This is a genomic window from Chryseobacterium ureilyticum (assembly GCF_900156735.1).
Lineage (GTDB): Bacteria > Bacteroidota > Bacteroidia > Flavobacteriales > Weeksellaceae > Chryseobacterium > Chryseobacterium ureilyticum.
The window spans coordinates 57,672-115,342 of the sequence record NZ_FTOL01000003.1; the positions used below are offsets into that span (position 1 = coordinate 57,672).

Annotated in this window: 56 protein-coding genes and 5 tRNA genes (2 of these 61 cut by a window edge); 14 read left to right on the top strand and 47 right to left on the bottom strand. The window is 34.3% G+C overall.

Annotation, left to right across the window (positions count from 1 at the left end):
- Positions 1 to 298 carry the 5' portion of a YbjN domain-containing protein gene (locus tag BW983_RS09935; RefSeq protein WP_076551826.1) on the bottom strand. It extends 98 nt beyond the left edge of the window, so only the first 298 of its 396 coding nucleotides appear in the window; the start codon lies at positions 296 to 298; its stop codon lies off the left edge, out of view.
- A gap of 126 nt (positions 299 to 424) precedes the next feature.
- On the opposite strand from BW983_RS09935, the gene BW983_RS09940 reads away from it, so the two are divergent.
- Positions 425 to 1,039, top strand: a complete 615-nt coding sequence (locus BW983_RS09940; RefSeq protein ID WP_076551827.1) for a helix-turn-helix domain-containing protein — start codon at positions 425 to 427, stop codon at positions 1,037 to 1,039.
- Between the two features lies 1 nt (position 1,040).
- Here BW983_RS09940 and BW983_RS09945 read toward each other — a convergent pair whose 3' ends face one another.
- Positions 1,041 to 2,210, bottom strand: a complete 1,170-nt coding sequence (locus BW983_RS09945; RefSeq protein WP_076551828.1) for a PepSY-associated TM helix domain-containing protein — start codon at positions 2,208 to 2,210, stop codon at positions 1,041 to 1,043.
- Positions 2,211 to 4,595, bottom strand: a complete 2,385-nt coding sequence (locus tag BW983_RS09950; protein ID WP_076551829.1) for a TonB-dependent siderophore receptor — start codon at positions 4,593 to 4,595, stop codon at positions 2,211 to 2,213.
- A gap of 97 nt (positions 4,596 to 4,692) precedes the next feature.
- Here BW983_RS09950 and BW983_RS09955 point away from each other — a divergent pair, with 97 nt between their 5' ends.
- Positions 4,693 to 5,679 carry a helix-turn-helix domain-containing protein gene (locus tag BW983_RS09955; RefSeq protein WP_076551830.1) on the top strand — a complete coding sequence of 329 codons (987 nt, stop codon included), beginning with the start codon at positions 4,693 to 4,695 and terminating at the stop codon, positions 5,677 to 5,679.
- A 95-nt stretch (positions 5,680 to 5,774) separates the two neighbouring features.
- On the opposite strand, the gene BW983_RS09960 is transcribed toward BW983_RS09955, so the two are convergent.
- The 5 genes from BW983_RS09960 to BW983_RS09980 form a co-directional block, all read right to left on the bottom strand.
- A tRNA-Leu gene (locus BW983_RS09960) sits at positions 5,775 to 5,858 on the bottom strand.
- 67 nt (positions 5,859 to 5,925) lie between these two features.
- A tRNA-Leu gene (locus BW983_RS09965) sits at positions 5,926 to 6,007 on the bottom strand.
- 123 nt (positions 6,008 to 6,130) lie between these two features.
- Positions 6,131 to 6,214, bottom strand: a tRNA-Leu gene (locus BW983_RS09970).
- A gap of 6 nt (positions 6,215 to 6,220) precedes the next feature.
- Positions 6,221 to 6,296, bottom strand: a tRNA-Gly gene (locus tag BW983_RS09975).
- Positions 6,297 to 6,300: 4 nt separating this feature from the next.
- Positions 6,301 to 6,382, bottom strand: a tRNA-Leu gene (locus BW983_RS09980).
- A gap of 179 nt (positions 6,383 to 6,561) precedes the next feature.
- On the opposite strand from BW983_RS09980, the gene BW983_RS09985 reads away from it, so the two are divergent.
- The 4 genes from BW983_RS09985 to BW983_RS10000 all read left to right on the top strand — a co-directional run bounded on the left by BW983_RS09985 (position 6,562) and on the right by BW983_RS10000 (position 9,434).
- The gene (locus BW983_RS09985) at positions 6,562 to 6,939 is read left to right on the top strand and encodes a DUF3127 domain-containing protein (protein WP_065395975.1); all 378 of its coding nucleotides are present in this window, start codon (positions 6,562 to 6,564) and stop codon (positions 6,937 to 6,939) included.
- Between the two features lie 62 nt (positions 6,940 to 7,001).
- Complete coding sequence (aat, locus tag BW983_RS09990) at positions 7,002 to 7,655, top strand: leucyl/phenylalanyl-tRNA--protein transferase (RefSeq protein ID WP_076551831.1); 654 nt, start codon at positions 7,002 to 7,004, stop codon at positions 7,653 to 7,655.
- Complete coding sequence (locus BW983_RS09995; protein ID WP_076551832.1) at positions 7,642 to 8,520, top strand: DMT family transporter; 879 nt, start codon at positions 7,642 to 7,644, stop codon at positions 8,518 to 8,520. The genes aat and BW983_RS09995 overlap by 14 nt, the downstream gene beginning before the upstream one ends.
- 47 nt (positions 8,521 to 8,567) lie before the next feature.
- Positions 8,568 to 9,434: a hypothetical protein gene (locus tag BW983_RS10000; protein WP_076551833.1), complete on the top strand. Its 867-nt coding sequence runs from the start codon at positions 8,568 to 8,570 to the stop codon at positions 9,432 to 9,434.
- Positions 9,435 to 9,481: 47 nt separating this feature from the next.
- Here BW983_RS10000 and BW983_RS10005 read toward each other — a convergent pair whose 3' ends face one another.
- The 8 genes from BW983_RS10005 to BW983_RS10040 form a co-directional block, all read right to left on the bottom strand.
- Positions 9,482 to 10,864, bottom strand: a complete 1,383-nt coding sequence (locus BW983_RS10005; protein WP_076552261.1) for a tetratricopeptide repeat protein — start codon at positions 10,862 to 10,864, stop codon at positions 9,482 to 9,484.
- Positions 10,865 to 11,072: 208 nt separating this feature from the next.
- Positions 11,073 to 12,044, bottom strand: a complete 972-nt coding sequence (locus BW983_RS10010; protein WP_076551834.1) for a quinone oxidoreductase family protein — start codon at positions 12,042 to 12,044, stop codon at positions 11,073 to 11,075.
- A 294-nt stretch (positions 12,045 to 12,338) separates the two neighbouring features.
- Positions 12,339 to 12,920 carry a Crp/Fnr family transcriptional regulator gene (locus BW983_RS10015; protein ID WP_076551835.1) on the bottom strand — a complete coding sequence of 194 codons (582 nt, stop codon included), beginning with the start codon at positions 12,918 to 12,920 and terminating at the stop codon, positions 12,339 to 12,341.
- A gap of 46 nt (positions 12,921 to 12,966) precedes the next feature.
- Positions 12,967 to 14,349: a phosphoglucosamine mutase gene (glmM, locus tag BW983_RS10020; protein ID WP_076551836.1), complete on the bottom strand. Its 1,383-nt coding sequence runs from the start codon at positions 14,347 to 14,349 to the stop codon at positions 12,967 to 12,969.
- A gap of 67 nt (positions 14,350 to 14,416) precedes the next feature.
- Positions 14,417 to 15,433 carry a DUF4421 family protein gene (locus tag BW983_RS10025; protein ID WP_076551837.1) on the bottom strand — a complete coding sequence of 339 codons (1,017 nt, stop codon included), beginning with the start codon at positions 15,431 to 15,433 and terminating at the stop codon, positions 14,417 to 14,419.
- A 217-nt stretch (positions 15,434 to 15,650) separates the two neighbouring features.
- Positions 15,651 to 17,684, bottom strand: coding sequence for a ferrous iron transport protein B (gene feoB, locus BW983_RS10030; protein ID WP_076551838.1), 2,034 nt, complete (start codon positions 17,682 to 17,684; stop codon positions 15,651 to 15,653).
- Positions 17,684 to 17,938, bottom strand: coding sequence for a FeoA family protein (locus tag BW983_RS10035; RefSeq protein ID WP_076551839.1), 255 nt, complete (start codon positions 17,936 to 17,938; stop codon positions 17,684 to 17,686). Before BW983_RS10035 ends, feoB begins: the two co-directional genes overlap by 1 nt.
- A gap of 134 nt (positions 17,939 to 18,072) precedes the next feature.
- A complete protein-coding gene (locus tag BW983_RS10040; protein WP_076551840.1) occupies positions 18,073 to 18,972 on the bottom strand; it encodes a GLPGLI family protein in 900 nt (299 codons plus the stop codon).
- Positions 18,973 to 19,197: 225 nt separating this feature from the next.
- Between BW983_RS10040 and BW983_RS10045 the strand changes: the two genes are divergently transcribed.
- Positions 19,198 to 19,695, top strand: coding sequence for a DinB family protein (locus BW983_RS10045; protein ID WP_076551841.1), 498 nt, complete (start codon positions 19,198 to 19,200; stop codon positions 19,693 to 19,695).
- Positions 19,696 to 19,746: 51 nt separating this feature from the next.
- Here the strand turns inward: BW983_RS10045 and BW983_RS10050 are convergent, their stop codons facing one another.
- Positions 19,747 to 22,446 (bottom strand): carboxypeptidase regulatory-like domain-containing protein, encoded by a 2,700-nt coding sequence (locus BW983_RS10050; protein WP_076551842.1) that lies wholly within the window; start codon positions 22,444 to 22,446, stop codon positions 19,747 to 19,749.
- Positions 22,447 to 23,098: 652 nt separating this feature from the next.
- On the opposite strand from BW983_RS10050, the gene BW983_RS10055 reads away from it, so the two are divergent.
- Positions 23,099 to 23,980: a cupin-like domain-containing protein gene (locus tag BW983_RS10055; protein ID WP_076551843.1), complete on the top strand. Its 882-nt coding sequence runs from the start codon at positions 23,099 to 23,101 to the stop codon at positions 23,978 to 23,980.
- Positions 23,981 to 24,040: 60 nt separating this feature from the next.
- Here BW983_RS10055 and BW983_RS10060 read toward each other — a convergent pair whose 3' ends face one another.
- The 16 genes from BW983_RS10060 to BW983_RS10135 form a co-directional block, all read right to left on the bottom strand.
- Complete coding sequence (locus BW983_RS10060) at positions 24,041 to 25,765, bottom strand: M14 family metallopeptidase (RefSeq protein WP_076551844.1); 1,725 nt, start codon at positions 25,763 to 25,765, stop codon at positions 24,041 to 24,043.
- Positions 25,766 to 25,933: 168 nt separating this feature from the next.
- Positions 25,934 to 26,665 carry a metallophosphoesterase gene (locus BW983_RS10065; RefSeq protein WP_076551845.1) on the bottom strand — a complete coding sequence of 244 codons (732 nt, stop codon included), beginning with the start codon at positions 26,663 to 26,665 and terminating at the stop codon, positions 25,934 to 25,936.
- Positions 26,665 to 26,874 carry a hypothetical protein gene (locus BW983_RS10070; RefSeq protein ID WP_076551846.1) on the bottom strand — a complete coding sequence of 70 codons (210 nt, stop codon included), beginning with the start codon at positions 26,872 to 26,874 and terminating at the stop codon, positions 26,665 to 26,667. Before BW983_RS10070 ends, BW983_RS10065 begins: the two co-directional genes overlap by 1 nt.
- Complete coding sequence (locus BW983_RS10075) at positions 26,871 to 27,413, bottom strand: RNA 2'-phosphotransferase (protein ID WP_076551847.1); 543 nt, start codon at positions 27,411 to 27,413, stop codon at positions 26,871 to 26,873. The genes BW983_RS10070 and BW983_RS10075 overlap by 4 nt, the downstream gene beginning before the upstream one ends.
- A gap of 11 nt (positions 27,414 to 27,424) precedes the next feature.
- On the bottom strand, positions 27,425 to 27,907 hold the full coding sequence (locus BW983_RS10080) for an ATP-grasp domain-containing protein (RefSeq protein WP_076551848.1): 483 nt from the start codon (positions 27,905 to 27,907) through the stop codon (positions 27,425 to 27,427).
- A complete protein-coding gene (locus BW983_RS10085) occupies positions 27,891 to 28,850 on the bottom strand; it encodes an ADP-ribosylglycohydrolase family protein (protein ID WP_076551849.1) in 960 nt (319 codons plus the stop codon). The genes BW983_RS10080 and BW983_RS10085 overlap by 17 nt, the downstream gene beginning before the upstream one ends.
- Positions 28,850 to 29,536: an SIR2 family NAD-dependent protein deacylase gene (locus tag BW983_RS10090; protein WP_076551850.1), complete on the bottom strand. Its 687-nt coding sequence runs from the start codon at positions 29,534 to 29,536 to the stop codon at positions 28,850 to 28,852. Before BW983_RS10090 ends, BW983_RS10085 begins: the two co-directional genes overlap by 1 nt.
- On the bottom strand, positions 29,533 to 30,573 hold the full coding sequence (locus BW983_RS10095; protein ID WP_076551851.1) for a DUF2971 domain-containing protein: 1,041 nt from the start codon (positions 30,571 to 30,573) through the stop codon (positions 29,533 to 29,535). The genes BW983_RS10090 and BW983_RS10095 overlap by 4 nt, the downstream gene beginning before the upstream one ends.
- Positions 30,574 to 30,605: 32 nt before the next feature.
- Entirely contained in the window at positions 30,606 to 31,421 is an 816-nt protein-coding gene (locus BW983_RS10100; protein ID WP_076551852.1) for a TIGR02452 family protein, read from the bottom strand.
- Positions 31,422 to 31,466: 45 nt separating this feature from the next.
- Complete coding sequence (locus tag BW983_RS10105) at positions 31,467 to 31,892, bottom strand: ADP-ribosylation/crystallin J1 (protein WP_076551853.1); 426 nt, start codon at positions 31,890 to 31,892, stop codon at positions 31,467 to 31,469.
- Between the two features lie 75 nt (positions 31,893 to 31,967).
- Positions 31,968 to 32,444, bottom strand: coding sequence for a macro domain-containing protein (locus BW983_RS10110; protein WP_076551854.1), 477 nt, complete (start codon positions 32,442 to 32,444; stop codon positions 31,968 to 31,970).
- Positions 32,445 to 32,495: 51 nt separating this feature from the next.
- On the bottom strand, positions 32,496 to 33,566 hold the full coding sequence (locus BW983_RS10115) for an adenylosuccinate synthetase (protein WP_076551855.1): 1,071 nt from the start codon (positions 33,564 to 33,566) through the stop codon (positions 32,496 to 32,498).
- 5 nt (positions 33,567 to 33,571) lie between these two features.
- Positions 33,572 to 34,426: a hypothetical protein gene (locus BW983_RS10120; RefSeq protein WP_076551856.1), complete on the bottom strand. Its 855-nt coding sequence runs from the start codon at positions 34,424 to 34,426 to the stop codon at positions 33,572 to 33,574.
- A 2-nt stretch (positions 34,427 to 34,428) separates the two neighbouring features.
- On the bottom strand, positions 34,429 to 34,764 hold the full coding sequence (locus BW983_RS10125; RefSeq protein ID WP_076551857.1) for a hypothetical protein: 336 nt from the start codon (positions 34,762 to 34,764) through the stop codon (positions 34,429 to 34,431).
- A 234-nt stretch (positions 34,765 to 34,998) separates the two neighbouring features.
- Positions 34,999 to 35,541, bottom strand: coding sequence for an NADAR family protein (locus BW983_RS10130; RefSeq protein WP_076551858.1), 543 nt, complete (start codon positions 35,539 to 35,541; stop codon positions 34,999 to 35,001).
- 330 nt (positions 35,542 to 35,871) lie between these two features.
- Positions 35,872 to 36,567 carry an NUDIX hydrolase gene (locus BW983_RS10135; protein WP_076551859.1) on the bottom strand — a complete coding sequence of 232 codons (696 nt, stop codon included), beginning with the start codon at positions 36,565 to 36,567 and terminating at the stop codon, positions 35,872 to 35,874.
- A 59-nt stretch (positions 36,568 to 36,626) separates the two neighbouring features.
- Here BW983_RS10135 and BW983_RS10140 point away from each other — a divergent pair, with 59 nt between their 5' ends.
- Positions 36,627 to 37,394 carry a hypothetical protein gene (locus BW983_RS10140; protein WP_076551860.1) on the top strand — a complete coding sequence of 256 codons (768 nt, stop codon included), beginning with the start codon at positions 36,627 to 36,629 and terminating at the stop codon, positions 37,392 to 37,394.
- Positions 37,395 to 37,448: 54 nt separating this feature from the next.
- Here BW983_RS10140 and lepA read toward each other — a convergent pair whose 3' ends face one another.
- From lepA to BW983_RS10170, 6 genes are all read right to left on the bottom strand, one after another.
- Positions 37,449 to 39,245: a translation elongation factor 4 gene (lepA, locus tag BW983_RS10145; RefSeq protein WP_076551861.1), complete on the bottom strand. Its 1,797-nt coding sequence runs from the start codon at positions 39,243 to 39,245 to the stop codon at positions 37,449 to 37,451.
- Between the two features lie 128 nt (positions 39,246 to 39,373).
- The gene (locus tag BW983_RS10150; protein ID WP_076551862.1) at positions 39,374 to 40,396 is read right to left on the bottom strand and encodes a glycine zipper 2TM domain-containing protein; all 1,023 of its coding nucleotides are present in this window, start codon (positions 40,394 to 40,396) and stop codon (positions 39,374 to 39,376) included.
- A 127-nt stretch (positions 40,397 to 40,523) separates the two neighbouring features.
- Positions 40,524 to 41,549 (bottom strand): hypothetical protein, encoded by a 1,026-nt coding sequence (locus tag BW983_RS10155; RefSeq protein WP_076551863.1) that lies wholly within the window; start codon positions 41,547 to 41,549, stop codon positions 40,524 to 40,526.
- A 95-nt stretch (positions 41,550 to 41,644) separates the two neighbouring features.
- The gene (locus tag BW983_RS10160; protein WP_076551864.1) at positions 41,645 to 42,154 is read right to left on the bottom strand and encodes a hypothetical protein; all 510 of its coding nucleotides are present in this window, start codon (positions 42,152 to 42,154) and stop codon (positions 41,645 to 41,647) included.
- Positions 42,155 to 42,163: 9 nt separating this feature from the next.
- Positions 42,164 to 42,712, bottom strand: coding sequence for a hypothetical protein (locus tag BW983_RS10165; RefSeq protein WP_076551865.1), 549 nt, complete (start codon positions 42,710 to 42,712; stop codon positions 42,164 to 42,166).
- 16 nt (positions 42,713 to 42,728) lie between these two features.
- Positions 42,729 to 43,280: an RNA polymerase sigma factor gene (locus BW983_RS10170; protein WP_076551866.1), complete on the bottom strand. Its 552-nt coding sequence runs from the start codon at positions 43,278 to 43,280 to the stop codon at positions 42,729 to 42,731.
- Positions 43,281 to 43,462: 182 nt separating this feature from the next.
- Between BW983_RS10170 and BW983_RS10175 the strand changes: the two genes are divergently transcribed.
- From BW983_RS10175 to porW, 4 genes are all read left to right on the top strand, one after another.
- On the top strand, positions 43,463 to 44,215 hold the full coding sequence (locus BW983_RS10175; RefSeq protein WP_076551867.1) for a Rossmann-like and DUF2520 domain-containing protein: 753 nt from the start codon (positions 43,463 to 43,465) through the stop codon (positions 44,213 to 44,215).
- Positions 44,205 to 44,723: a KdsC family phosphatase gene (locus tag BW983_RS10180; RefSeq protein WP_076551868.1), complete on the top strand. Its 519-nt coding sequence runs from the start codon at positions 44,205 to 44,207 to the stop codon at positions 44,721 to 44,723. The genes BW983_RS10175 and BW983_RS10180 overlap by 11 nt, the downstream gene beginning before the upstream one ends.
- A gap of 10 nt (positions 44,724 to 44,733) precedes the next feature.
- A complete protein-coding gene (locus BW983_RS10185; RefSeq protein WP_076551869.1) occupies positions 44,734 to 45,297 on the top strand; it encodes a Maf family protein in 564 nt (187 codons plus the stop codon).
- A 149-nt stretch (positions 45,298 to 45,446) separates the two neighbouring features.
- On the top strand, positions 45,447 to 48,038 hold the full coding sequence (gene porW / locus BW983_RS10190; RefSeq protein WP_139329255.1) for a type IX secretion system periplasmic lipoprotein PorW/SprE: 2,592 nt from the start codon (positions 45,447 to 45,449) through the stop codon (positions 48,036 to 48,038).
- A 62-nt stretch (positions 48,039 to 48,100) separates the two neighbouring features.
- Here porW and tsaB read toward each other — a convergent pair whose 3' ends face one another.
- The 8 genes from tsaB to rpiB form a co-directional block, all read right to left on the bottom strand.
- Positions 48,101 to 48,775 (bottom strand): tRNA (adenosine(37)-N6)-threonylcarbamoyltransferase complex dimerization subunit type 1 TsaB, encoded by a 675-nt coding sequence (gene tsaB, locus BW983_RS10195; RefSeq protein WP_076551870.1) that lies wholly within the window; start codon positions 48,773 to 48,775, stop codon positions 48,101 to 48,103.
- An 83-nt stretch (positions 48,776 to 48,858) separates the two neighbouring features.
- Positions 48,859 to 49,608, bottom strand: a complete 750-nt coding sequence (locus BW983_RS10200; protein WP_076551871.1) for an SDR family NAD(P)-dependent oxidoreductase — start codon at positions 49,606 to 49,608, stop codon at positions 48,859 to 48,861.
- A 120-nt stretch (positions 49,609 to 49,728) separates the two neighbouring features.
- Positions 49,729 to 50,100 carry a YraN family protein gene (locus BW983_RS10205; protein WP_076551872.1) on the bottom strand — a complete coding sequence of 124 codons (372 nt, stop codon included), beginning with the start codon at positions 50,098 to 50,100 and terminating at the stop codon, positions 49,729 to 49,731.
- Between the two features lie 41 nt (positions 50,101 to 50,141).
- Positions 50,142 to 51,071: a S66 peptidase family protein gene (locus BW983_RS10210; RefSeq protein WP_076551873.1), complete on the bottom strand. Its 930-nt coding sequence runs from the start codon at positions 51,069 to 51,071 to the stop codon at positions 50,142 to 50,144.
- Complete coding sequence (locus BW983_RS10215) at positions 51,068 to 51,754, bottom strand: LysE family translocator (protein ID WP_076551874.1); 687 nt, start codon at positions 51,752 to 51,754, stop codon at positions 51,068 to 51,070. The genes BW983_RS10210 and BW983_RS10215 overlap by 4 nt, the downstream gene beginning before the upstream one ends.
- Positions 51,755 to 51,961: 207 nt before the next feature.
- Positions 51,962 to 52,333, bottom strand: a complete 372-nt coding sequence (locus BW983_RS10220) for a hypothetical protein (RefSeq protein WP_076551875.1) — start codon at positions 52,331 to 52,333, stop codon at positions 51,962 to 51,964.
- Between the two features lie 502 nt (positions 52,334 to 52,835).
- On the bottom strand, positions 52,836 to 54,989 hold the full coding sequence (rnr, locus tag BW983_RS10225; protein ID WP_076551876.1) for a ribonuclease R: 2,154 nt from the start codon (positions 54,987 to 54,989) through the stop codon (positions 52,836 to 52,838).
- 655 nt (positions 54,990 to 55,644) lie between these two features.
- Entirely contained in the window at positions 55,645 to 56,079 is a 435-nt protein-coding gene (rpiB, locus tag BW983_RS10230) for a ribose 5-phosphate isomerase B (protein ID WP_065395543.1), read from the bottom strand.
- Between the two features lie 648 nt (positions 56,080 to 56,727).
- On the opposite strand from rpiB, the gene BW983_RS10235 reads away from it, so the two are divergent.
- Positions 56,728 to 57,671, top strand: the 5' portion of a protein-coding gene (locus BW983_RS10235; protein WP_076552262.1) for a phosphoglycerate kinase. It continues 247 nt past the right edge of the window; the window shows 944 of its 1,191 coding nt (coding positions 1-944); the start codon lies at positions 56,728 to 56,730; its stop codon lies beyond the right edge, outside the window.

Sequence of the window (57,671 nt, forward strand, 5' to 3'; positions counted from 1 at the left end):
TAGGAAGGGTATCCCTGAAGATGACACGTTTTCCTGTACTGTCTAAAACAAAAGCTCCATGTACAATATCTCTGTTTTTTTGGAGAAGTTTTCTGAAGATTTGCTCGGAAGGATTTTTGATTTCAAAAAGAAACTGTTCCATGATCAGAATAGAATCTGATATAATAAGGATCATATTTTTTATCCCGTTGGATTCTTTTTCTATGATTAAGATTCTTTGCGCTTCGTCTTCCAGGGTAATATTAAACTCATAATCTAACAACCACTCTTTGACTGTTCTAAATATTTGATTTTTCATGATTCCTGGTTTAGTGTTTTCTATTTCGTTACTACACAAATATAGCATATTTTTTTCAAATTGCAAATATTATTAGCAAATATTTATTTAAGATTCTCTATCTTTGCAAAAAAGATTAGACAAACAATGAGCTTCTTTGGAACTAATATTAAGAAAATAAGACAGGTTAAAGGATTGAGCCAAAAGGCTTTCGCCGATTTATTTGACTTAAACAGAGGAGTGATCAGTTCTTATGAAGAAGGGCGTGCAGAACCAAAAATAGAGACAATATTAAAGGTTGCTAACCATTTTAACCTTAATATTGATAAATTATTAACTGAAACATTGCAGGTAAATCAATTGGTAAGTGTCTCAGATATAGACCAACTGATGCTTTTTCCAGAACTGGCAATCAGTGAAAGGAACGAAAAAGCCGCTTTAAAGGAATCTGATTCTCAAAACAGCTCCATCCTGCAAAAAATATTAGCATCTGTAGATTTAGTCTATGAGTTTACTTCAGAAAAGCCATTGCTTTCTCCTTATCATTATGGTGATATTTTATTCCTGAATAAAGCTGATCTTAAAAAAGATCCTCGTCATCATTTATTAGTGCATACTAACGAAACTTTAAAGTATGCAGCAACTACTGACAACGAGAATATTTATAAAATCGTAGGGAATGTTTCCACATCAGAGAAAAACATTTTTACTGATATTTTTGAAAGGCTGGAAAGATTGGAAAATAAAGCAGAAAACAGGTAATTTATACTCCTTTCTTCTTTTTCTTAAACCACCATACTAGAAAACCAGTGATGGGAAGTGAGCCCCCGATAATTGTAATAAAAAAGTAAAGGATTCTCCCCCAAATTCCTCCCAAAGCGGAACCTACATGAAGATCGTAATTCAACTTTTGAACTTTGGTAGCAAAATCAGCCTGTTCAAATGAATTTGCATGAGCAGAATTTACAGATAACCTCACTCCCGTATTTCGATCATAATTAAATCCCCGCAGATTATAAAACTGCCGATGAGAAGGATATAAAAATAAACCTATTGTTTCTGTAGAGTCTTTTGGGACAGACAAGTAGTATCCTTTTGCATCTACCTTATCAATGGCGTCTTCCCATGCCATAAGCATTGATTCTGATAGTTTTTCCGGCTGATACGAGGTGATGTTCTTCACTTCCTGGCGTTCTGTTTTAGGTGATTTTCCAAGTGAAGTTGTAAAATACAGAAACTTATTGAACCAAGGCAAACCGTAATACATTCCGGTCATTGCTATCACTAAAAGAATGATCATGCTATAAAAGCCAAAAACATTGTGCAGATCATAATTCAGACGTTTTATTTTAGCATCCCATTTCACAGAAAAACTCTGTTTCCGTATGGCTTTGGTCCATTTTTTAGGCCACCAAAGAACTAATCCGGTGAGTAAGGTAATGAAAAATATAAATGTAGAATAATTGATGATAGGACGTCCAATTTCGGAAGGAAGCCATAAGAAGCGATGCCCTTTCAAGGTCCATTCAAAAAAATCAAATTCTTCTTTAAAGGTAGGTTTACGAAGTACTTCACCGGTATAAGGGTCAAGATGCAGAACAAAACCGGAATTTCTTTTTCCAAAACCTATCATTGAAGCTTTGCCCGTAGGTCGCCAGACAAAAGAAACTTCCTGATCCGGATAAAGATCCTTAGCCTTTTCATAAAGGATAACTGGATTAAGCATTTCTTTTCCCGGAATAGACTCTACTCTAAGTTCAGGGTTTAGCCAATCTTTGATTTCATCTCTAAAAGACCAGGTAATACCGGTAATACAAATAATAACAACAATAATACCTGAAACAAGACCCAGCCACAAATGTAGCCAGGCTGAGATTCTATAGAATAAACTTCTGTTATTTTTCTTTTTAGATTTAGGTTTTATGTTATTCATTTAAAAACTATATGAGAGATTCAGTCGGAAATTGACAGGATTGGTCGCTCTCCATCCATAATGGGTATATGACCAGGCTCCAGGATAAAAACCAACATAATTGTAACGATCAGTAAGGTTATTGACTAGGAAAGAGAGCTGGTAATTGTCTCTTTTATAAGAAACCCCTACATCTAAAGTAAAATAATCATCAGGCAGATACGGATGATCTAAAACGACAGGCCAAGCTGCTCTTTTCGCCTGATATTCATACCCGAAAGAGAATCCCAGACCTTCAAGATCACCTTTAGCAATGGTATATTTAATCCAAGCGTTGCTGATATGTTTTGCTGTTCCATATAGCATTCCGCCTATTTTTTTAGGATCATTATCTTCTGTTACTTTAGCATCTGTATAGGCATAGTTGAAAAGAATGCTCCAGTTTTTACTGATATTTCCGTTTAGATCAAATTCAATTCCTTTGGATACACTTTTCCCAGACTGTTCAAAAAGTCCTGGAAAATCAATCCCAGCAGAAGTCAACATATTTGTTTTAGTAAGGTGATAAAAGGTAAGGTTTGTCATCAACTGCCCATTAAACCAGGTTTTCTTTACACCAACTTCTGTATTTTTTCCAAAAGAAGGATCTGCAGAACTACCGTTGATAAGCTTTCCTGTCTGCTCTTGAAAAGTTTCATCATACAGCCCATAAACTGTGAAAGTTGGCGTCAAAAGCCCTGTGATACTTACTCTTGGGGTAACAGCTGTATTTTTAATTTCTGCCCCCTTGTCTGCGGCACTCGTTTTTGAAGTAGAGGTATAACGGAAACCTGCTGCCACTCTTAATTTGTCTTCAAGGAAACGAGCTTCATCTTGTAAGTGGAATGATGTATAAGAATAATCGGTAAGGTAGTTTGCTCCACGTTCTCTGAGTGATTTAGAACGGTCATATTCAGGAATATCGGATTTTTTCAGATGCCCGTAAACAGGATTATAGATATTGAATACAGGACCAATATTCTGCGGAAGTACACTCCAGTCTGCGACATAGGATTTCTTACCCATATCTATTCCGGCAAGAATATTATGATTGATATTTCCGGTAGAGAATTTCCCTCTTGTGAATACCTGCCCAATCATTGAGGTATTTAAAGCATCATTAATACTTATTCCACGATCTACATCACCTCTTTTTCTTCCCGTTACAGGATTATCAGCTAACGTAATAGAATTATACTTCGCATAAAGAGACTCTCCCTGCATCTGAGAACGAATGTATCCAAACTGACCGGTAATCAGCCAATTATCATTAAAGTTATGATTAATAGTTCCATAAACATTATGCTCCCATGAACGGGTAGGATCTATAATAGGGTCTGAAAAGGTAAAAGATCTTTTTAACTCTTTAAATCCGTCAATACCATACACATATTTGGCAAAGCCACCCTGAAAATTGTTTTGCGAAAGGATATATTCAAGAGTTACATTGGTATTCTCTGATGCCACATACTTGAAAGACGGGTTAATAACATATTGCTCATGCTCTACATATTGCTGAAAAGATCCGGATTTTGTTCCCATAAGGTTCAGTCTTCCCCAAAATTTCCCATCTTTACTTAGCTTTTTCTCAACATCTGCCGTTGCACGATATAGATTAAAACTTCCCAAAGTAAGCTGAACATTTCCTTTCTCTCTACCTACAGGCTTCTTCGTTACAATATTATAAAAACCTCCCGGCTGGGTATTTCCCATCATAAATCCAGCAGGACCTTTTACAAACTCTACACGATCCACAAAAGACATATCTTCACGAAGAGGACCGAAACTCCCACTTACATCCATCCCATTTCTCAGATTCGAAGCAGAAAATCCACGTACTGCAATTCCAACACTTCCTTCTTCCTGGTGGGTAATGGTACGAACACCACTCACATTCCGGCTCAATCCTTCAGCCGTTGTAAGGATTTGCTGATCACTCAATAAACGCTGATCTATTACCTGAATATTTTGAGGAGTTACCAAAAGGTTTTCCCCTAATCTCAACGTAGAAGAAGGAATTGTCTTCCTGTTTGCAGATACATTTACCGCTACAATCTGATAAGTATCTGTAATTTGCTCAAAATCATGCGAAATACTATCATTTGATTTTAATGTAAAAGAATAAGTTTTCTTAATATCAGGATCTTCAACTTTTAATATATAATTTCCTGCAGGAATATTATTAAACCTATAAAAGCCATTATCATCAGTATAAACTTCCGCTTCTCCATTATTCAAAATAACCTTCACCGCCGAAAGTGGCTCCTTTTGAGAGTTTACAACCTTTCCGGTAATCTGCGAAGTACTTTGCGCCCACATAATAGCCGGAAAAAGCAATACCGGAAAAAGGAATCTGTTCTTATTCATAATTGTTATTTAGAATTAGTTTAATTAAATTTACGCTGGCAAAATTAGCGGTTCCCATTAGGAAATACTTTTGAGCTTAGGATAAATACTTTAGATTTTGGGAGAGACTGTACCGGAAAATACAATAGCAAGACAGATTTTAGATTTTTTTGGGGAGAATCATCGCGGTAGTGTGCCCGAAATATTCATCAATGAACTTGGGAAATTTGAAACCCTGACGTTGTATGAAGGAGATGAGTTTTTGGTCAAAGAATATCAGTTCTCGTATGCTGAAGATTATACCATGAAGTTCAGGACTGAAGCTGTAAAATATATTGAGCTAGCCTTCTTTCTTGATGGAGCAGAGGTTATCCAGGATTTAGTGGGTGAAAAAAAAGGAGAATATAAACTCTTTCACCATTATATCTATTTTACGCCTGAAAATGCTGATGTGGAAATTTATTTTCAAAAAGAAACCAGTTACAAAAATCTGGATATATATGTATCAAAAGATTATTTTCATCAACTGGCTGGGAGCAATACAACATTACAAAACTTCATCAATAAAATCGACCAGAACACAGCAGCTAGCCTGTTTCCGGAAGGGCTTCCTATAACACCGCAAATGATGAGCATTTTATTGGAAATAAAAAAATGTAACTTAGAGGGTTTTTACAGAGATTATTTCATAAAGAGTAAGATTCTTAATCTATTATTCCTCATTTTTGAATTCACAAAAAGCACACAAAATGAAACGGTAACTAAATCCAGGCTTTCCATCAACACTTATGAAGTTCATCAATTGATGGAAGTGAAAAAATTTATAGAAGATAATCTGAAATCATTTTATACTATTGAACAGCTCTCCATAAAGTTTGGCATTAATGAATTTAAACTGAAAAATGGTTTTAAGGAACTGTTTGGGGATGGTGTTTTTCATTATGCCTCCAAACTTAGGATGAAAGAGGCGCTTTATCTGCTTAAAAACTCTGATTTCTCTATAAAAGAGATTGCTTATCATCTGGGATATGCCTCGCCTTCTTCTTTTAGCGTTGCTTTTAAAAATGAGCTAGGAATGGGACCGAGCTATTACAGAAAGAATTAAGCTGAATACAATTATCATAATTCAAAAAATAATTTTTAATCTATAACTATTTTAAAAACAAAAAACCCTCCGTATTCAAAATACAGAGGGTCTTGTACCCCAGACGGGACTTGAACCCGTACGTCCTTGCGGACACAGGATTTTAAGTCCTGCGTGTCTACCAGTTCCACCACCAGGGCATGGTGTAGACACGAAAATAGATTTGAATAAATCTTATGCTCTATCAGCTGAGCTATTTTCGCATTGTGCGGATGAAGGGACTCGAACCCCCACGCCTCGCGGCACCAGATCCTAAGTCTGGCGTGGCTACCAATTACACCACATCCGCTGATATATTATTCTGCTTTCGCAGATTTTGTTGATGATTCTTTTACAAATATAAGAATCTTTATTTAATGAACACTCTCTATAAAAACAAAAAACCCTCCGTAACGAAATACAGAGGGTCTTGTACCCCAGACGGGACTTGAACCCGTACGTCCTTGCGGACACAGGATTTTAAGTCCTGCGTGTCTACCAGTTCCACCACCAGGGCATGGTGTGGAGCGAAAAACGGGATTCGAACCCGCGACCCCAACCTTGGCAAGGTTGTGCTCTACCAGCTGAGCTATTTTCGCATAGTGCGGATGAAGGGACTCGAACCCCCACGCCTCACGGCACCAGATCCTAAGTCTGGCGTGGCTACCAATTACACCACATCCGCTGGTTTTTTTGTATTGTAAGTTTTAAAGAGCTTGCTTCGTTTTTGTGAGTGCAAATATAGGACAATTTCCTTTACCTCCAAACTTTTTCTCGAAAAAAATTAAAATTTCCAGATTTTTTTTCTGTGGCACCTATTATTACATTTCATTTTCTTACTTTTACAACGTTAATAATTACGATATGGAATTACAAGGAACGGTAAAGAAACTTTTTGAAACTCAAACATTTGCAAGTGGATTTCAAAAAAGAGAATTGGTTATTTTGACCCAGGAACAGTATCCACAGCCGATAAACATAGAGTTTTTGTCTGATAAGATTAGTTTATTAGATAATCTTAAAGAAGGAGAAAACGTAAAGATAGGAATCAACATCAGAGGAAGAGAATGGGTTTCTCCACAAGGTGAAACTAAATATTTCAACTCTATTACAGGGTGGAGAGTAGAGAAAGTTTTTGATAATGGTTCAGAACCTACTCAGGCTATGCCTCAGCAATCAGCTTCTCCAGTTTCTAATGAGAATCCGTTTGCCGGAGACGACGACGATGATTTACCTTTCTAATTAAAGAATTAAGATCAAATATAAATCCTGCTTTCTTAAAAGTGGGATTTTTTTTCTAAAAAATGGTCCGATTAGACGAAAACGAGATATCATTTCCTGATCCTGAAGTATATGACGGACACGATGGGCTTATTGCCTTTGGTGGAGACCTGTCTGTAGAACGGATCTGGTTTGCTTATCAATTGGGTATTTTCCCCTGGTACAATCCTGGAGAAGAAATATTATGGTGGTGTCCGGACCCGAGGTTTGTTCTCCTTCCTGATGAAATAAAGGTATCAAAATCTATGAGAAAGATATTAAACAGAAATGTTTTTACCTTTTCAGAGAACAGAAATTTCAGGGAAGTGATCAAAAATTGCCAGCAATCTGAGCGAAAAGGTCAATCCGGAACATGGCTTTCCGATGAACTAATGGATTCTTTCATCCAACTTCATGAATATGGTTTAGCAAAAAGTATTGAAGTGTGGCAGGAGGAAGAACTTGTAGGTGGTTTTTACGGTTTGCAGATCGGAAATGTTTTCTGTGGCGAAAGTATGTTTGCCAAAGTAAGCAATGCTTCGAAAGCTGGGTTTATTCATTTTGTGGAAAGCAATAGAAACCAACTAGAGTTAATTGATTGTCAGTCTCATACTGAGCACTTGGAAAGCTTGGGAGCAAAGATGATTCCTAAAAAAGAATTTTTAAAAATCCTACACGAAAACAATGAACGCAGATAGAGAAAAATGGCTTCTTTTGATTATCCTGAGCATTATTTGGGGATCTTCTTTTATTTTGATCAAGAAATCACTGGAACATTTTAATCCGTTTCAGGTGGGTTCTTTAAGAGTACTTATTGCAGGGATTATTTTACTGCCTATTGCCATTTCAAACTATAAACTTTTTCCTAAAAAACATTTAAAGTGGCTCATTTTAGCCGCTTTTACCGGAAATTTCATCCCAATGTTTCTATTTCCGATTGCAGAAACGGAAGTAAGCAGCAGTGTTGCAGGAATCATCAATTCAATGATGCCGATTTTTGTTATTATTGTAGGAGCACTGGTCTGGAAATTTGAAACAACCAAGAAGCAAATCATAGGAATATTGGTAAGTTTTACCGGGGTTTGTATTCTTGCTTTTGGAGGTGGAGATAGTGGAACATTCAAGATGATTCCCATCTTACTCCTATTACTTGCCACTTTATGTTATGCTCTGAGTACCACAACAGTAAAATCAAAGCTCATGGAGGTTTCTTCTACTGTTTTATCTGCTTTTATTTTCTCATTTGTTTTATTTTTTCCTTCTCTTATTGCATTAACGAGCACTGGATTTTTCTCTGAATTCAGTTTTTCAAAAGATAATCTTCTGGGGTTAATGTTTGTGAGTATTTTATCTATTTTCGGAACCGGGCTTGCCATGATGATGAACTACCGTCTACTGAAAGTTTCTTCACCCCTTTTTGCATCAACAGTTACTTTAGTAATGCCTATTGTTGCAATTATCTGGGGGATCATTGATGGTGAAAAGCTTACCTATCTTCAATTCATTGGTGCCGGAGTTATTATTGGTGGGTTAATATTTTTAAGAACAAAACAAAAAAAATAAGTTTGTTTTATAAATTAAATTATATTTGATTGATTTAATTTATAACCATGAACAAAATTTTACTATTCGGTGCAATTTCCGTATTCTCCCTTTCCTGTTCGTCATCTAATGATGACAATCCTTTCGATAATAGTGACCCTACCATTCAAAATGTAGTACTTCCTGTGAAAGTAACGAATGAAGGAGTCACCATGAAAGTGAATTATAACGGAACAAAAATCATCAGCTTAATCAGTACTACCAGCCCAGGATTCAGGATTGAATTCTCATATACGGATGATTACATCACCAATATTAAACATTATTACAATAATATTCTTGATACCTCCATTGACTATACCTATTCTAGCGGACGTCTGGCAACAGCGGTGAACAAAGAATATTCTGATTCAGGAGTGATCCAGGCAACGGTAACGTATACCTATACTCATGTAAGCACAACTCAGATCAATGTAAAGAAACAGGCAATTCTAGGTCCTAATACAAACTATACTATGAACAATGTATATACGTACAACAGCAACGGAAACATGGTAAGTTCAACAGGAACCGGAACTGGAGTTACCAGTGGAAATTCAGTAAATTACACTCAAAACGGGACTTATATTCACACGGAAAAAAATTATGCCTTTAAAAATGTAAAGGGGCTTGATAAAATCATCTTTAACGGAGATACCGATGATAATGTATCCATTCTATTTTCAAACATTAAAAACAGTTTAGGGACTTTTAAGAGCTCAATTGTTTCTACCACTGCCGGCGGAACGGGAAATGTGTTCTTAAATTATAAGTATACCACTACATTTAACCCAACTGGATATCCTTCTATAGAAAGCAGACAGGAACTGGATAGCAGTGGAAATCCCACAGCTACTCCTCCGGACCAATTCATCTACGAATACAATTATCAATAAAAAAAACCTGCATTTCTGCAGGTTTTTTTGTTATTTCAAGTGATATTTTAGTTCTTTTTCTTCACTTTACTTACTTTTACTTTTTTTACTTCATCCTTAATAAATGGATATTTTTTTTGCATATCCTTAACTAAAGACGGGTCTAATTCTAAAGCTTTCTGAAGTGATTCTATTCCTTTGTCCTGATCTTTAAGATTAAAGAAACAATTGCTTAACTGATAAAACAATTCTGCTCTGTGATGTTTCTTAACAGCGGCATTCAAAACAGTTATTGCTTCTTCATATTCTCCTACGAGCATTAATACTTCTGAATAGGCATACCAATTGTAAAATCTTGAGGGTTCAGCATCTACAAGTTTTTTCAAACATGAAAGACTTTCTTCAAATTTACCTGAATCAATGAATAAGAATGCTAATCTTTTCTGATAATCAAGATTATTTTCGTTCAATTGGGTTGCTTCTTTGGCAAAGTATAATGCTTCAGACATTCCACCCATTTCCTCATACAGGTATGATTGTTCCATCATAGCAAGATAAAACTGAGGATCTTCTCTCAGTGATTTCTGAAAAGAATTTAATGCTAAGATAGGTTGTTTTAATGCTTTATTGCACAATCCAATTTTATAGAATGTAAATGCTTTGGTATATTCCAGCTCAAGCATTTCTTCATAGGTATTGATTGCTTTTTGATATTGCCCTAAAGCTTCATAACAAGCTGCTTTATTGGCATATACTCCTACAGAGCTTGAATTGATTGCCAATAAATAATCATATCCTTTTATTGCTTCTTCGTAGTTCTTTCTGTTGAAGTAGAACTGACCATATTCTGACCAAGCGATCTCAGAATAAGGAAATTCATCTAAATATTCATTAAGAAAGGCAATAGCCTCCTCACTCTTATTCAAATCACTAAAGCACACCATAGCGTTCTCTAATGAATATTCATCAGTAGGGTCTTCTTTAAGTGCCTTTTTGTAATGCTTAAGAGCGTTAAAAGGATCTCCAAGATTTACATATTCATCTGCAATAAAGTTGTGAAGGAAATTTTCTTCTTCCTCCAGAGTAAGGGCTTTTTTACAAATTTCAATGGCTTTTCTAGGATTTCCCAGGTTCGAATAATACTTAGCATAGCAAACCAAAAAGTCTGTATTTTCCATGGAGGAACCTTTCAGCTCATTGATAAGATCTTTCGCCGTATTATATTCTTCCCATTCCAAAAGAATTTCAAGTCTTTTAATCTTGATATCTAATGAATTAGGATGAAGCTTCAGTCCGTAATTAACAGCCATATCGGCATAGTTAAAATCACCAAGCTCCAAATAATAAACAATGATATCTTCTAATTCTTCTGTATCGAAGTAGAATTCCTCATTGTTTTCCATCATTTCCTCGAACTTTTTTACAAGTTCATTTCCAAAATACTCTTCCAATAGTGTCCTCTTTGTCAACCCGATGTCTGAATTTACTTACAAACCTCGGCAAACGTTTAATTAATTAATATATCTGAAACTGATATTCGAATATTTATGCAAAGTTGCAACTTTTTTTTGAATTATCCATTTCATAAATTTCTATTATAAAAATAGTAAAAAAAGAAAACCAATAAAAGGATTGTGGATAAAAAAATGGAAATTGGGGTTAAATTCTTATTACAAGCCTTTTTCCGGTTTGTATCTCTGCATTCCACGCTGATTCGATATTTTTAATATCAACATCTTCTGTTTCTATTTTAAGCTTTCCATCGATGGCAGCCTGAAACATTTCAGGAATAATTTCTGAGAATAAAAGTGCAGATTCTTCTTTTGTCCAACTTCCCAATCCAGACCCTGAAATTTGTATATCTGTTGCTCTGAGAATCTGTGAAGACAGTTGAATAGTATCTCCACTCATTCCGCCTATGGTAATCAGTTTTGTTTTGTGAGAAAATGTTCCGTCCCCTTTAAATGCAGATAAGATCATTTCTACAGAATGCCCCCAGATATAGTCTACAATAATATCTATAGGTGTTTCATTATGAATTCCTTTTATCTTACTTTGAAAATCTTGATCATTCAAATGCAGGGAAACAGCCTCATCGGCACCCAATTCAAGAAGTGACTGTAAAGATTCTTCATTTCTTCCTGTGACAATAATTTTCTTAGCTCCATAGACTTTAGCAATCTGAACTGCTATTCTTCCGGTAATTCCTGTTGCTCCATTGACTAATACTACATTTCCTGGTTGTACCCTAGCCTTGAACTTTAATGCCATTGCAGATCCCATAACGGCGTTGGGTAACGCTGCTGCGGTAGAAAAATCAAGTTGCTCAGGAATTCTCACTATCTTATTCTTATCTACAACTGCTTTTTCTGCAACGGTTCCTTTTTTGCTGAAGAAATAGACTTTTGTTCCATCTTCTAGAAATCCTACCCCGTCCGAACCTACAATTGTAGGCTGATGAATTTCATTTTCGGTAGAATAGTGGTTTCCACTTGCTCTTGCTTTATCCAGATTTTTAATAGATGCTGCTTTTACAGACACTAAGATTTCATTTTCTTGCGTTACTTCCGGTTCCTGGAAGTCTGCATATTGAGGAGCATTTCCTTTTTCAAAAACGACTGCTGCTTTCATTGTTTTATATTTTTAAACAAAGGTATGAGCTGATAGGATGGTCGGACGATAACATTTGTTATCAGTTTGGATGATGGGGGATATAGAAAACAACGTAAAGATCGCAAGAGTTAAATTTATTATGTTTTATCTTTCGTTCGCAAGTGCACTTCGTCCAGCTAGGAGGGTAATCATTGCTGAGTGAAACGTCTTTGCGAACGTATAGCCACCATAATGAAAATTCTTTGCGTTTTCTGCGTTAAAAATTCAATACAATCTACCTCAAGCTGTCTATCATTTAAGATGCTTCCCACCTTAAGAAAGTTTTTCTTTCAGTATTTTACTCTTTATCCTGCTCAGATGTACAGTTGTAATTCCTAAATAGGACGCAATATAATGTTGGGGAACTCTTTTGATAATGTCTGGTTTTTGTTGTGCAAGCTGGATATATCGTTGTTGTGGTGTGTCTTTTATAAATGAAAAGAAATGTTTCATATAGTCAAACATTCTTTCAAAAAGAGCATCCATAAATAAAGTTCTTAGCTCCGGATTTTCATACACCTCTTCCAAAAATGCTTCAGCATCAGGTTTTTTAATCTTATATAAGACACAAGGTTCTATCGTTTCAAAGGAAACCATACTTGGTAATCCTTTTTTGAAGCTTTCCAGTGAAGAAAACATGGTATTTTCCAGAAAAAATTGAAATGTAGCATCTTTACCATCATTATTATACCATGCTCTGACAACTCCTTTTTCCAGATAGAAAGCGTTATTTGACACGTCTCCTTCTTTTAAAAGTAAAGTTTTGGCAGGCACTTCCATTTTTTCAAAGCTGCTTATAAATTTTCGCCATTTTTCTTTTGGGAAAGGGAATCTGTTTTTTATATGTTCAAACATATTGTATAAAAAAAGAACGGAGCTTTGTCCGTTCTTATATTTTATTTTAAATTAAACTTTTAATTTTAGCAATGATATCATCTCCCAATTTATCAGCTTCTTCCTGGGATTTAGCTTCTGTATAAATTCTGATGATAGGTTCAGTATTGGATTTTCTAAGGTGAACCCAGTTGTTTTCAAAGTCTATTTTAACACCATCTACGGTAGAAACTTCTTCGTTCTCATATTCTTTCTCCATTTTGCTTAAGATAGCATCTACATCAATTTCGGGAGTTAATTCTATTTTCTTTTTCCCCATGAAGTAGCTTGGATATCCTGCTCTAAGTTCAGAAACTGTTTTATTTTCTTTTGCTAAGTGAGTCAGGAATAATGCTACTCCCACCAAAGAGTCTCTTCCGTAGTGAAGATCAGGGTAAATAATTCCTCCGTTCCCTTCACCACCGATCACAGCATTTTTCTCTTTCATTAAAGTAACCACATTCACTTCCCCTACAGCACTTGCAAAGTATTCTGAATTGTGAGTTTGTGCTACATCTCTCAAAGCACGGCTAGAAGAAAGGTTAGAAACAGCGACTCCATTTTTATGTTTTAAAAGGTAATCTGCAACTGCCACCAATGTATATTCTTCACCGAACATTTCTCCTTTTTCATCAATTAAGGCTAATCTGTCTACATCCGGATCTACTACAACTCCAAAGTCTGCGTTTTCTTTTTTTACCAGTTCGCAGATGTCTCCCAAATGTTCTTTCAAAGGTTCAGGATTGTGAGGGAAATGACCTGTAGGTTCACAATATAATTTAATGGTTTCACAACCTAATTTGTCTAATAGCATTGGAATCGCGATTCCTCCTGTAGAGTTTACCGCGTCTAGTACTACTTTGAAATTTTTAGCTTTAATTGCTTCAGCATCTACCATTGGTAAATCAAGGATCTGCTGTATGTGAATATCAAAAGCATCATCTCTTGTTTCATATTTTCCAAGATCATCTACTTCAGCATAGTTGAAGTCTTCACTTTCTGCCAAAGCAAGAACTTCAGCTCCGTTTTCACCGTTTATAAATTCTCCTTTGTCATTTAAAAGCTTAAGAGCATTCCATTGTTTTGGATTGTGGGATGCAGTAAGGATGATTCCTCCATCTGCTTTTAATTCAGGAACCATTATTTCTACGGTAGGAGTTGTAGAAAGTCCTAAATCTACCACGTTTATCCCTAATCCCTGTAATGTTGCTGTAACAAGGGAAGACACCATTTGTCCAGAGATTCTTGCGTCTCTTCCGATGATAAGGGTTAAATCTTTTTTATTTTTATTGTTCTGAAGCCAGGTTCCGAATGCGGAAGCAAATTTTACGACATCCAGCGGTGTTAAATTATCATTTACTTTTCCGCCAATAGTTCCGCGAATTCCTGAAATAGATTTTATTAACGACATTATGTTTTTATATTTCTTTGTTAGTATAATAAATTGTCGAAACAAAGATACTTAAAAAGACTTTACGTTATAAAACAGGAATCTTTTTTTGAACTTTGTCATACGTGTCTTTTACCACTTTTGGAGGTGCAAAACGATAACCCACATATAATAAGCCATAGAGATTGTTGTTCTCAATCGTCTGATTCTTTGTCTGTTCATAAGCGTAGGCATTAAAATTCATTCTTCCGCCAAACAGAAAACGATCGGTATTATATCCCACATGCAGCCCTCCTTCCATTCGGATTGTTATGTACTGAGCTGTTTCCTTTGAGTTTCCGTTCTGAATATTACGATAACTTGAAAATTTTCCTCCGACACCTAAAGTCAGGTAAGGAGAAATATTTACATTCTTCCCAATAACCCAATTATAGAAATAGCCAATGTTTCCTCCTATTTTGTATTGAAACTCTTTGGTTTTTATATTGTCAATCTTATTTCTGAAAATCGTAAGGTCATAATCAAGAAACGGAACCCAGCTCCCGCTGCTTTTTCTCTGCCATTCTCCTTGGGTGTAGATAGTTCTGGCTGAAAAATCTTTATTAAGAATATAAGAAGTGGTTCCTCCAAAACTTTGGACTCTAAGGTCCGGGAATTGGATATGAGGATCTTTACCTTCCTGCCAGTTTGGAAAAAGGTCTTTCATATTTTCAATATAAAACCCTCTTACATTCTTGTAATAAACATTCTGAATGAATCTTTTTGGGAAGAACCTGAAACTAAAGTCAGTATAAGAACTGCTTCCTTTCAATGCATCATCATCATTACCGTTAAAAAATTTAGGAGCAAATGATAATGTGGCACTTATGATTTTATAATCGATGGAAACGGAGGTTTTCGTTTTGTTGTTTATTGACAGTACTGTCTGTTGTGCATTTTCTTCTTTACCTTGTGTAAAAACATAGCTTTCGATATTGGTATCCAGATTCACACGGATCATTACCTGATCTGCGTAGGATTTGGTATTAATGGTATCAGATTGAGCTTTGCTACAAGTCGCAAATAAAGAAAATAAAAGAACTGATCCTGCTTTAAAGAAGTTCAAAACGAATAATTTAAATTAAAAAATGAAAATACTCATTTTTTTTCAATTATCCGTTGAAGGCTATGTTAAGAACAACCACAGTCTTTATCGCAGCCCGATCTTTTAGAACTGAACTTACTGGGTGCAAAATTCTTTTTAAGTACTTTGTACAGAGAGTAGCAAGCAAATGCTACAATTAATGCAATAAGTACGTATTGAAAAATTAATGATGAGTCCATTACTTTAAAATTTGATATACTATCATCGACACAAAATATGCCAAACCTGTCATCATTGCCACCTGAAAGCCAGTCCATTTCCAGCTTTTGGTTTCTCTGTAGACTACTGCAAGTGTAGAAACACACTGCATTGCAAATGCATAGAATAAAAGTACTGAGATTCCTGTTGCAAAACTGAAGACTTTTTCTCCATTTGGTTTTACATCTCTTCTCATTTTATCAATCACTTTTATTTCAGGAGCATCATCTTCAAGGCTGTAAAGCGTTGACATCGTCCCCACAAATACTTCTCTTGCTACGAAGCTGGTAAGAATCCCTACTCCCATTTTCCAATCGTAACCTAAAGGAGCAATCACAGGTTCTATTCCTTTACCCATTTTGGCAAGGTAAGAATGATCAAGTTCTACATTGGAAGCTACAAATTCATTCGGTTGTTGTTTTGGACCGAAATAACTTAAAACCCAAATAATAATACTTACGATGAAAATGATTTTCCCGGCTCCGGTAATGAATTCCCATACTTTACCTAAAACCATTTTTAAATCATATCCGAAAAGTGGTTTTTTATAGGCAGGAAGGTCCATTACCAAATAGGTTTTTCCTTTATCTTTAATAAATTTCTTAAGAATAGCTGCTGAAAATAGTGCCACTAAAAAACCTAGCAGGTACATTCCCATTAATACAAGAGCTTTATATTTTATTCCTAAGAATGATCCTTCTGAAATGATCAGTCCGATGATGATACTGTATACCGGAAGCCTTGCTGAGCAGGTCATAAACGGCGTTACCAATATCGTCAGTAATCTTTCTTTAACGTTCTCAATGTTTCTCGTGGAAATAACTGCTGGAATAGCGCATGCCGTTCCTGAAACAAGCGGAACGATACTTTTTCCGTTAAGCCCGAATGGACGAAGAAGTCTGTCCATCAAGAAAACCACTCTTGCCATGTATCCTGAGTCTTCCAAAAGATAAAGGAAGTATAAAAGAATTCCGATCTGTGGTGCAAAAACTACAATCCCTCCTATTCCCGGAATAATCCCATTGGAAACTAGTGAATTGATAGGTCCTTCAGGTAAATGCTCATTGGTAAATGCAGAGAACCATGAGAAAAACTCTTCAATCCAGTTCATTGGATATTCTGCCAGGAAGAAAACACTTTGGAAGATCACCAATAAGATCAATAAGAAAACCACATATCCCCAGAATTTATGAACTAAAACTTTATCCAGTTTTTCTGTCAACAATTCTTTGAACTGAGGTTTTTTGGAGATCACATTCTCCAATATTTTATCTACATTCTGATATCGCCTAACAGTTTCCTGAACCTGCAATCTCTTAGGTACTAAACTTTTAGCTTGAGAATCATTGATTTGATCCATTACGGATTCCAACTTACCTAGATCTGTCCCCATAGAAAGACTCATCCAAGCCTTGTATTCATTATCAAAGCCTTTATGATCAATGATTTTTTGAATAAAATCTTTGTGCTCTCCAGGAGTTTCAAATGAAGCTTTATCCGTTTTCACAAATTCATTATTGAAAACAGCTTCTCTCACTTCATTGATACCAATTTGCTCTTTGGCATTGGTCTGAATAATTTTAATTCCCAGTGCTTCTGAGAATTTTTGAATATCGATGGTGATTCCTCTCCTTTCAGCCTGGTCAATCTGATTGACAATCAAAATCATTGGAATACCAAGATCCTGAATCTGCTGAAATAAAAGAAGTCCTCTTTTTAAACTTAATGCTTCAAGAATATAAACAACTCCCGCGTAGTTTTTTTGTTCCTCGATAAGGTATTTTGAGAAAATAGCCTCATCCTCCGAACTTGGATACACACTGTATGATCCCGGAAGGTCAATCACTTCAACGTCCTCATTTTTGTATGCATAGTTCCCCGAATGGCTTGCAACGGTAACACCAGCATAGTTTCCGGTTTTCTGCTTTTTGTTACAAAGCGCATTAAAAACCGTTGACTTCCCTACATTAGGATTCCCTACTAAAAGTATCTGTTTTTTCTTGTTTGCCTGCATTAATTCAATTCTTCAACAATGATATAATCTCCTTCTTCCTCACGAAGAGCTATTCGGCTTTTTTCTGCTCCAAATTCCACGTACATAGGTCCATTGAACGGAGCCTGGTACAAAATCCTGAAAACGGTTTCTGGGAGGAGTCCCATCTCAATGATTTTATTGGGCATTTTCAGATGATCATTATCATACCCCAATATCTTTCCCATTTTATTTTTAGGAAATCCACTTAATTTATGTAATTCTTTCTCTTTCAAAGCCTAAATTTTTGTGATGCAAATATACGCTATTTAAATTTAATCTAAATAACACTTCCACCATAAAAGAAATCACCCCAAATACATTTCTGTAGCTGGGGTGATTCGGAATATAATTTAGTTGATATGAATGCTTATTTTTTCTTCTTGTCGGAAGGTTGTTGTTTTTCTATAGGATTATCATTGGATTCAAAGAAATCTTTCACCTGTTTTTCCATTCTTTTCATAAAATCACCGACGGTTCCATCCGTTCCAGGCATCGATTTACTCATGGTCTCAGCTGTCATGTATGGACGAGATTCAGCAAAAGGATCTGCTTTAAAGGCATCAAATGACTTCTGGAATTTTTCTTTCGTAGTTGGAGTTACTGTATTACTAGACATTCCCATCTTCGCATTAATCTTATCGGCATAAGACACTTCATCATAGTTTTCTATTTTTTTATTTCCACTTAATAACCATGAATAATTTTTATCAGCGTCTTCAATTTTTACAATCAACCCTGGAAGTCCATAAAATTTATACGGTCCATCCTGAAAAGGAATATCTGAACTGAACCAAGCTGTCCATTTTCTTCCCCCGAATTCTGTAGTAGCTTTTTGAGTGTTATAGGTTCCTATTTTTTGTTTTTCAGGTAAAATATTCCATTGTAATTTTACATTATCATCATAAGAGAAAAAGTTTCTACTAATCTTATCCACATACTGCACTTTCATTTCAGGATAGTTCTTAAGAATCTTGTATGAAAACTTAGGCCATTTTATCATTTTACTCATGTCCTTAAATGACTTGGTTTTTTCCATCTCTTCTACCCGAACTTGAATAATGGAATCTTGGGCTGGCATTGTAAAATCCTGATAAATTGATTTTTTTGGAGTAATATCCAAAATAGTGATAAGCTTATCCAATCTTGCAGAATCTTTTTTAGGCTTAAAAGTCAGCTCATAAAAGAATCGGTTTGCCGTTTCTTTAGTATCCTGTGCATTAGCAAATGCAAAAAGCGTAATAAGAAATATAGAAAATAACTTTTTCATTTCTCAAGTTTTATTAATTAGTAATTACATGAACAGATTTGTTACAGTTTTTCTTCAATTTATTTTCTAACAAATTATTTAAAGTAAGCTACACAAGGCGAAATAATCTATTTTTCAAACACTTAACTCTATTCAAAAACAATACAAGAGATAAAAATTATGATTTTATTAAAACATTTTCAGGTTTAATTTTTTTAACTTTAGTCTTCCCAAAAACAAAATATTATGGACACTTTATCACAATTTAAAAATGAGCTGGAAGCCGAATATCAAACTACCAGAAAGTTTTTCGAAGCTTATCCTGAGGAAAAAAATGATTATGCTCCGCATGAAAAAAGCATGAAAATGTTACCTCTTGCCACCCATATTGCTGAAATTTTCGAATGGCCAAATACAATGCTGAAAACCTCTGAACTTGATTTCGCCAATGGAGATTATCAACCTAAGCAATTATCTACCCGTGAAGATCTTCTTCAAACGCTTGATCAAAATTTTAAATCCGGTAAAGAAGCGCTTGAAAATGCTCAGGAAAACGACCTTAATGCAAGCTGGGCATTGAAAAATGACGGACAGGAACTGGCAAAATGGTCAAAATATGAATCTATTCGCCATGCGTTGAACCAGATCACTCATCACAGGGCACAATTGGGAGTGTATTACAGGATCAATGATATTCCTTTACCGGGAAGCTATGGTCCTTCTGCCGATCAGCAAAGCTTTTAAATCACTATATATCTCAACAAAAAACCAATCCCTAGGGATTGGTTTTTATTTTTATTTAAAGTTGAATTTTACACTTAACATCACCTGGCTTGGGCGGAGCTGCATCGTTGTCTGTTCAATGGTTGCATCCCTTACGTTGATCCTTTCAAATACTTTTCTGTTGGAAATATTCATCCATTTTAATTCAAAGTCTACTTTTTTCTTGGTCCAACTGAACTGATAGGATACATCAAAGAATCCATTGTTAAATTTTGTATTTCCCATTTTAGAGTTGATCTGATCCCAGTAAAAACCTATGGTATGGCTTTCCAATGGATAGAAGAACACATTCAGATTATGATTATAGCTTTCACTTTTCCCTAAATCTCCCGTCGTGTAAATATTAGATTGTTTATTCCAGGATTTTGTCACATTGAAATCTACACTCATCCATGAGAAATAGGTATTGTTAAATTTAAATCCTAATGTATTTCCATCTGTCTTGGTATCAAATAAATCATCATTTCTCATCATCTGAGATTTTGATACGGTATTGTTGTAAGAAAATGAGGCGTTGGTTTTAAATTTTGGAAAATATTTTCCAATTTCTGCATAATAACTATTATTCGTTCTTTTATTTTCAAGCTCAATGTATTGGATAACACTAAAACCTGATGGGTTTACTACACTTGAAGCTAAGAGGTTATTTTTAGCATCGCTTAATCTATATCCTACATTGAAGAAAAGGTTATTCAAAGGGTTTCTGTATTCCAATCTTACTCCTCCATTTTTTGTAGTAGTTTCAGGAATTGGATTTTTAGGATCCATCACACTGAATCCTCCAGGGCTTGTTAAAATAGATCCGGCATAAGCCGTCTGTATATCTCCGAAGTTATTGCTGATACCTCCGCTTACACTTGCTTTAAAGAAAGAGGCAAAAGAATATTGCGCAAAAAGATTCGGAGTAAATGTAACTTTATTTAAAGATTTTGAAACATTTCTGAATGCATCTTCAGCTTTCATGCTGTTAAAATTCACTGGAAAACTTGAAAATAAGCTCCATGCTTCAGATTTATAATTAATTCCTACAGATGCAGATGGATTTACTTTCGTGAATTTCAAATCATTTTCATATGTTAAACTATTGAAATCAGGCTTGTTGTCATCCGTAATTCCGTCAAAATTGGTTATTAACCTATCTGATGAAAAATCGATTCCAACTTGCGGCGTGAAGGTCCAGCCTTTTGTAGAGAAGCTGATATTTGCAGAATGTGAAGTATCTAAGCTTTTAATTCTTAAACTCTGTAAAGCTGTAGTTCCCGGTGTAAATTTAATGGTTGTAAATTTAGTATCATCTGGGTCTTTATAAGGAAACTTTAAATAATCAGCTGGAGAAATTTCCAATACCTGCTTATCGTTTTGGTAGCTTATATATGATTTAAAATTAACCATTTTTTCTTTCCACGGAATGATTGTACTTAAAGAGTTCTGAAATGAAGAAGTAGGAGATTCCAAAGCTTCATTCCCGATTGAGCCCGCTCTTTCCGCCAAAGCTCTATCTGCGTTCCAGAATTGAGAGAACGTGGTTGTATTTTTGAAGAATCCTTTTTTAGCATTTTTAGTAAAAATCAATTCTCCTTTTAATTTATCTGTATAAAAATTATTAAGAAATCTGGTATTAAACTGGGTTCCCTGCTGGATATCTCTGGTGAGTGTATTAGACTCTCTTTCAACTGCATTATTCGTATAATTGGCGTTTGCTTTTAGTTCCCATTCTTTTTTCTTATCAATATTTGTCAGGTAATTGGCAGACAAATAGTGAACATTATTCAACAAGTATCTCTTTACCGGAAGGTTAGGAACTTCAGCATTTTCTACACTCAGCCAGTTATTTTGGGAAACATTTCCTCTTCTTCCTTCCCATGAGCTTCCAAACGCCAGAATATTTCCTTCATTTTCCACCTGTTCACCCATATTGTTGGTTTTATAATTAACCACCCACTGGCTTTTCTGTCCGAAAAACATTGGAGTCAATTTTACATTCCATAGCCATGGATCTCCAAAACCAGATCCTACTTCACCACGACCTGTCATGGTTACAGCGTTCTTAAGTTTAATATTAATAGCCGCTTGATCCGAAGGAACTTTATCCTGAAGAATCTTTACCGGTTGATGGTTTTCAAGAACTTCCACTTTTTGAACGGCATCTTTTGGCAACGAATTATTGATGGTACCGTAACCTCCTTCCATAAGGTCTTTTCCGTTAACATAGAATTTATTGATGGCATTTCCCTGATACTTGATGGTTCCGTCTGTACTGACTTCAATTCCTGGAATTTTTTTCATTACATCGGCAAGAGTTCTATCATTTTTACTGTTAAAAGCTTTCAGATCATAAGAAATAGTGTCTCCTCTTGCGGTGATCATTTTAGTTTTCAGCTGTACTTCCTTTATTTCCGTAGCTTCAGACTGCATTGTAAAATTCAATGTCTGGTCACTATTGCTGACTTGTTTGGTAAGAGGTTTCTGATTGAATGCTTTTACTTTAAGGTCAACATTCGATTCCGAAGAGGTAAAAGTTACTTTATATTCTCCTTTGGAATTGGTAATTCCATATGCAAGAATAGCATCTTTACCCGGTTCCTCAATGGTGACACTTGCACTTGGTATTGCTATTCCGTCAGTATCCGTGACTTTTCCGGAGACCGTCTTCTGAGCAAAGGTAAGAACCGTAAAAAAAAGCATCAGAAATAAGGAAATATTTTTTTTCATGTTTATTATTTGATTAATTAGTTAATCATTCTATTCTTTCGTTACACTTTTAAAGATATGATTTAAACTTAAAAGTTAAACTCTATCACTATAACAACCGTTATATATTTATTATTCAGTAATTAAAATTGCCTTCATGGTACATTTTATTCATAATTAAAGATGATAAATAAACAACCCATCATAAAACATTTACATTGGCAAAATAATTATGAACATCATATTAAGGCATCCTTAAAGTATATATAATAAATATGTGTTTTTATTTTTGATTCAGAAAACATTTACAGTTTTTAATTTTTATTTAAAATCTTAAAAATATCTCTCTTTTATTTGAATTAAATTAGTATAAGTATTTTTTCCTTCTTTATTTAATAACTTCAAGAAGCATTTTCTTTGTTAACTAAAATAATTATCAGTGATAAAATCGATTTTCCTTCCCTGGGATCATGTTTTTGTTCTGAAACAAATGAACTACACAATTTATTTTCATTTTTTAATAAAAAATATAAAAGCTTTATTAATAATAATAATTCCCAATTTTTTTATTTAGTCTAAATAGTAACATTACATTTAAATCATGGATTAAAAAAAAATTAAAAACAGGTACATAAATATTTATTTAATAATTTTGTAACATAAAATTTATAAAATGGGAATTATTTTAAAGCCTATAGATGTTGTAGATGATATTTCTAAAGAAGATTTCTACGAAAAATATCTAAAGCCAAGAAGGCCCGTTGTCATCAAAAATATGGCAAAGAAATGGCCTGCTTACCAAAAATGGACGATGGAATATATGAAGGAGGTCGTAGGAGATGTGGAAGTTCCGCTATATGACAGTTCAAAAGCAGATCCTTCTGCTCCCATCAATGCTTCAGCAGCCCAAATGAAATTCGGTGATTATATAGATCTTATTCAGAAAGAGCCTACTGATCTTAGAATTTTCTTATTTGATCCTATAAAATATGCCCCTAAACTTCTTGAAGACTATATTTCTCCAAAGGAACTGATGGGCGGATTTCTTGATAAGTATCCTAATATGTTCTTTGGTGGAAAAGGATCGGTAACGTTCCTTCACTTTGACATTGATATGGCTCACATTTTCCATACTCATTTTAACGGAAGAAAGCATATTCTTCTTTTTGATTATAAATGGAGAGAGAGATTGTACCAAATTCCTTATGCAACTTATGCGTTGGAAGATTACGATATTGAAAATCCTGATTTCACGAAATTCCCTGCACTGGATGGTGTAGAAGGTATTGAGTGTTTCCTTGAACATGGTGATACTTTGTTTATGCCTACAGGATGGTGGCACTGGATGAAGTACCTTGACGGTTCTTTCTCTATTTCCTTAAGGGCTTGGGATAAATCATGGGCGGTAAAAGCTCATTCTTTATGGAATCTTACTGTACAACGTAAGTTTGACGATGTTATGAAGTCTAATTTTAAGAATAAATATATGGACTGGAAAGAAAAAGTGGCCATCAAACGAGCGGAAATCGCTTTAAAAAGAGGTTTGCCAAGATAAAGACAAAAGACGTTTCAAATGAAACGTCTTTTTTTAGTTTAGTAATTAATTTTAAAATACTTACAGCACCCTATACACTGGATACTGTCTGAATGTTTTCTCTTCAAAATAAGGAGAATGCCTATAGACCCAATCCAGTTGTGCTTCACCGTCTTCTGAAATTTTTTTGTCTGATTTTTTTGCTGCTTCAAAGGCTTCTTTTAGTTTTTTGTCCGTTTTCAACAGTTCTGCAGCAGTATCTTCAAAGATATAAGCTGAATAATATTCTTTTTGTGCCAGAATTCCATCAAAAAAGTTCCAGTTGAAGAAAGAGTCTAATGCCTCAGGTTCAAGGGTTTCAATAATATATTTTACTCCATGCTGACTGGTAGAAACAAGATAATCTCCAGCAGCAAAGGATTGGTTTTTATTTGTTCTATCTACCGTTGTTTCATAATGCACATAATGTCCTTCATAAGGGTTTTTTACAGTTTTAAAGTCTTTAATTTTATAGGATTCTACTGCTATTGTGCTGTCCTTTTGAATTGGTTTCATCTGAATACCGTTTCTTTTGAATTCTTCAATCACTCTGTATTGCGACTGTGGAATTACATAATATTTCGGAATGGTGATATATCCTGTCGGAACTGCTGTAGTAAACAGTTTTATATTTTTTGTAAAAGGTTTATTTCTGTCATAATATAATCTTGGTTTTCCGGAAATTTCACTCGGTTTGTATTGACCTTCATATCCTTTGAAATCCATCGTTGTATACTTTGTGGAATCTATTTTCCATCGAATTCCGTATTGTTTTCCTGCCTGATATTGTTTTAAGTTTTCAATACGCAGCTGTTTTATTTTCTGATAGTCTTTATCAAGGTTTTGCAGATTAACCAGCATATATTTATAGGTAGCGTCTACTCTTTTATCATAAGGCTTTAGCATATGCGTTTCCGGAACTGTTCCCAGTGAGTTGAAGAGGGTTGTATATCCTGTTGAATATCTTGGGGAGTCTTCGAAAGAGGCAAATCCAACCTCGGGAATATCTCCATGAATATTCACATAAGGAGTGCTTTCATAGCCTAGTTTCTTCATATCATCAAGATTTTTAGCCTGATAATCATTGTAAAAATATGATCCTAAAACATTGCCTAAGCGTTCTTTAAAAGTTGAAATGTAAGTAAATGTATATTGATAATCTGCTCCGTTACTGACATGGTTATCAATAAAAACATCCGGTTTAAGCCATTGATAGATTTCCTGGAAGCTTCTGGCATTTTTGGAATCTGCTTTGATGAAATCTCTGTTGAGATCGTAGTTTCTTGCATTGCCTCGGAAACCATACTGTTCAGGACCGTTTTGATTGGCTCTTGAATGGGAACCTCTGTTCAGCATTCCACTTATATTGTAGGCAGAAATGGCAGCTATGATAAAGTTTTGAGGTGTTTTAATTTTTTTAGTTGCCAGGTCTCTCATAAGCATCATGGTGGCATCAATTCCGTCGGGTTCTCCGGGATGAATTCCGTTGTTGACAAACAAGATTGCTTTATCTTTTCTCAGATTTTCAATATTTTTTTCAGGAAAAGGGTTATAAACTACAACATAAATAGGTTTTCCGTTATCATCTTCTCCTTTTTTAAGATATTGAATGGTATTAAAGTTCTTTGCGAGATCCTGGTAATAGACATTCATTTCATCGTAAGTAACGGTTTGATTACCATTCCCTTTTTCAAAAGGTGTCTGAAATGTTTTTTGAGCCCAAACAAAAGACGAACATAGGGTAAGGAAGAGGTATTTCAATTTCATGGAGGTCATATTTTTCGGATTTAAAATTAGGTAATATGATTGGGGCAGAAAAACGAAATTTTACTCTTTAGTATATAAAATAGAACCTCACAAGTTTTGGAAACCAGTGAGGTTGTGTGCCTGAAAGCAAATATTTGCTTATCATTATTGATTAATTATTATTTACACTTATTTATTTCTTCCTTTTTCATCAGGATATAGAGACGGAAGCGGGTCGCTTTGCCAGAATTCCTTAGTATCGATATCCATCACGGATAAAGCTCCGGTAAAGGCTGCCCCTGTATCCAGATTCCAGATATTGGCTTTATTTGCAGGTGTAGTCATTCCAATATCCAAGGTTGGAGTATGCCCGATAAAGATTTCACTGTAAAGAAGTAGTCTTTTAGGGTACAATTCTGAGTTCTTTTGAAGTTTACTATCCATTGCCACTGCGGTTTCCCAAAGGGTTCTGTCCCAGCGGTAATTGCTGGAATAGACTTCTTTCTCAGGACCATGCATCGAAGAATATCCTGCATGAATAAACAGACGGTTTTGTTCATCAATGTGATAAGGCTTCATCCTTTGAAAAAATACAAGATGGTTTTCCAGCTCTTCCAAAGAATAATCTTTATAGCTTTCTACGGTACTTTTTCCACCATTGAAAAGCCAGATATCAGGTCCTTGTTCAAATGACAACCAATCTTCGCACCAGACATCGTGGTTTCCTTTGATAAAAATACATTCCTGTTTTTCGGAAATTTCTATTAAAAACTCGATGATCTGTGAAGATTCGCTCCATCCGTCTACGTAATCTCCAAGGAAAATCAATTTGTCTTTTTCAGTAACCTCGGCACGTTCAAAAGCTTGCTGTAATGCTTTAAACCCACCGTGAATGTCTCCTATTGCTAATGTTCTGCTCATTAATTTTTTCCAAATCTTTTATGATAATTGGGGCAGGTATCTACAATTTTTTTTGCTTCTGTCAACCCACACCTCTTATGCTCAATTATAAAATACAATACGTGAACTAGACCAGCTCCTTTTGCAAATAAGTCATTTACCTTATCTGTTAAGTTGTCTTTTTCAGGAGCAAAAGTTATTACTTCTTTTTCAAATTCTTCGAATGTCATTTTGAAATGTATTTCGGATCTACAAATTCTGTCAGCCATACTCCATTGGCAGACTGAAAGAAAGCAATTCCATCCTGATGCATTTTTCCGGTTCTGATCGTCAGAATCATTGGTTTCCCGTGTCTCATTCCCACCTTTGTAGCAGTCTCTTTATCAGTACTTAAGTGTACATGCTGACGTGTTCTTTTTTCAATTCCGGTTTCAAAAATAGAATGGATATTGGCTTCTGCTGTTCCATGATAAAGAAAATCAGGAGGCTGCACTGTTTCTAAAGCTAAGTTTATGTCAATAGAGTGTCCCTGACTGGCTCTGATTCTGGTTTTATCTTCATTGAAGGCAAATCTTTTTTTATTATTGGTTTCTACCACCTCATCCAGTTCTTTCATTGTGAAATGTGTTCTTCTTTTGGCTGATTTTGCGATCAGTTCTTCTACATCTGCCCAACCGTTTTCATCTAATTTGAGCCCTATAATTTCGGGCTGGTGCCTTAAAATAAGGCTTAAAAATTTACTTATTCTTTTTGTTTCTATTTCGTTCATGGTGTGTTGTATTAACAATTATAATATTCGGGGAGAAAGGTAACGGGCAAGTTTGTCACTTTTGATATTTCATCTGCATATTCATCAAAGCTATATTCGCCTGCTTCTGCAATTTCGCACGACTTACCATTGGCAAAGCATACTAAAATCCAGGAACCTCCGCCTCCTTTTGCCGGTAACATATTTTGTATTTCAAATCCTGTGACTTCACTTAAAATAAATAGTTTGCTTCTTTGTTCATTTGAGTATCCAAGCAAATCATTTTTTACATCTATCCATAATAAGTTCCTTTTATTTAAAATTTTCAATATTTCATCCGGCGTCTTAAACTGAAAATATTGTGATTTTTCTACTACAATATATTTAAATTCCATATACTTATCGACTTCTATTTTGCCATTGTATACGGGTAAATTTTCTTCAGGAATTTTCTCCTGTTTCTTCTTTTCTTTTGGAGAGAAAAGGGTTGTAATTATTTTAATTAAGCTTTTCATCTTCACCAGATAATTGATTTTGTAATTTCTCACAAACAGCTATAATGTCATCCTTTCTCACAAGTACTGAAACCCACTCCTGAGGAATATTTTCAAATCCATAATAAATTCCTGCAAGTCCACCGGTAATAGCTGCTGTAGTATCTGTATCTTCTCCTAAGTTGACTGCTTTCAATACTGATTCTGAATAATTTTCTGAGTTTAAGAAGCACCATAAAGAAGCCTCCAGACTGTGTAGCACATAGCCACTTGCTCTGATTTCATCTTCGGGATAAACTGAAATATCATTTTTTAAAATTCTTTGAAAAAGTCCGACTTCACTTGGGTTAAACCCTTGTAGTTCTGCATATTCTAAGGCTAACTTTTGCATGTGTACGTATGCTTCCTTTTTACTTTTACCTTTTATTAACTGAATTGCAAAGATGATATAGATAAAACAGGCAAAAACAGATCTAAAATGACCATGTGTAATTGCTGAAACTTCCTTTACAGTCTGATATAACTTCTGAATATCATCTTCATTTTCAAGATAAAAAGCTAAAGGAATAATTCTCATTAAAGAACCATTCCCGTTATCTTCTTCAAAAATATTTCCTGAAAATCTAGCGCTCTCTCCTTTTATCAATCTTGCAATAGAATGTCTTGTTGTTCCACCAATATCGAAAAGTCTTCCATGAGCGGTCCAATGCCCATATTTATTCCACTGCACAAAGCTTTGCCCTATTTTTTCTAAATCATAGCCTTTTGTAAGTACCTCAGCAAGGCAGAGCGTTAAAGAACTGTCATCACTCCAGGTACCTTTAGGTTGGTTCCAGGACATATATTCCAACATTCCCGTTACCGGAGATTTTTTCAAATCTTCTCTTTTTTTAAACTCTACAGGAACTCCAAGGGCATCACCGATGCATATTCCCATAATTCCTGCTTTTACTTTATTTTCCATCAGGCAAGATTTACCAGTTTATCAAATAAAAGTTTCATTCCCTGCGTTGCTGTCTCTTTCATCACTACAGCTCTCTGTCCGTAACCAAAGCCTGTTTCATTAGGATTAATAACGATTAAAAGACAATCATCTTTAATATCATGAATCAAACCAGCTGCTGGGTAAACCTGTAAAGAAGTTCCAATAACCAGGAGTATATCTGCTTCCTGTACCATTTTTCTTGCATCATGCAGTAATGGAACATCTTCTCCAAACCAAACGATAAAAGGTCTTAATTGAGCTCCATCTTCTGCTTTGTCACCAATATTGATGTCTCCTTTTTGTTCGTAAACAAGTTTTTTATTGTTACATGAACAAGACTTGAACAATTCTCCGTGAATGTGAAGGATATTTGTAGAACCGGCTCTTTCGTGAAGGTCATCGATATTTTGGGTAATGATCTGAACATCGAAATGCTTTTCAAGTTCTGCTAATAATTGATGGGCTTCATTAGGTTGTACTTCATGAAGCTGGCGTCTTCTCTGGTTATAAAATTCCAATACCAAAGCTCTGTCTTTTCTCCAGCCTTCCGGGCTTGCAACATCTGTTACGTTATGATTTTCCCAAAGTCCGTCTCCATCTCTGAATGTTTGTATTCCGCTTTCGGCACTGATTCCTGCGCCGCTTAATATGGTTAGTTTTTTCATTGGTTTTTTAATATTTCATAGTATTCTGTATCCTTACATGGATTATAAATTCCTGCTTCTTGCCAATTATCACAAACTGTAATTATTGAATTAGCATAATCAATGTATTCTTTATTTTTTTTAGGATAAATATCTATTAGTTGCTTTATTTCTCGATTATCAAAAATATAAAGACTATTATTCTCTTTAATAAAATAAGCTTCTCTAAATGCTGAAATAAATTCTTTTATTTCAGACTCTGCTTTTTTACTTTTATAAAAAACATAATATGATTCATGAGCTAAATCTAATCGATGTTTCAGAATTTCAAAATCAAATTTATTGATATCATACTTCAATTTCCTTTTTGTCTCATAAATTAATTTAAAATCTAGTTCAAAATTTGAAGGAAAAACCTCATAAAATTTTACATCATTATTTTCAAACAGCTTATAAAATGTCTCTTTGACTATTTCTGGTGTCTTAATTCCAAAATAGATTCCAGTAATTGCTGATGGGTGAAATTTTTTCATCCCATACTTATCAAAAATCAATCGAACTTCCTTCTCATGCTTCCACGCAGATTTCTTTGTTGCAAACATTTTTTGAATAAAGCTACTGCTTAGATTTGACATATCTTCAATCCCCAATGTAGGTACACTTTCTTTGTAATCAACCTTAAATTTATATTGAAAATCAAAATTTTGTTCTTTATCAATTAATATGTCCAAATCATACTCTATACAATATCCTGAATAAGAACTCGCATAATAAGCCCATAATTGTTCATTTAAAAAATCCGTACTCAAACAATAGATTCCAATTTTCTCTTTAAAATCTAAAACTTCCCCAAGACATTTTTTAAAATTATCCAATTCTGCAAAAGGAAATAAAATCTTTAAAAGATCTACTGAGTGAGATATTTCTTCATTAAAGTAAATATCAAAAGGATCGTTCAAAGCACTATAATTTGATGAATAAAAGGAATTCTCCTTAAGAGTTTTAATATCTCTATCAAAAATGTCCTTTTCTATTGATCGGTATTTATATACTTTCATAAATCTATCTTTTTATTTACTATTAATCAGTTTTATATTATTTCTTCAAACGGTTTCAGCATCTCTTCTTTCTTTGTAAGTACGGCAAAAACCACTCTTTTAAATTTATTTTTATATTTTCCCTGAAGATGTTTTTTGAACAGACCTGCAATTTCTTTCGGATCATTTTTGAAAACTCCACAGCCCCAAGCTCCTAAAATTAAGGTTTCATTTCCTTGATGTAAGGCTAGTGAAAGCATTTTATCTGTCCGGATATCCATGGTTTCCAGAATCTCATTTTCTCTCTGAGGTTCCTGTCGTTTTACTACGCCTGCATTTACTGCCGGAGAAGTAATGAAATTACACAGTACCGGTTTTGGCAGTAATTCTCCTTTATCTTTTCTGAAAACAGGAACTTTCGGACTGTAAATCATGGTATCTGTGTAAAAACAAGAGGTCATACTACGGTGTAATGTGTAATAATCTTCTGCCATTAACAGGCTTTCATATAATCCTGAAGTTCTGGCAAGGCTTTCTTCCTGTGCTTCTGCTCCATTGATAAATCCTCCACCCGGATTTTTTGCGGATGCAAAGTTCAGACACATTATTTTTCCCTGATCTTCTTGTTCTGCTAATTGTAAAATAGCTTTAAGAGAACTACATCGCCAGGTTTCAAATTGAGTTTCAAAATGAGTTTCCGGCATTGAAGTCGCTATGAGCTCAGAGAGCTGTTCAGGGTTGAAAAGAACGGTTCCTTTTTTACTGGTTTCCAGTTCTTTTTCGATATCTATTCTCTGGTGTTCTGTATTTATATAATATTTATTGGCTAGGATATCTAATGTATCTTTTGCCATTTCTTTATTGGTCATAATTTTTGTGTTTTAGCCACGAATGCACGAATTTTTTTTACAATCTTATGAATTCGCGGTGGTGTTTAAAGTATTTACAAGGCTTTCTATATTTTTATTGGCAGCCTTTTTAAAATCGTTCCCGACAAATACTTTTATAATTTCTATTTTTCCTACAATTGCCTGATTAAATGTTTCAAGCTCTTCTGAAGGTACCCACAGTTCATTATGGTTTCTGGCTCCTACATTCTGAGCTGGATATTGATTGGCTATTTCTTCCAAAACATCAAACTGGGTTACAAAACCAAGATAATTTCCAAACTCATCCCTCGTATTCCACTTTTCTGCAATTTCTGATGCGTAGTCTTCATCCAAAACAGGATAGAATATAGGCTGCCATTCTAATCTTGGAGGAAATTTTTGATATCCACTCTCCATGATCAGAACCATTTCTTTTTCTCCTACAGGTCTGTATAGTTTTGTTGTTTTCATTCTTTTAATTTTTAATCTTATTATTGGCAATTTCAGGATAAATAATGATCTCGTTTCAGGTGTTTCTATTATTTGCTATTCAAAATCATATATAAAAACCTCAACATTTTTGTTCAGTAATGTTCTCTCAATAATAGGTTCTATTTCTGTCCATTTTCCACCTGCCAATCCACATCCGATTCTCGGCATATGAATGCTTGCATTGAGTGATAAAGCTTCATTTGATAAAGTTTCCAGACATTTTTCAATAGCTTCATATCGAACGGGAACGCCGTTACTTCCGGTTTTTATTCCTTTTTGTCCAATCATATTGGCTACATATATATATTTTTCTACCTGTATGATCTGAATTTCTCCTAAAGCAAAATTATTTTTACTTCTGAAGCGATGCCAGTTCCGATATTCTTTTTCAGGTGCTTCCCATCTTTTGGAAACGGCAAGTACAAAACCTTTTCCCCAACCACCAATATCATTACAGATATGGGCAATTATTTTTATTCCTTTTGTCTGCGGAACCGTAGCATCACCTTTTATATATTGTATCGTTTTCATTGTTTTTAATTCTTAATCATTATCATCATTTCCGTCCACAATAAAAGTAAATTAAAAAAGCTTTTTAAAGTCTTCTGAATAAGGAGAAAATGATCCGTAAACAGTTTTAAATGTTATATCCAGCTTATCTAAATTCATTTCTTTATCAATCTGATCCAGACAAGTAATTACAAGATTCTTTTTTGTTGAATGTGTGTAAGCTGCGTCTAATTTTAAAGCATAATTCAGCAGTTTATCGTCTAAATCTCCTACTCTCAACTCTTTCTGATATTCATTAAAGATACAGGTTTCCTCTTCATTGTTTTTTAAAATAATCTCTTTTTCATTGCTCATCCAGCCATTTCCGTGACGGGTTGCATAGCTTCTTGTCACATAATACATTTCAATATCTTCAATATTAAGCTGTTTACATATTTCAGATGCGTTCTTTGAGGTGGTGTGAGCATACGTTACATTCGGAAAGACTCCATGATCCATATCTAGGAAAATTCCCTGGCTTCCTTCAAAAATGAGGTTATCAAATGATTTAAGATACTCATAATCATCTATTTTCCAATCTATCTGATCAATTGCTTCTAAAAAAGATTTCAAATGTTCTTTAATCTGATTTTCCTCTAAAAAACCGTAGTAATAAGCAATTCTTTTCAGTTTTTCCAACAGCATTTCTTTGGGTGCAATAAGATCAATTGCAAATAGTTTATAAGGGCTTTCATTTCGCTTCATTGTAGCTCCTACTCCTTTTCCGCAGGTTCCATGTTCCAGATTTTTTGAATTTGTTCTGTTTTCCCAGACATCAAACGGCGTTGTTATCTTTGCCAATGGATGGATATGAAGCTCTATATTACCATTCTGAGACTTTAATTCTTCTCTTTCATTCAATAAAAATTCCGGATGAATGGTACAATGTTCCGTAAAATAGGATGGTAATCCACGAAGCGCACCGCTTGCAAAGCTGGAATGAACATGTTTTCTATCATCAATCATTACCGTATGAGCTGCCTGCTGTCCTCCTGAAAATCTTATGACCACAGAATCCGGGTTCTGACTGGCAAGAAAGTCTGTTGTGATTCCTTTTCCTTCATCACCAAAGCCTAATCCTATAACTATTTGCGCCTTTTTCATAATCTTTAAAGCATTTGTACCTTATCTAATCCTTCTGAATCTGTATTTGTGTATGTTTTATTTTTAAACTTTTCACAAATAATTTTCTTAATAACATCCGGTATTTCCTTATGATCTTTTATCGATATACAGTTTTCTCCTAATAGTTCCATCCAATCCCTGTTTGCTCTCATTGCCTGATCTGAGTGAAGAACGTTGATATGGTATATTTCATAACGTTTCTTCGCTTCTTCCAAGAGATCATAATGAGTATAAGTTTGTTGCCCTGAACCCATAATTTCCCTGATTGCAGATGCCGGAAGTACTTTTAAGCAAGGTTCGTCTCCTACTGTGAACAGAATTCCTTTCTGATTTCTTTTTTCAAAAGCATCTGTTCTTGTATGAAAAGCGGCAAAATACCAAGCCAATAAATAGCTTTCTCCGGCATTTCCCCCACCTCCGGATTCTATATACGTACGGGTAAGCCACATATCCAGTTCTTCGTCTCCTGATTCAAATTGCCCTACCTGTAATGGGTAGCTGTCACACTCGTGATCTCCGATTCCCAGGAAAAGTAATGCCGGATCCTGTACTCCGCCTTGGATAATTCCCCCCATCAGTTTAGGCAGTCCTTCTCTGATTAATTCATGAGGAATGTGTCCCATGCTTCCTGTCACATCAAGTCCTAAGATAATAGGAACCGTGTTTGGATGTACTTCAGAATCTCTAGATTCCCTAAATGAAACTCCATTAGGAATCATTGCTTTATGTGCTTTTCTTTTGGCATTCTGAGTGAAAATGTCACTTGCGGATTTTGTTCCGTAACCTGCTTTGCTTGCTCTGTCATAACGAGCGTCTATATCGTATCTTGTGCTTCCCATGATTAAAATGTTTTTCCAAATAAATATTCATATCGTTTTTGGGTAACTTCTAGCTGAATATTCAGATTTCTGATTGTTAATGATAATTCCATGTCTTTCTGAACGAATGCTTCGGGATTAAAATCCGCAAAAGTCAAACTGTTTCTATCCAAAGGACTGATATCAATAAGTCCTTCCTGCTCCCGTTCAAGCCTCTTTATCTTGAGTTCAATGTCTTCTACCTTGCGTCTGTAGATCAATTCTGAATCTTCTCCGATCGTTCGCGCCCGGTCTTCTCTGATCTGATCATTATTTCTCTGTAATGATTCGATAAATCTTGGTTTTAATTCATCTTCCATATCTGATCATTTTTTTGTGTTATTATTACGCTAATTAAAAAAGGCATAATTATCCAATAATCCTGCATTTATTTTAACAGGAAGCCATTACATCTGTTCTTTAAATTTTTATCCTTGTAATAAAACGATTTATTCTTAGTTTTCAGTCTTTAAAAGAGAATCCTCAATCAAAAAAATCTATGGGTAGAGTTTTGTTTTTTCATGATTAATATTTTGTGTTTGGTTAGTCTGTTTTTACCCTCTCAATTCATCCCTTACTTCCATCAAAGCAAATCCTAAAAGGTTTTCTCCGTTCCATAATAAAGGATTTTCTGCTCTTGAATCTGTTTCCAACATTCCTATTCCCCAGATCGTATCATAAGGACTTGCCTCTACCAGAATCTTATCATTTGTAGATAAAAGAAAGTCTTTAAACTTTTTATTCTGAGAAAATTTTAAAAAGTTTCCTTGTTTTACGATCTGATACTTATGATCATTCCAGACAACCGGATCAAAGTTTTTAACTTTTCTTCCTAAACTTTTTACCTGATTAGGGCTTGGTGATTGTAGTATTTTTTCCAGTGTTTCAGGATCATTAAACAATCGGACTTTCCCAGCCATCATATAATGTTCTGCTGTTTTATATACAATCCCACTCTCTTCAAAATTACCTGAAAACCACTGACTAAAACATGATTTGGTAATTTCATCTTTTACAGTATGCCCCCAGAAAAACAAAAATTTTATCCTTTGCTTTTTTTGAAATTTGTCTTTAATATTTTGTATGGTGTATTTCATATTGTGTTATTTCTACGCAAATGTAAAGCAATATCAATTTATCTTCCAAATTTATTTGTGTCAATTTTACGCTAATAACCATAATTAATTGATTACCAATGATAAAATTTTATTATTATAATTACAAATGATACTAACATATTAGGTTTCGGCTGAAGCCAATGGAATTTTTGTCCATAAAAAAAACGGGCTAAAGCCCGTTTCTATTGAATGTATTTTCCTTGATATTTATTTGTATAATATATTTTAATATGAACTATTCTATTAGCATCTAGCATAGAAATTTGTGATTATTCGTGAAAAATATTTGTTTCATTTGTGTTTAAGAAACTATTTGATCTCGAAGTAAAATCCTTGTTCTTCCAACTCTTTATATTTTTCCTGATTGAAAGTGAATAGTTTACCTGGTCTTCCGCTTCCTTCTTTTTTAACATTATTGGTTTCATTAAGCAATCCATAGCTCATGATCTTTTTACGGAAATTTCTACGGTCTATTTCCTGTCCTACAATGGTTTTATAAAGATTCTCAAGGTCTGAGAAAGGGAATTCTTCATTCAGAAGGTTGAAACCGATAGGCTGGTATTGGATCTTGGTACGAAGTCTTTTTAAAGCAATATCAATAATTCCTTTATGATCAAAAGCTACAGTGGGAAGATTGTTGATACTGAACCACTGTGCATCATCCGCATCGGAGTCTGCAAAGAGTTCGTGATAAGAAGGGTTTACAAGCCCCAAATAAGCTACAGAAACTACTCTATTCCTCGGATCTCGACCAACGTTACCAAATGTATAGAGTTGTTCCAAAAAGTCAGGTTTTATGCCTGCTTCTTCATGCAGCTCCCTTTTTACAGCATCATCGAGATTTTCATCATCGAGAACCAGCCCACCCGGAAGAGCCCACCCTCCTTTAAAAGGTTCTATATTTCTTTTGATCAAAAGGATTTGAAGATCTTTTTTATCGAAATATCCAAAAATAACGGCATCTACCGCTACTTTGATATCCTGTAATTTTCTTGGAGACTCCATAAATTTATTTGCGTTATGAATACGCAAAATTATGAATAAATATTTAGTATTTTTACTAAATGATTAAAAAGCTGCTTTACTTTAGTCTTATTCTTGGGCTTTTCTCATGTAAAAAAGAATCTTCATTTGCAGACTCTATCATTTTACATCATGAAAAAAATGAGAAATTAACCTTCCAAAAGTTTAATGAAGGCCTTGGAGAAACTGGAACAGGAGTTATTTATATTGGAAAAGAAACCTCACATATAAATATAAAATATTTTCAAACCATGATGGCTCTGCCCCCGCCACCTCCAGGTTTTAAAATACAACAGGATTTGGTAAGAGATTATATTCTTTCGAAATATTTTTATCCCTCTTTCGACAAGACTTTTTTTTCCGACAAAAACATCGTTTACGATTCGCTAAGCTCGGAAAATTTAAAAATACTAGCTAAAGCACAAGATACGATTCCTAAATATGCATATAATTTTGAAACAAAGACATTAAAGAAATATAAATCATTTCCTGTATTTATAAAAAATATTTCTGGTCGTAAACTTATTTTACCAGAGTTTAAAAACTTATTTCCTTTTATTTTAAATGACAAGAAAAAATGGCAGTTAATACAGAATGATAATGCAATGGTTTGTGGAGATCCAGGATGGAATCGTATTTACTGGGAACTCGGACCTGGTGAAATTATAGTTGCTTCTGTAAATTTCCTCCCTGGAAAAGATAAGGGAGAGTTTAAATTATCTTTTGGTAGTGCTACATCAGAGCCATTTACAATGAATTATGATAAGAGAATAATCAAAGATCAAAACATCTATTTTGAAATTAAATAAAAAAGAGACCGTCTCAAAAGTGAGATGGTCTCTTTTTATTTTTATTGTTGATGATTAATCATTCAGCTTTAATACAGCCATGAACGCGGATTGCGGTACTTCTACTCTACCAATCTGCTTCATTTTCTTCTTACCTTCTTTCTGCTTTTCCAATAGCTTACGCTTTCTGGAAATATCTCCTCCGTAACATTTTGCGGTAACGTCTTTTCTTAATGCCTTGATGGTTTCTCTGGCAATAACCTTCGTTCCCAATGCTGCCTGAACAGCAATATCAAACTGTTGTCTAGGGATCAGTTCACGAAGCTTTTCACACATTCTCTTTCCAATATAGTAAGCATTAGAATCGTGAATCAATGATGAAAGAGCATCTACCATATCACCATTGATCAGGATATCCATTTTTACAAGCTTGGAAGCTCTGAATCCGATTGGGTGATAATCGAATGATGCATATCCTTTAGAGATAGATTTTAGTCTGTCATAGAAGTCGAAAACAACCTCAGCAAGAGGCATATTGAAAATCAACTCTACTCTTTCTGATGTTAAATAACTTTGGTTAACGATCTCTCCTCTTTTCTCGATACATAGAGTCATTACCGCTCCAACGAAGTCAGATTTTGTAATGATAGAAGCCTTAATGAAAGGTTCTTCTACTCTATCCATTGTGGAAGGATCCATCATTTCAGATGGGTTATTGATCAAAATCGGAACTTCAGGTTCTTTTTTAGTATATCCAAAATAAGAAACGTTCGGTACCGTTGTGATCACGTTCATATTGAACTCTCTGTCAAGACGTTCCTGAACAATTTCCATGTGAAGCATTCCTAAAAATCCGCAACGGAAACCAAAACCAAGAGCTGCTGAACTTTCCGGCTCGAATACTAAAGAAGCATCATTCAATCTTAATTTTTCAAGAGAGAATCTCAATTCTTCAAAATCCTCAGAGTCAATTGGATAAATTCCGGCAAATACCATTGGTTTTACTTCTTCGAATCCATCAATCGGACCGTCTGCGGGTTTTTCAAAAGAAGTAATTGTATCTCCTACTTTTACTTCACGGGCATCTTTAATCCCTGAAACCAAATATCCTACATCTCCACACTGAATCGTTTTCTTTGGAACCTGCTTCAGTTTTAGGGTACCTACCTCATCTGCTCCATATTCTTTTCCAGTAGCAAAGAATTTAATTTTTTCATTTTTAGTGATGCTTCCGTTTACCACTTTGAAATAAGCTTCAATTCCTCTGAACGGGTTGTATACAGAGTCAAAGATCAAAGCCTGAAGCGGACCATCAGGATTCCCTACAGGTGCAGGAATTCTTTCTACGATTTGTTCTAATAAATTGTGAACCCCTTCTCCAGTCTTTCCTGAAACTCTCAAAACATCTTCATATTCGCATCCGATAAGATTCATGATCTCATCAGTTACTTCTTCAGGATTCGCAGATGGAAGGTCAATTTTATTTAGAATAGGAATAATCGTTAAATCATTTTCCAGGGCTAAATATAAATTACTGATCGTTTGTGCCTGAATACTTTGAGCCGCGTCTACAATAAGAAGAGCTCCTTCACAGGCAGCAATTGAACGGGAAACTTCATAAGAGAAGTCAACGTGTCCCGGTGTATCAATCAGGTTTAAAATATATTTTTCTCCTTTATACTCATAATCCATTTGAATCGCGTGAGATTTAATAGTAATCCCGCGTTCTTTCTCCAAATCCATATCATCAAGCGTCTGAGACTGTAATTCTCTTTGGGTAACGGTATTCGTGTACTCCAAAAGACGGTCTGCCAGGGTACTTTTACCGTGGTCGATATGAGCGATTATGCAAAAATTTCGTATGTTTTTCATTTAAGAATCTTGTAATTTGCAAAGATAAAAAAAAGCGAGAGATTATTGTCTTTCATAATCTTAATGTATGAATTTATTTAAAATTACTCTCAGAATTTAGAATATAGTTAAGTACCCGTTTCGTTTTTTTAATCAAAAATATACTTCCCTGTTAAAGAATCCAGATATACATTCGGCATCTCTGAAGTATCCGTATTACTAGGTCTTCTGGCTGGGGAACCGGAATCAATAGCCGCACCGATAAGAGCTCCTACAATTCCTCCCGCCATAGCACCAATCATAACACCGTTTCCGCCAGACGTGTTTACTCCGTAAAGCTCTCCTTTTGTTGCCACTACAAAAAAGCCTTTATCATCTTTTGTCATTTCTAAATATCCTACAGGAGTTAGCTTGTATGCCTTCCCTCCTTCTACATACCCAAATACATTTTCATTTGAAACAATTTCATCTCTGTATTTAACTCTTAAAACAAATCCTTTTTTATTCTTTTCTGTATAATATCCAAATTCCGGTTTCTGAGTATAAAATGATTTAAAATCTTTATATACTCCTTCTTTTAATTCCGTAGTATTATAAGCCTGAATTTTTTTGTTCAGGTAATTCTCGTAGTTCATTAGCTCACTTTCAGGAATTGCATCAGCAATAGGTAAACTCGTGTAGGATTCTTTAATAAGACCTGAAATTGAACTTGAAATATTATTCGCAATATTTTTGGGTACATTAGGAGTCAACTTTGGTTCAGAAGTAAAAACATTATTAATTCTATTCAGGAAATAATACTTGTCATTTCTCTTAATAAAACTTGAAAGCTTAATTTTGGTCTTTCCAATAGAATTTTTATTTTCCCTTTCTATATTACCAACCTTCAGCTCTTCCAGTAATATTACAATATCATTATTTCCTTTTGTTTTATTATCATCCTGAAACCAGTTTTCAATATGATTTTTGAGATCCTCATTAGCAAATTTGATGTCAACCGTCTCCTTATTATAAATTACCGTCCCTATTTCTTTATCAGGTCTGCTATCTATAAATGTTATTGATTTTGTAGTTCCTTTTTTATCCTTAATATTTTGCTTAAGTTCTACTAATTCTGTTCTCTGAGCAGATAATAAAGCACTCATCATTAGAAATAAAAATATTTTTCTCATTGATTATTTTTTCGCAAAAATATACATTTAAGGCTATAATTAAACGGCTCTCACAAAAAGATTTGTAAGAGCCGTCCAACATTAAAAAAATAAACTATTATGGGTTTTGTTTAGGTCCCGTAGCATATTACTTTAATCTACCAAAATTTTCTGGTAAAATATATTCCCCAGTGAGAGCATCAATTCCCACTCTATAGTACTTTGCATTCTGCTTACGGGCTTTTGAGGAAGCAGCATCTATTACAGCACCTATTAAACCGCCTATTAAACCAAAAGCTGCTGCTCCTGTAATGGTCATTGCATTATTCTGTGGAAATAGCTCCTCTTCAGATACCATTATAAAGAAACCATTATTATCTTTTTCAATTTCAATAATACTTGTTGGGATTTTTTTATAGGCAATTCCATTATCGACAACTGCAAAAACTTCTTTGTTTAAATTATCATAATCATCAACTCTTTTCACCCCTTTAATTACTCCATCTTTATTCTTTTTTACCACAAGCTCCTTATCCGGATTTTGTTCCGCAAATGATTTATAATCTCTATAAACACCATCTGTAAAAGGCGCTGATCTAAAAATCGGTAGCTGTTCAGATATTACCTTTTCATAATTTTCTATTTCCATCTCAGAAAGTGGAATATTAAATTCTTTTATATCGTAAGAATCTTTTATAATACTAGATAATTCTGATGATATATTGGCGGCTATTGCCCTTGTAATATAAGCGTGATCTTTCTGATGATAGTCTTTTGAAATTCTATTCTTTTTAAGAAAATAGTATTGATTATTTTTTTTGAGAAAAGTTGATGCCCGCATATCCAAATGCCCTTTAACGGATCTTTCTGTTGGTACATCTTCAACTTTTAAATATTCTAGCATACAGAAATATTGATTATTTCCGCGCTCTTTATTATATTCTATAAACCAGTCTGAAAATAATTTTTCAAGGTCTTCCTTTTCAAATTTTACTTCATAAGGATCTTTTCTATGAGATACAATTCCTATAAACTTATCTTCTCTTCTGTCTAGTAAAGTAAGAGATTTAGCATGATGATTTTTATCTTTTATACTTTTTCTGAGTTCGATAAATTGATATTTTTGGGCAGAAATAAATAGAGGAAATAGGAAAAATAACAGTTTTATTTTCATAGGTGTTTTTTACAAAATTAAAAAATCTTATAAATAATTAAACGGCTCTCACAAAAAAATTTGTAAGAGCCGTCCAACATTAAAAAAATAAACTATTATGGGTTTTGTTTAGGTCCCGTAGCATTATTGTTTCCGTGAGGTTTTCTTTCGTTCATTTTATCTCTCATCATACCCTCAGACTGAAACAGCTTCAGAACTTTCTGGCAGGGAATTACCTGCTGCATTTTTTCTGCATATTTTTTTCTGTTATCCAAAAGCTTCTGCCCTATTTCAAAGCTTTGTTGCAGCTTAGCTTTGGCTTCATCATCTGATAACGTTTCAGGATTAAAGCCTGGATCAAATTGACTTTTTATCTGCTTCTGACTATCAAGATATTCATTATAAAGCTGTGTAAATTCAACTTTATCACCGGGATCTACATTCAGATTATCCATAATCATATTATTCCTGAATTTCTTAAGCAGTTCTTTTCTTTCTTCAGGCGAAAGATTATTGATGACCTCCTTTCTTTGTTTAGGATCCATCTTTTTCCAGTCATAATCTGTTCTCTGAGCATTTAAGCCAAAGCCATAAATAATAAAAAACGTCAATATTATCTTTTTCATCTTTCTTTATTAATTATATAAATCCAAATAAACGTCCTGAGTTGAATTGCTTGCCAATTCTGCAATTTCAGAATTAGTAAACGAATCCAGATATTCATTCATCCTGGTTTCTTCTTTTTTCTTTACAGGTTTTACAACACTTTGTGAAACTGTTTCCTTTTCATTCCCGCTATTATCTCTCAATGTAACTTCAGTGTTATTTTTCTGATTTACAAATGTTTGATTATTATTTTCAACAGAAGTTAAATCTGCCTTCAATGTTTCATATGCAATCTCTCCGTCCGTTTTAGGTTCTCCTTTATTTATAGCATATGTCTCTTTAGAATTCAATCCGTTTTGAATAGAATCATTATTGGAATTGAACACAAAAATTACTCCAAAGATCAGAGCCACTGATGCAGCTACGGCATACATCCAGTTTAATTTAAAGACGGGTGCCGGTGCTTTTTCCTCTGTCTTTATGTCATTCATAACCCTCTCCTGAATATTTTCAAACAAATTATCAGGGACTGTGTAAATGTTTTTACGTTCTAGTTTTTCAATATCGAACTCTTTCATCTTTGTTTCGTCAAAATTATCTTTCGTAATTTTCCTTTATATAATCTTCTATTTTCTGCTTGGCATAGTGATAATTCGTTTTTAAAGTCCCTACAGACATATCTACAATTTTGGATATCTCTTCATAGGGTAAATCATCATAATACCTCATCATAAATACAAGCTTCTGCTTTTCCGGCAGGCTTTGTATGGCATTCTGCAATAAAATCTGTATTTCTTCGGCATCTTCTCCCGCATTATCGGCAACAAGATTCTGCATATGGTACTCCGGATCTTCATCCGTCTTCTGCATTTTCTTTAATTTGTTAACCTGCTGTAGTGCTTCGTTGGTAGCGATTCTGTACAGCCAGGTATACAACTGGCTATCGTTTTTGAACTGGTGAAAATTCTGATAAGCTTTAATAAAAGTATCCTGCAAAGTATCCTGAGCAAGATCTCCGTCTACAATTATTCTTCGTATGTGCCAGTACAATCTGCTTTGATAGGCATCCATCAAGGCACGAACACCTTTATCCTGTGTCCGTGGATTCTGCATCAACGAAATAATTTCCGCGTCCTTAATCTTCATAAGATGCCTTTCATTGTTTTGGATTACAAAAATAACTGAAAGTTAAATTAATTCTTCAATTTTCAATGTAAATATTAAAAATAATATGAGACAGTTACGCAATAAACGTGCCTATATTGATCTTAGAATTTTCTGCATCCCGCTTCCTTTCCCGCTTCAGCTTAAAATCTTATATTTGTTATATGCAAATTGTAATTATCGGTTCCGGAAATGTTGCCTATCACATGGCAAAAGCATTCACTAAGAATGGGATTTCTCCAATCCATATTTTTGGGAGAAACGAAAAAGAACTAAGTAGAATTTCTGAAGAGCTCCATATTCCCTATTCTACAGATCATTTGAAAGATGCAGATTTATATATTATCTGTGTAAGTGATAATTCTGTAGAAGAAGTTTCGAAAATGATCACCAAAGAAAATTGTCTTGTGGCTCATACTTCGGGTTCTCTTCCTAAAGAAGTTCTTACAGGATCATATAGAAAAGCAAGCTTTTATCCACTACAGACTTTTTCAAAATCAAAGGAGCTGGATTACGGAAAAATTCCTTTTTTCATTGAAACAGAAAATGAGGAAGATAAAAAACTACTTTTTGAACTCGCTTCCCAAGTTTCATCAAACGTAATGGAAAGCGATCATGAAAAAAGAAAGTACATTCATCTGACAGCTGTTTTTGCCTGTAATTTTGTGAACCATCTCTTCTCAAGGGCTAAGGAAATTTCTGATTCTCAAGAGATTCCTTTTGATTATTTTTTACCCCTGATTGATGAAACCGTTCAAAAGATTCATGAAATAGAACCCAAACAGGCGCAAACTGGACCTGCTGTAAGAAATGATCTTAGAATTTTACAATTACATGAGCAGTTAATAAAAGACGAAGAAAGTCTTGAAATTTATAAGACAATGAATCATTCAATTCAAAAAATGTATGAGTTATAAAGAGAAATTAAAGGATATAAAGGCATTTGTATTTGATGTAGACGGAGTTTTCACAGATGGAAGCGTATATCTTATGCCAGGAGGAAATATGTCCAGGGTAATGAATGTTCTGGATGGCTATGCAGTAGTTAAAGCATTAAAAAACAATTATTTAATCGGTGTTATTACCGGTGGTAATGATGAAATGGTAAAACACAGGATCAATTACCTTGGAATTCAGGATTATTACCCAAAGTCTCACAACAAAATAGAAGATTTCGAGGACTTCAAAAAGAAGTATAATCTTAAGAATGAAGAAATTCTGACAATGGGAGATGATCTTCCGGACATCCATATCCTGGAAAGTTCTGCTATTGCCACATGTCCAGAGAATGCAGTACCGGAAGTGAAAGGCGTATCAGATTATATCTCGCCGAAAAAGGGTGGCAGTGGTGCTGTTCGCGACGTTATTGAACAAGTGATGAAGGTACAGGGCAACTGGCATGATGATAACACTCAATCTATATAATTGATAGATTATGAAATTACTTTTAGCTTCACAATCACCCAGAAGAAAAGAACTTCTTTCAAGTTTGGGTTTTGAATTCGATGTTGTAAAAATTGACTGCGAAGAAATTCTTCCTGAAAATATAAAAATAGAAGATGCAGCAGCTTATTTATCTGAATTAAAAGCAGATGCTTTCAGAAATTTAGCTAGTGATGAAGTTTTACTGACCGCTGATACTGTGGTTGCCATTGACAATCAGATACTGGGAAAACCGAAGGATAAAACGGATGCTCAAAATATGCTTCGAAGTCTTTCCGGAAGAACCCATCAGGTTTATACAGGAATCACCATTAAAACTACTGATAAAATTTTTACAGAGACTGATGTTGCAGATGTAACGTTGGATCAGATGAGTGATGAAGAAATCCATTATTATATTGAAAATTATAAGCCTTTCGACAAAGCAGGAAGCTACGGCATCCAAGAATGGCTTGGAATGGCAAAAATCACGAAGATGACAGGAAGTTTTTATACAATAATGGGACTTCCAACTCATATTGTTTATAAAATATTGAAAGAATCTTCTTTAATTTAGATAATAATGAAATTTTATGATATCTATTTAAGAAGAAATAAAATGTTTCTTAAAGAAATATAAATATTATTCATTATAAAATTTTATTATTTTTACAAAATCATCAAACTGCCGATAATAAAAAGCAGATTAGCGAGTTATATTGAATAATGAAAAAGAATATTTTATTCCTTTTAGTGATCTTTCTTGTTGCTTCCTGTGCTACCAAAACAAAAAAGCCAGAACAGCGATCAAAGCTTCTGAAGGGGTTTTCTACATACTACAACACTCTTTTTAATGCAAAAGACGCATTAAACAGTGAGTTTACATCAAGAGATAAAGGACACAAGGACAATTTTTATGCTCCTTATATTCCTATTCTTACTTTTGAAGACCAGCCTTTAGGAAGTGATCTTGGGCAAACTGCTGCTTTTGCTGAAAACTCTATGAAGATGGCTGAAGTGGCGAACAGACCTTCCTCCAGAAACAATTCCGGTATTCCTAATATGCAGGGACCTCCTGGAAATAATCAGACGAATTCCGATGGTAATTCATTAAGTAAAGGAGCTACAACACTGGAAATTGCTGAAGCAAAAGCTTTAAAAGCGATTAACAAATATTCTGTTACCAGAAACGGTGAGGAAAAAAATAAGCAGATTTTTGATGCTTATATGATTCTTGTACAGTCAAGGATCTATCAAAACAAACCTTTGGAAGCTTTAGATGCTCTTAACCCTGTGTTTACCCGCATGAAAGATGACAAAAGAATTCCATTGGCGAGAATTTATCAGGGAGTTGCTTATGATAAAATCAAGGATTATCACAGAGCGCATGAAACTTTTGCTAAACTTAGAGGGGAGAAGATTAATAAGACTTATGCTAAACTTTTAAGTATTTATTATGCTGAATCTCTTTTAGATGCGGGGAAAACTGAAGATGCAGCAAAGGAACTTGATCTGGCTTTTGAATTGAATTCCAACAGGAAATTAAAGAGTAGAATTGCTTATCTGAGAGGTCAGGTGTATGAAAATTTAGGACAGAATGACAAAGCGAGAGAGAGTTATGCGTCTGCCTATAAGTATTCTAATGATTTCGAATTTGAAGTAAAATCACAGATTGCCATCGCAAAAACCTTTAATGGAAAAGGAGATTATAACGGAGCAAAAAATTATCTGGAAAGTATCAGTAAAAAAGGGACGTATGGTTCCAGAAAGAATGAATTCTACTATGCTTTAGGCTTGATGGCGAATAAGGCTGGAAAGAAAGATGAAGCACAGCAGTTTTTCAGAAAGTCTTTATTCGAGAAAGTTTCGGATCCTCAGGTTCGTGGTTTGGCATACTATGAAATAGGGAAGAGCTACCTTGAAAAAAACGATTATATCGGAGCGGGAAGTTATTATGATTCAGCGCTTGCTGTAATGACTTATCAACCTTCAAAAATATTATTACAGGATCAATCTGCCTACATCAAGAAAATCTCTAAAAACTATTATCTGATCAAAAAGAACGACAGTATTCTTTCCCTGGCAAAGATGAATGACGGGCAGAGACAGGATTTTTTCTCAAAATATATTGCTAAGCTAAAAATCAAAGAAGAAAAAGAGGAGCAGGAGAGAAGAAGAGCTGAAAGGAGTAAAGGATTTGATACCGGAGATTATAATGCCAATTCACTTTTTGCGAAAAGTGGTAATGCATTTGAAGATTTTGGAGTGACTACGAAAGGCTTTTATTTCAGTAATACGGGTACCATAAGCAAAGGTACGTCCTCATTTAAGCAGATTTGGGGCGACAGAGCGCTTTCAGATAACTGGCGTTTTTCCAAGAAAATGGCTTCTCTTGACGATATGAAGAATGAAGCTTTGGGAGTAACATCAGCACCTAACCCAAGACGTTTTGAACCAGCTTATTATATTGAACAAATCCCTACAGATCAGGGAAGATTATCACAGCTGAAAAAGGATAGAGATACAGCTTCTCTCGGTCTTGGTATCATGTATCAGAATTACTTTACCAATACACCTTTGGCAACGAAAACCCTTTATGATCTTGTAGATGTAAAACCGGAAGAAAAGGTAATGCTGCAAGCTTTGTATGAGATCTTTGCCATGAACTATGAAAAGAGCCCTCAGGCATCGGAACGGGCAAAACAGATCCTTATGACTGATTATCCTTATACTTCTTATGCTGAATTTGCAAGAAATCCTAAAAACACATCATTTGTAAAATCTTCAGAAGATGTAGAGAGTGAGTACAAAAAAGCCTATGCTTTGTACGAATCGGAAAAGTTTGCGGAAAGTAAAGCTGTGATTGATCAGGCACTTCAGAAATATCCAAAGGATGCATTAGTTCCGAAATTGAACCTTTTAAATGCCTTTAATACCGGAAAATCGAGTGGGAAAGAGGTAATGATCCTTCAGCTTGAACAAATCGCTTTAAGCTATGCGAAAACGCCTGAAGGTATACGAGCAAAGGAAATGCTGAATTATCTGAAAAGTGATCTGGGCTTCCAGCCAACAGACAACAAAGGAAATCCTGTTATTCAGCAGCCAGCTTCCCCAATTCAGCAAGGAAACCAAAATAACAATCAGCCAATGATGAATAATGGGACTCTTAAAAAACCTGGCAGTTTAAATAATAGTCAGACTTTGGAAATGACCCAGCCTCAGAATCCTATTAACAATGCAGGGCAACAAATGGGAACAGGAATAGGACAAAAACCAAAATCAAATGTTCCGGCAGGTGGTCCGGGTGACTCTAAATAAAATAAAAAAAAGCGAAGAATAAATCTTCGCTTTTTTTTATGTGATTATTTTTGATCAAATTCTTATGTCCCTTTTTTCTTTACACCATGGAAATCCTTCAGGTAGAAAGGTTCAAAATAAGCCATATCTTCAAAATCTTTGTTTTCTATTTTCTCAAGAGTCTTTTTGATCAGATACTGTGCAGAAGGATATATATCATCTTTAAAATCAGCATTCGGAAGGTTCAAAATATCTTTTGCTTTCTTGGCGCCATCTCCTACAAAAATTACTTTTTTATCTTTAAATTCTTCAAAAGAGGTTTCATCAAGAATTTTGGCTTCGGTCTGAGACAACTCTTCTCCTGTAGAACCGTCATAAACGGCTGTATAAACCTCCATTCTCCTTGCATCGATCAATGGAACTACCAAATCATAGTTAGTGCCTAAAAAAGGCTCTATCATGCTTTCAAGAGAATTTACAGCTATGAACGGCACTTTCAATCCATAGCAAAAGCCTTTTGCTGAAGAAGCACCAATCCTTAAGCCAGTATAGGAACCAGGTCCTTTTCCCAGAGAAACAGCTTCAATGTCCTTAAGTGAAATTCCAGCTCCTTCCAATGCCCATTCAACATAGGTATGAAGGCTTTCAGATTGTTTATAGTTTTCAGAAACTTCTTCACACAGACACAATAACTTTTCATTATCTGATACGGCTACTGAACAGTTTTTAGAAGATGTTTCAAGATATAGAATTTTCATTTTCTTATTTTAAGCTAAACTGCAAGATTGCTAAAGGCAAAATCGCTTTTAATATTCTGCAAATTTAATCCTTTATTTTGATACTATTTTTTGTAAATGGTTCTTGGTTCTGCCTGAGCGCTTGGGTAAATGCACATATCGGCGATGGTAACATGTTTGGGGGCATTTACACAATATGCAATGGCATCTGCAATGTCTTCCGCTTTCAAGGCATCGTAACCCGCGTATACCGTTGCAGCTTTTTCACTGTCTCCTTTGAATCTTATTAAAGAAAAATCTGTTTCTACTGCTCCCGGCTGAATGTTTGTAACCTTAATACCGAATTCAGTAAGCTCCAGTCTCATTCCTTCAGAAATAACATCCACTGCCTTTTTCGTTGCACAGTATACAACTCCGTTTGCATAGGTTTGCCTTGCTGCAACTGAACTAATGTTTACAATATGACCTGAATTTTTAGTTTTCATAGCAGGGATGATCATTTTAGAAACATACAAAAGTCCTTTTACATTTCCATCAATCATAGAATCCCAATCGTCTGTCTTACCAGATGAAAGAGGATCAAGTCCATGAGCATTGCCTGCATTATTAATCAGAACATCAATATCTTTCCATTCTTCCGGAAGCGAATTAATCGCTGTCTCTACCTCTTCCAGATTCCTAACATCAAATGTTAAACTAAATATTTCGGTAAATTGAGATAATTCAATATTTAAAGTTTTCAGTACTTCGCTTCTTCTTCCACAAATAATGATTCTATTACCTTGTTTTGCCAAAAGCTCAGCAGTAGATTTGCCAATTCCGGAAGTAGCTCCTGTGATTAATATTGTCTTCATAAAATTGATTATTTATTTAATGTAACAATGTATCAATTTAATAATTTCCCAATGTCTGATATATATTGTCACATCGGTAGATTATTAAATTGATACATTTCATTATTATATATTGTATGGTTAATTTGCATCAAATGCCTGAAATGCATCGATAATATGATCAATCATTAAATTTTTTTGTTCATCAGGAAGAACGGATATAATATCAAATCTCACTTCATTCTGCCGGTTAAATTCTTCTAAATAATAATTAGCCGCAGAAACAATAGACTTAATCTTTGTTTTGGTCACAGCCTCCTGAGGCAGCATAAATATATCGGTAGACCTTGCTTTTACTTCTACAATAATTATAAAGTCATCTTTTTCAGCAATGATATCTACTTCAGCCTTTTGAAACCGGAAATTTCTGGACAGTACCTTATAGCCATTTTTCTGAAGATAATTTGCTGCAAGGTCTTCTGCTATTTTTCCAAAGTCATTATGATTCGCCATATTATTTGCTTGAGTATATGATAACCGGAGCGTAGTTTTACTTAAAAATCGATTTTTACTTTATCTCCAATCTTTACCCTAGCTGTACCACCAATTACAAGAGGTCTATTGTCTTTGATGTGTCCATTTGGAAAGCCAAATACTACTGGGAATTTATATTTTGAAATTCTTTCAGCAATCAGTTTGTAAGCAAATCCGTCAAAGCTTGCTTCATAATCTTTATTGTCTTTTTCATCACCCATATTGGTCATTCCACCTACAATAAGTCCTTTGATTTTATTAAAAACTCCGGCAAGTTCCAGACTCATAATCATTCGGTCAAGAGCGTAGAAATTTTCTCCGATATCTTCAATGAATAAAATTTTATCTTTAAAATCGAAAGAATATTTGGTTCCCAGAAGGGCATAAATAAGGGCTAAATTCCCTCCAATCAGTTCTCCTTCAATATCCCCTTTTTTATTTAATTTGTGAGATTTTAAGCTATACTTAGGCGTTTTTCCTTTTAAAAGATCAAAAATAAGTTCATAGCTTTCATCAGTAACTCCGAAACTGGAAGTTTTAATAGTTTGTCCGTGAATGGAAGCAAATCCTTTTTTCAGCAGATAGCTTTGTATAACTGTATTATCGGAATATCCGATGTACCATTTCGGGTTTTGTATAAAGTTTTTAAGATTCAGATGCTGGATCAGGTGCTGGCATCCATAACCGCCTCTTGATGCCCAGATTGCTCCAATTTCTTTATCATTTAAAGCCCAATTAATATCTTTTATTCTTTCCTTTTCTGTTCCGGCATAATTATAACCGTTTGAAAATTTACTGTAAAGATGTTCTCCTAAAACAGGTTCAAATCCTTTACTTTTAATTAATTTTATTCCCTTTTCCAGTTGAGTGGTGTCTACGGCTCCGGCAGGGGAAATAACAGCAATTTTAGCTCCTTTTTTCAAGGGTTTTGGAAAGATAACTTTTTTCATTTCGTTTTTTGGTATTTTACTTCTTTTTTCTCGGCTTCTTCCAGCTGTCTTTCAAACTGATTGAACTTTTTAAAGCTCTGTAGGAAGATAAAGAAACTAAATATAATAAGAATTACGCCAACAACTCTTCTGATCTGATTGGCTAATTTTTGAGTAAGTTTATCATGAAACTGTTTTGCAAGAAAAATCTTGGCAAGATCAATACAAAGATAGGTGGCTATCACAATGCCTATGTATAAAATAAAACTGCTGGTGTCCGGATATTGATTCCTTACGGAAATCACCGTTACCAGCCAGAAAAGGATGACCCCAACATTTAAAAGATTAAAGAAAAAACCATTAAAAAACGTCTTAATATAATTTTGACTAATGATCTTTTCTTCACCAGGCATATGCATTTTGGTTTTTGTTACCAACATTACAATCCCGTAAATAAAAATCAGGATAGAAGTGATCCTGTAAAAACCGGGATGTTTATCAATTAAAGTAACAATATCTGCACTGGCATAGTAAGCTGCTACAATACATAGTAAATCTGCAGTAATCACACCAAGATCCAATGATAAAGCATGCTTTGGTCCTCTAGAGAAACTGGTCTCAATTAACAGGAAAAATATCGGTCCTATAAAAACCAGACTCAACATGAATCCTAATATGACAGCAGATAGTACAAGTTCAAGCATTTAATAAATTTTAAAATGAAAAAAATTCATTCCGTTTTATACAAAGTTATACTTTATGATTTAATTATTCAATAAAGATGTGATATATCAACTTTTATTTTAGCAACTATTTGGACTTAATTTTTTGAGTAGAAGCGATAAAAGAAAATCCATTAAGCCAGAGCAGACAAATAAAAAATCCCCGTTACAAAGAACGAGGATATAAATTTAATTTTCAATTCGCTTGCTATATTCTTCCCAGTCAAACTCAAAGCCTAAGTGTTTGGTTACATAATCAAATATTTCATCAAAATCAGGCTCGTGCTCTTTGGCAAAATCATACCATCCTTTAGAAAACTCTGAGTATTCATCTCCTAAAGCTTCACCTTGTGTACGCATTCCTTTATGTGTACTTGCCAGCCAATATTTTTTCTTTTCATCAAAACTCATTTTGGGGTATTTTTCTTTCCAAAATTTATTCATTGAATTATCAAATTCTTGAATTTCTTTTAAATGATTTACTTTTTTAGAAGAGCCTAATCCAGAAAGATATTCATTATATTCCTTCTCTATTTTTTTATTTAACTCTTCTAGATTCATGTTAATATTTTTTTTAATTAGCTTTATCTCATAGACATTCCTGTAAGTCTAAGATATCCTTTTTTGAATTTTCTTCTTAATAATAACTTATCTTCACTGTGGTCTATGATTTTATTACTGTCTTCAAAATTGAAAAAATCCCCGTTACAAAGAACGAGGATATAAATTTAATTTTCAATTCGCTTGTTATATTCTTCCCAGCCAAACTCAAAGCCTAAGTTTTTGGTTACATAATCAAATATTTCATCAAAATCAGGCTCATGCTCTTTGGCAAATCATACTATCCTCTAGAAAACTCTGAGTATTAACCTCCTAAAGCTTCATCTTGTGTACGCATTCCTTTATGTGTACTTGCAAGCCTATATTTTTTCCTTTCATCAAAACTCATTTTGGGTATTTTTCTTTCCAAAATTTTTTTTGATGATTTTCCAAATCTTCTATAAATTTACTGAAATTTGATTTCATAGAATTTATTTTCTGATTAGCTTTATTTCATTGGTCATTACTCAACAATCTTAAAGTCTAATTGCTTTTGGATAAGATTTGCTTTCACTACTTTAATTTGAACCTGATCTCCCAATTGGTATTTATTACCATGTCTTACTCCATACACAGCGTGGGTTTTTGCATCATACATATATGAGTCGTCTACTAAATCTCTTAATTTAATAAGACCTTCAGCTCCGTTTTCAGGAATTTCTACCCAGAATCCAAATTCTGCCACTCCGGAAATAACACCTGTAAATGTTTCTCCAAGATGTTTCTCCATGAATTTCACCTGCATGAACTTGATAGAATCTCTTTCTGCATCAGCTGCCAGTCTTTCCATAGAACTGCAGTGTTTTGCTTTCTCTTCAAGTTCCGGTCTGTTTGGAGACTTTCCTCCATCCAGATAATGCTGAAGAAGACGGTGAGCAAGTAAATCAGGATAACGGCGGATAGGAGAGGTGAAGTGGCTATAATAATCAAATCCAAGTCCATAGTGACCAATTGGCTCTGTAGAATATACCGCCTTACTCATACTTCTCATCGCAAGGGTTTCGATCATATTTTCTTCTCCTTTTCCTTTTACATCATGAAGAAGTTTATTCAGAGATTCTGCAACCTTTTTGGTATTAGCAAGGTCCATTTTGTATCCGAAAGTAGAAACAAAGTCTCTTAGCGACTCCAGTTTTGCAGGATCCGGATCATCATGAACTCTATAAATGAATGTATTTTGAGTAATTTCTCCTTTTCTTGTAAGAGATACAAATTCTGATACTTTCTTATTGGCTAACAGCATGAATTCTTCGATCAGGTGATTGGAATCTTTACTGATTTTAAAATAAACTCCGATAGGTTCATTATTTTCATCAAGATTAAATCTTACCTCACTTCTGTCAAACGTAATTGCTCCTTTTCTGATACGTTCGCTACGCATAATTTTCGCTAACCTGTCAAGAACATTAATTTCCTCAGCCAAATCTCCTTCGCCGGTTTCAATGCGTTCCTGAGCTTCTTCATAGGTAAATCTTCTGTCTGAATGAATCACTGTTCTTCCAAACCATTGTTTTTGGATTTCTGCCTGATCATTCAGTTCAAAAACCGCTGAGAAGGTATATTTATCTTCATGTGGACGAAGAGAACACACATCATTACTCAACACTTCAGGTAACATCGGCACCACTCTGTCTACCAAATACACTGAAGTTGCTCTCTTATATGCTTCATCATCAAGGATTGTTCCCGGAACTACATAGTGGGATACATCAGCAATGTGAACACCTATTTCCCAATTTCCGTTTTCCAGCTTTCTCATGGATAAGGCATCATCAAAGTCTTTCGCATCCTTAGGATCAATGGTAAACGTACAAATATTACGCATATCCCAACGTTTTGCTACTTCTTCATCAGTAATACTTCTGTCAATTTTATCTGCATCTAGCTCTACTTCCTGTGGAAATTCATAAGGTAAACCATATTCTGCAAGAATAGCGTGTATTTCTGTTTCATGCTCTCCTGGAGCACCTAATACCTGTGTGATTTCTCCTTCAGGATTTTTATCTCCAGGTTTCCATTCTGTCATCTTCACGATTACTTTATCTCCATCCTCTGCATTATTGAATTTTGTCTTAGGAATAAAGATATCTGTATTGATTGATCTTTTATCACAAACCACAAACCCGAAATCCTTGTGAGCCACCTTCTGAAATGTTCCCACAAACTCTGTTCTTGTTCTTTCCAAAACCTCCAAAACAGACCCTTCCAGTTTCTTTCCTTTATAATGATAAGTTATAATAAGAACCTTATCTCCTTGTAAAGCATCCTTTACATTTTTAGCATGAATGAAGATATCGTCTTCCACTCCTTCAACACTTACGTAAGCATTTCCGCTTTGGTTGAAATCAATAATTCCAGTAAGAGTTCCTGCAATTTTTAGGTTCACAATATATTTTCCTCTTTCTACTTCTTTTATCTTTTCAGATCCTTGAAGTTTATGCAGTGCTTGGATCACAAGCTCTCTTTGTCTCGGATTTTTATAATCTATTCCGTCTGCGATCTGCTTATAATTATAAATTTTTGATGCGTTTGCATTCATGAAACGAAGGATCAATCTTCCGATCTCCATTAGTTTCAAATCATTTTTATGACTTATATATTTTCTTTTTTTTGGCATTTTAATTTTCTTTTAATTAAAAATAATCTTTATTTCTAAGATTACTGTACTAGTTTTTTTAATCAATCATTATCTAAACATTAATAGATAATTTTTGTTTTTTTCAGGATACCTATCTTTAATATATATTATATGTAGGTCTCAGCTTCTATATTAAAAATACTTATTATTAATCGGTAAAGCTACGGATTAACATTCCATACTCATTATTAATTTTAATTTTGAAACTGAAATTTTATCCAATTTAATTTTTCTGTAGTTGTATTATATCAAAGTGATGATTTGAATACAACAAAATTCTATCCAAATCCTTATAATAAATAATTTTTCAATGGGAATTTTTATCTGTATTATTCATATATATTTTACTTAATTCCTCAGCCAGGAAATAATGTAAAAACAAATATAATAAAGCTTACAATTTATTTTTATATAGCATTTAACTAAATGAATAGTTTTTAATTTAAAACTTAAACTTTAGTTTAAATAAGTTTAATAAAAATATGGAGAAGAAAAGAAGGAGTCCTTCTATAAATATCAATAAAATATTTAAAGGCTCTGGAATAGAATAGAGTGGTAACTTCTATTGGACATTGCAAATGTACGAATAAAAAATAAATAAGGTCTGCAATTCAAATTACAGACCTTAGTATATTTAGCAAACAGCAATTTTATCAACTCTGTTCTGGTGTCTTCCACCTTCAAATTCTGTTGAAAGAAATTTGTCAACAATTTCAATTGCCAGTTCCTTTGATATAAATCTTGCCGGCATTGAAATCATGTTCGCATCATTATGCAGTCTTGCCAGTGTTGCAATCTCCGGCATCCAGCAAAGTGCACATCTGATCTTCTGATGTTTGTTCGCAGTAATCTGAACTCCATTTCCGCTTCCACAGATCAAAATTCCAAGCTCATTTTCTCCGTTTTCCACAGAGGTTGCAGCAGGGTGCACAAAGTCTGGATAATCCACACTGTTTGTGGAAAACGTTCCAAAATCCTGAACCTCAAACTTTTCTGAAAGATAGTTCTTAACAATCTCCTTATATTCATAGCCTGCATGGTCCGCTGCGATAGCAATTTTTCTTTTCATAATACTCTTATTAAGCTTTTTTAGATTTTATTTCCTTACAAAGTTAAGAATAATAACAATTAGTGTTAGTAAACCGTGAGTTAATTGTGAAAAGGTATGTTAATAACTGTGGAAAACTTTTTTCAACTTTCTATTTTTAAACCTGAATTTATTTCGTAATAGAAAATCTTTCCGAAAGTTTTTCCCACAACTTTCCAGATCTTTTCTTTAGCTATCCCCAGGCTTTTCCATAATAAAATAACTAATAATCGTTTATTCTTAAAGTTATCAACAATTGTGAGTAAGTATGTGAATATACAGGTTTACAGTTGTTTATATTGTGAGTTAAATATGAATTGAGTACCAGTTGAGTATTATAAACTTTAAGCTAAAAACTTATCCCCGTTACTAACAATACATAACAACAACTACATTATTCTTTTTTTTAAAGAGAAAAGAAATGTTGATTAATGGATGATTGGGTTCGGGGAAAGTTTTTGAAAACTTTTATTTTAATCAATCTGTTGAAAAAGTTTAAAACCTTACATTTGTGAAACGAAAAATCAAAGAAATTTATGAAATTACTTCTGCCGGAATTTGATGAAAAGCAAACCCAGCTGCTCAGGGGATTTCATAAAAATGTCGAAAAAAATAAATCTAAATATGAAAATGAAAACAATCAACGACTTCAATTTTAAAGATAAGAAAGCTCTTGTAAGAGTTGACTTCAATGTTCCACTTGATGACCAGTTTAATGTAACTGACAATACTAGAATTGTTGCGGTGAAACCAACCGTTGATAAAATTCTTAATGATGGTGGATCTGTTATTTTAATGACGCATCTTGGAAGACCAAAAGGAGAGTTTAAGGATGAATTTTCTTTAAAACATATTGTTGAGGAAATTTCAAATGTTTTTGGACAGGAGGTGAAACTTGTTGAGGATTGTATTGGTGAAAAGGCTGAGCAGGCTGCTAAAGAACTTAAGCCAGGTGAAATTTTATTATTAGCCAATGTACGTTTTCATAATGAGGAAGAAAACGGAGATGAAGCTTTCGCTGAGAAATTATCTAAATTGGGAGATGCTTATGTGAATGATGCTTTTGGAACTGCGCATAGAGCCCACGCATCTACAGCCGTAATTGCAAAATTCTTTCCAGAAACTAAATTTTTCGGTTTACTGATGGCTAAAGAACTACAGGCAATAGATAAAGTTTTAAAGAGTGGTGAGAAGCCTATCACTGCAATTCTTGGTGGATCTAAAGTTTCAACTAAGATAACTATTATAGAAAATATCCTTCCTGCTGTAGATAATCTGATCATTGGAGGTGGTATGGCATTTACATTTATTAAAGCTCTTGGAGGTAAAATTGGAAATTCATTAGTAGAAGAAGATAAGATTCCTTTAGCTCTTGAGATTTTAGGTAAGGCTAAAGAACATAAAGTAAAAGTTTATCTTCCTTCTGATGCAATTATCGCTGAAAGTTTCAGTAACGATGTTGAAAGTAAAGAAGCAGATATTTATGCTATTCCTGAAGGATGGATGGGACTTGATGCTGGTCATAAATCAAGAGATTTGTTTAATGATGTATTGTTAAACTCAAGAACGATCCT

Coding starts and splice junctions, on each gene's coding strand:
- BW983_RS10210 (WP_076551873.1), bottom strand. CDS start 51,071: ATGAAAAAAGTTATCTTTCCAAAACCCTTGAAAAAAGGAGCTAAAATT.
- BW983_RS09985 (WP_065395975.1), top strand. CDS start 6,562: ATGGAATTACAAGGAACGGTAAAGAAACTTTTTGAAACTCAAACATTT.
- glmM (WP_076551836.1), bottom strand. CDS start 14,349: ATGTCGTTAATAAAATCTATTTCAGGAATTCGCGGAACTATTGGCGGA.
- BW983_RS10150 (WP_076551862.1), bottom strand. CDS start 40,396: ATGAGAAAAATATTTTTATTTCTAATGATGAGTGCTTTATTATCTGCT.
- BW983_RS10045 (WP_076551841.1), top strand. CDS start 19,198: ATGGACACTTTATCACAATTTAAAAATGAGCTGGAAGCCGAATATCAA.
- BW983_RS10185 (WP_076551869.1), top strand. CDS start 44,734: ATGAAATTACTTTTAGCTTCACAATCACCCAGAAGAAAAGAACTTCTT.
- BW983_RS10095 (WP_076551851.1), bottom strand. CDS start 30,573: ATGAAAGTATATAAATACCGATCAATAGAAAAGGACATTTTTGATAGA.
- BW983_RS10205 (WP_076551872.1), bottom strand. CDS start 50,100: ATGGCGAATCATAATGACTTTGGAAAAATAGCAGAAGACCTTGCAGCA.
- BW983_RS10080 (WP_076551848.1), bottom strand. CDS start 27,907: ATGAAAAGCTTAATTAAAATAATTACAACCCTTTTCTCTCCAAAAGAA.
- BW983_RS10135 (WP_076551859.1), bottom strand. CDS start 36,567: ATGGAGTCTCCAAGAAAATTACAGGATATCAAAGTAGCGGTAGATGCC.
- BW983_RS09950 (WP_076551829.1), bottom strand. CDS start 4,595: ATGAATAAGAACAGATTCCTTTTTCCGGTATTGCTTTTTCCGGCTATT.
- BW983_RS10105 (WP_076551853.1), bottom strand. CDS start 31,892: ATGAAAACAACAAAACTATACAGACCTGTAGGAGAAAAAGAAATGGTT.
- BW983_RS10090 (WP_076551850.1), bottom strand. CDS start 29,536: ATGAAAAAACTAACCATATTAAGCGGCGCAGGAATCAGTGCCGAAAGC.
- BW983_RS10115 (WP_076551855.1), bottom strand. CDS start 33,566: ATGAAAAAGGCGCAAATAGTTATAGGATTAGGCTTTGGTGATGAAGGA.
- BW983_RS10055 (WP_076551843.1), top strand. CDS start 23,099: ATGGGAATTATTTTAAAGCCTATAGATGTTGTAGATGATATTTCTAAA.
- BW983_RS10200 (WP_076551871.1), bottom strand. CDS start 49,608: ATGAAGACAATATTAATCACAGGAGCTACTTCCGGAATTGGCAAATCT.
- BW983_RS10100 (WP_076551852.1), bottom strand. CDS start 31,421: ATGACCAATAAAGAAATGGCAAAAGATACATTAGATATCCTAGCCAAT.
- porW (WP_139329255.1), top strand. CDS start 45,447: ATGAAAAAGAATATTTTATTCCTTTTAGTGATCTTTCTTGTTGCTTCC.
- BW983_RS10175 (WP_076551867.1), top strand. CDS start 43,463: ATGCAAATTGTAATTATCGGTTCCGGAAATGTTGCCTATCACATGGCA.
- BW983_RS10060 (WP_076551844.1), bottom strand. CDS start 25,765: ATGAAATTGAAATACCTCTTCCTTACCCTATGTTCGTCTTTTGTTTGG.
- feoB (WP_076551838.1), bottom strand. CDS start 17,684: ATGCAGGCAAACAAGAAAAAACAGATACTTTTAGTAGGGAATCCTAAT.
- BW983_RS10170 (WP_076551866.1), bottom strand. CDS start 43,280: ATGAAGATTAAGGACGCGGAAATTATTTCGTTGATGCAGAATCCACGG.
- BW983_RS09940 (WP_076551827.1), top strand. CDS start 425: ATGAGCTTCTTTGGAACTAATATTAAGAAAATAAGACAGGTTAAAGGA.
- BW983_RS10155 (WP_076551863.1), bottom strand. CDS start 41,549: ATGAAAATAAAACTGTTATTTTTCCTATTTCCTCTATTTATTTCTGCC.
- BW983_RS10215 (WP_076551874.1), bottom strand. CDS start 51,754: ATGCTTGAACTTGTACTATCTGCTGTCATATTAGGATTCATGTTGAGT.
- BW983_RS09945 (WP_076551828.1), bottom strand. CDS start 2,210: ATGAATAACATAAAACCTAAATCTAAAAAGAAAAATAACAGAAGTTTA.
- lepA (WP_076551861.1), bottom strand. CDS start 39,245: ATGAAAAACATACGAAATTTTTGCATAATCGCTCATATCGACCACGGT.
- rpiB (WP_065395543.1), bottom strand. CDS start 56,079: ATGAAAAGAAAAATTGCTATCGCAGCGGACCATGCAGGCTATGAATAT.
- BW983_RS10130 (WP_076551858.1), bottom strand. CDS start 35,541: ATGAAATACACCATACAAAATATTAAAGACAAATTTCAAAAAAAGCAA.
- tsaB (WP_076551870.1), bottom strand. CDS start 48,775: ATGAAAATTCTATATCTTGAAACATCTTCTAAAAACTGTTCAGTAGCC.
- BW983_RS10180 (WP_076551868.1), top strand. CDS start 44,205: ATGAGTTATAAAGAGAAATTAAAGGATATAAAGGCATTTGTATTTGAT.
- BW983_RS10110 (WP_076551854.1), bottom strand. CDS start 32,444: ATGAAAACGATACAATATATAAAAGGTGATGCTACGGTTCCGCAGACA.
- rnr (WP_076551876.1), bottom strand. CDS start 54,989: ATGCCAAAAAAAAGAAAATATATAAGTCATAAAAATGATTTGAAACTA.
- BW983_RS10015 (WP_076551835.1), bottom strand. CDS start 12,920: ATGTTTGAACATATAAAAAACAGATTCCCTTTCCCAAAAGAAAAATGG.
- BW983_RS10075 (WP_076551847.1), bottom strand. CDS start 27,413: ATGAACGAAATAGAAACAAAAAGAATAAGTAAATTTTTAAGCCTTATT.
- BW983_RS10165 (WP_076551865.1), bottom strand. CDS start 42,712: ATGAAAGAGTTCGATATTGAAAAACTAGAACGTAAAAACATTTACACA.
- BW983_RS10220 (WP_076551875.1), bottom strand. CDS start 52,333: ATGAATCTAGAAGAGTTAAATAAAAAAATAGAGAAGGAATATAATGAA.
- BW983_RS10070 (WP_076551846.1), bottom strand. CDS start 26,874: ATGACATTCGAAGAATTTGAAAAAGAAGTAATAACTTTTGCTCCTGAA.
- aat (WP_076551831.1), top strand. CDS start 7,002: ATGGTCCGATTAGACGAAAACGAGATATCATTTCCTGATCCTGAAGTA.
- BW983_RS10050 (WP_076551842.1), bottom strand. CDS start 22,446: ATGAAAAAAAATATTTCCTTATTTCTGATGCTTTTTTTTACGGTTCTT.
- BW983_RS09995 (WP_076551832.1), top strand. CDS start 7,642: ATGAACGCAGATAGAGAAAAATGGCTTCTTTTGATTATCCTGAGCATT.
- BW983_RS10140 (WP_076551860.1), top strand. CDS start 36,627: ATGATTAAAAAGCTGCTTTACTTTAGTCTTATTCTTGGGCTTTTCTCA.
- BW983_RS10065 (WP_076551845.1), bottom strand. CDS start 26,665: ATGAGCAGAACATTAGCAATAGGAGACATTCACGGTGGGTTTAAAGCA.
- BW983_RS10125 (WP_076551857.1), bottom strand. CDS start 34,764: ATGGAAGATGAATTAAAACCAAGATTTATCGAATCATTACAGAGAAAT.
- BW983_RS10085 (WP_076551849.1), bottom strand. CDS start 28,850: ATGGAAAATAAAGTAAAAGCAGGAATTATGGGAATATGCATCGGTGAT.
- BW983_RS10120 (WP_076551856.1), bottom strand. CDS start 34,426: ATGGGAAGCACAAGATACGATATAGACGCTCGTTATGACAGAGCAAGC.
- BW983_RS10010 (WP_076551834.1), bottom strand. CDS start 12,044: ATGAAAGCAGCAGTCGTTTTTGAAAAAGGAAATGCTCCTCAATATGCA.
- BW983_RS10000 (WP_076551833.1), top strand. CDS start 8,568: ATGAACAAAATTTTACTATTCGGTGCAATTTCCGTATTCTCCCTTTCC.
- BW983_RS10160 (WP_076551864.1), bottom strand. CDS start 42,154: ATGAAAAAGATAATATTGACGTTTTTTATTATTTATGGCTTTGGCTTA.
- BW983_RS10040 (WP_076551840.1), bottom strand. CDS start 18,972: ATGAAAAAGTTATTTTCTATATTTCTTATTACGCTTTTTGCATTTGCT.